The 57,671-nt window shown below is 32.4% G+C and carries 55 protein-coding genes, 1 tRNA gene and 1 pseudogene (2 of these 57 running past the window's edge); 17 read left to right on the top strand and 40 right to left on the bottom strand.

Annotated elements, in window-relative coordinates:
• The 3 genes from AAGD19_RS07130 to AAGD19_RS07120 all read right to left on the bottom strand — a co-directional run.
• A protein-coding gene (locus tag AAGD19_RS07130; protein WP_341747738.1) for an NADP-dependent isocitrate dehydrogenase crosses the window boundary here: on the bottom strand, window positions 1-1,073 show its 5' portion. 385 nt of this gene lie to the left of the window's left edge; only the first 1,073 of its 1,458 coding nucleotides appear in the window; it begins with the start codon at window positions 1,071-1,073; its stop codon lies beyond the left edge, outside the window.
• A gap of 20 nt (window positions 1,074-1,093) precedes the next feature.
• Window positions 1,094-1,699, bottom strand: coding sequence for an OmpH family outer membrane protein (locus tag AAGD19_RS07125; RefSeq protein WP_341747737.1), 606 nt, complete (start codon window positions 1,697-1,699; stop codon window positions 1,094-1,096).
• Window positions 1,700-1,857: 158 nt separating this feature from the next.
• A complete protein-coding gene (locus tag AAGD19_RS07120) occupies window positions 1,858-2,292 on the bottom strand; it encodes a hypothetical protein (protein ID WP_410520842.1) in 435 nt (144 codons plus the stop codon).
• A gap of 97 nt (window positions 2,293-2,389) precedes the next feature.
• Here AAGD19_RS07120 and AAGD19_RS07115 point away from each other — a divergent pair, with 97 nt between their 5' ends.
• From AAGD19_RS07115 to AAGD19_RS07105, 3 genes are all read left to right on the top strand, one after another.
• Complete coding sequence (locus AAGD19_RS07115) at window positions 2,390-3,268, top strand: IS982 family transposase (protein WP_341747213.1); 879 nt, start codon at window positions 2,390-2,392, stop codon at window positions 3,266-3,268.
• Between the two features lie 95 nt (window positions 3,269-3,363).
• Complete coding sequence (locus AAGD19_RS07110; protein WP_341747735.1) at window positions 3,364-3,627, top strand: DUF4143 domain-containing protein; 264 nt, start codon at window positions 3,364-3,366, stop codon at window positions 3,625-3,627.
• 6 nt (window positions 3,628-3,633) lie between these two features.
• On the top strand, window positions 3,634-3,810 hold the full coding sequence (locus AAGD19_RS07105) for a hypothetical protein (protein ID WP_341747734.1): 177 nt from the start codon (window positions 3,634-3,636) through the stop codon (window positions 3,808-3,810).
• On the opposite strand, the gene AAGD19_RS07100 is transcribed toward AAGD19_RS07105, so the two are convergent.
• From AAGD19_RS07100 to rimP, 5 genes are all read right to left on the bottom strand, one after another.
• Window positions 3,800-4,270 carry a GNAT family N-acetyltransferase gene (locus AAGD19_RS07100; protein WP_341747733.1) on the bottom strand — a complete coding sequence of 157 codons (471 nt, stop codon included), beginning with the start codon at window positions 4,268-4,270 and terminating at the stop codon, window positions 3,800-3,802. The two genes, AAGD19_RS07105 and AAGD19_RS07100, sit on opposite strands and share 11 nt — an antisense overlap.
• Window positions 4,271-4,282: 12 nt before the next feature.
• Window positions 4,283-4,663, bottom strand: coding sequence for a 30S ribosome-binding factor RbfA (gene rbfA, locus AAGD19_RS07095; RefSeq protein WP_341747732.1), 381 nt, complete (start codon window positions 4,661-4,663; stop codon window positions 4,283-4,285).
• Window positions 4,664-7,159 (bottom strand): translation initiation factor IF-2, encoded by a 2,496-nt coding sequence (gene infB / locus AAGD19_RS07090; RefSeq protein ID WP_341747731.1) that lies wholly within the window; start codon window positions 7,157-7,159, stop codon window positions 4,664-4,666.
• A gap of 684 nt (window positions 7,160-7,843) precedes the next feature.
• Window positions 7,844-9,340 carry a transcription termination factor NusA gene (gene nusA, locus AAGD19_RS07080; RefSeq protein WP_341747730.1) on the bottom strand — a complete coding sequence of 499 codons (1,497 nt, stop codon included), beginning with the start codon at window positions 9,338-9,340 and terminating at the stop codon, window positions 7,844-7,846.
• Window positions 9,341-9,828: 488 nt separating this feature from the next.
• Window positions 9,829-10,317: a ribosome maturation factor RimP gene (gene rimP, locus AAGD19_RS07075; protein ID WP_341748495.1), complete on the bottom strand. Its 489-nt coding sequence runs from the start codon at window positions 10,315-10,317 to the stop codon at window positions 9,829-9,831.
• A gap of 314 nt (window positions 10,318-10,631) precedes the next feature.
• On the opposite strand from rimP, the gene AAGD19_RS07070 reads away from it, so the two are divergent.
• Complete coding sequence (locus AAGD19_RS07070; protein ID WP_341747729.1) at window positions 10,632-11,948, top strand: porin; 1,317 nt, start codon at window positions 10,632-10,634, stop codon at window positions 11,946-11,948.
• Between the two features lie 274 nt (window positions 11,949-12,222).
• Here AAGD19_RS07070 and AAGD19_RS07060 read toward each other — a convergent pair whose 3' ends face one another.
• From AAGD19_RS07060 to AAGD19_RS07030, 7 genes are all read right to left on the bottom strand, one after another.
• Window positions 12,223-12,954 (bottom strand): N-acetylmuramoyl-L-alanine amidase, encoded by a 732-nt coding sequence (locus AAGD19_RS07060; protein ID WP_341747728.1) that lies wholly within the window; start codon window positions 12,952-12,954, stop codon window positions 12,223-12,225.
• A gap of 10 nt (window positions 12,955-12,964) precedes the next feature.
• Window positions 12,965-13,858, bottom strand: a complete 894-nt coding sequence (gene thyX, locus AAGD19_RS07055; RefSeq protein WP_341747727.1) for an FAD-dependent thymidylate synthase — start codon at window positions 13,856-13,858, stop codon at window positions 12,965-12,967.
• 11 nt (window positions 13,859-13,869) lie between these two features.
• Window positions 13,870-14,868: an FKBP-type peptidyl-prolyl cis-trans isomerase gene (locus AAGD19_RS07050; RefSeq protein ID WP_341747726.1), complete on the bottom strand. Its 999-nt coding sequence runs from the start codon at window positions 14,866-14,868 to the stop codon at window positions 13,870-13,872.
• Between the two features lie 422 nt (window positions 14,869-15,290).
• Window positions 15,291-16,271, bottom strand: coding sequence for a Holliday junction branch migration DNA helicase RuvB (gene ruvB / locus AAGD19_RS07045; RefSeq protein WP_341747725.1), 981 nt, complete (start codon window positions 16,269-16,271; stop codon window positions 15,291-15,293).
• Window positions 16,264-16,866 (bottom strand): Holliday junction branch migration protein RuvA, encoded by a 603-nt coding sequence (ruvA, locus tag AAGD19_RS07040; RefSeq protein ID WP_341747724.1) that lies wholly within the window; start codon window positions 16,864-16,866, stop codon window positions 16,264-16,266. The genes ruvB and ruvA overlap by 8 nt, the downstream gene beginning before the upstream one ends.
• Window positions 16,867-16,869: 3 nt before the next feature.
• Entirely contained in the window at window positions 16,870-17,112 is a 243-nt protein-coding gene (locus tag AAGD19_RS07035; protein ID WP_341747723.1) for a Holliday junction ATP-dependent DNA helicase RuvA, read from the bottom strand.
• Between the two features lie 80 nt (window positions 17,113-17,192).
• Complete coding sequence (locus AAGD19_RS07030) at window positions 17,193-18,044, bottom strand: Rpn family recombination-promoting nuclease/putative transposase (RefSeq protein WP_341747722.1); 852 nt, start codon at window positions 18,042-18,044, stop codon at window positions 17,193-17,195.
• Between the two features lie 925 nt (window positions 18,045-18,969).
• Here AAGD19_RS07030 and AAGD19_RS07025 point away from each other — a divergent pair.
• Both AAGD19_RS07025 and AAGD19_RS07020 read left to right on the top strand, forming a co-directional pair.
• Entirely contained in the window at window positions 18,970-19,194 is a 225-nt protein-coding gene (locus AAGD19_RS07025) for a DUF2674 domain-containing protein (protein ID WP_341747721.1), read from the top strand.
• A 204-nt stretch (window positions 19,195-19,398) separates the two neighbouring features.
• A complete protein-coding gene (locus AAGD19_RS07020) occupies window positions 19,399-21,285 on the top strand; it encodes a DUF3857 domain-containing protein (RefSeq protein WP_341747720.1) in 1,887 nt (628 codons plus the stop codon).
• Window positions 21,286-21,555: 270 nt separating this feature from the next.
• Here AAGD19_RS07020 and AAGD19_RS07015 read toward each other — a convergent pair whose 3' ends face one another.
• Complete coding sequence (locus AAGD19_RS07015) at window positions 21,556-21,711, bottom strand: Sec-independent protein translocase subunit TatA (protein WP_341747719.1); 156 nt, start codon at window positions 21,709-21,711, stop codon at window positions 21,556-21,558.
• Window positions 21,712-22,031: 320 nt separating this feature from the next.
• On the opposite strand from AAGD19_RS07015, the gene AAGD19_RS07010 reads away from it, so the two are divergent.
• A complete protein-coding gene (locus AAGD19_RS07010; RefSeq protein ID WP_341747718.1) occupies window positions 22,032-22,460 on the top strand; it encodes an aminoglycoside phosphotransferase family protein in 429 nt (142 codons plus the stop codon).
• A 190-nt stretch (window positions 22,461-22,650) separates the two neighbouring features.
• Here AAGD19_RS07010 and AAGD19_RS07005 read toward each other — a convergent pair whose 3' ends face one another.
• Window positions 22,651-24,411, bottom strand: a complete 1,761-nt coding sequence (locus AAGD19_RS07005) for a hypothetical protein (protein WP_341747717.1) — start codon at window positions 24,409-24,411, stop codon at window positions 22,651-22,653.
• Between the two features lie 432 nt (window positions 24,412-24,843).
• Between AAGD19_RS07005 and AAGD19_RS07000 the strand changes: the two genes are divergently transcribed.
• Entirely contained in the window at window positions 24,844-25,686 is an 843-nt protein-coding gene (locus AAGD19_RS07000; RefSeq protein ID WP_341747716.1) for a DsbA family protein, read from the top strand.
• 377 nt (window positions 25,687-26,063) lie between these two features.
• On the opposite strand, the gene AAGD19_RS06995 is transcribed toward AAGD19_RS07000, so the two are convergent.
• The 5 genes from AAGD19_RS06995 to AAGD19_RS06975 form a co-directional block, all read right to left on the bottom strand.
• Window positions 26,064-27,593, bottom strand: a complete 1,530-nt coding sequence (locus AAGD19_RS06995) for an HlyD family type I secretion periplasmic adaptor subunit (RefSeq protein ID WP_341747715.1) — start codon at window positions 27,591-27,593, stop codon at window positions 26,064-26,066.
• Between the two features lie 9 nt (window positions 27,594-27,602).
• Window positions 27,603-29,360 carry a type I secretion system permease/ATPase gene (locus AAGD19_RS06990; RefSeq protein ID WP_341747714.1) on the bottom strand — a complete coding sequence of 586 codons (1,758 nt, stop codon included), beginning with the start codon at window positions 29,358-29,360 and terminating at the stop codon, window positions 27,603-27,605.
• A gap of 488 nt (window positions 29,361-29,848) precedes the next feature.
• Window positions 29,849-30,874 (bottom strand): aspartate-semialdehyde dehydrogenase, encoded by a 1,026-nt coding sequence (gene asd / locus AAGD19_RS06985; protein WP_341747713.1) that lies wholly within the window; start codon window positions 30,872-30,874, stop codon window positions 29,849-29,851.
• A 175-nt stretch (window positions 30,875-31,049) separates the two neighbouring features.
• Complete coding sequence (locus AAGD19_RS06980) at window positions 31,050-31,400, bottom strand: HIT domain-containing protein (RefSeq protein WP_341747712.1); 351 nt, start codon at window positions 31,398-31,400, stop codon at window positions 31,050-31,052.
• Window positions 31,401-31,451: 51 nt separating this feature from the next.
• Window positions 31,452-31,817, bottom strand: coding sequence for a DUF2628 domain-containing protein (locus tag AAGD19_RS06975; RefSeq protein WP_341747711.1), 366 nt, complete (start codon window positions 31,815-31,817; stop codon window positions 31,452-31,454).
• A gap of 90 nt (window positions 31,818-31,907) precedes the next feature.
• Here AAGD19_RS06975 and hslV point away from each other — a divergent pair, with 90 nt between their 5' ends.
• The 3 genes and pseudogenes from hslV to AAGD19_RS06960 all read left to right on the top strand — a co-directional run bounded on the left by hslV (window position 31,908) and on the right by AAGD19_RS06960 (window position 35,333).
• Window positions 31,908-32,474 (top strand): ATP-dependent protease subunit HslV, encoded by a 567-nt coding sequence (gene hslV / locus AAGD19_RS06970; RefSeq protein ID WP_341747710.1) that lies wholly within the window; start codon window positions 31,908-31,910, stop codon window positions 32,472-32,474.
• Window positions 32,471-33,811, top strand: a complete 1,341-nt coding sequence (gene hslU / locus AAGD19_RS06965) for an ATP-dependent protease ATPase subunit HslU (protein ID WP_341747709.1) — start codon at window positions 32,471-32,473, stop codon at window positions 33,809-33,811. The genes hslV and hslU overlap by 4 nt, the downstream gene beginning before the upstream one ends.
• Window positions 33,812-33,813: 2 nt before the next feature.
• Window positions 33,814-35,333 (top strand): annotated as a pseudogene (locus tag AAGD19_RS06960) (YifB family Mg chelatase-like AAA ATPase).
• Between the two features lie 473 nt (window positions 35,334-35,806).
• Here the strand turns inward: AAGD19_RS06960 and AAGD19_RS06955 are convergent.
• The 11 genes from AAGD19_RS06955 to AAGD19_RS06905 form a co-directional block, all read right to left on the bottom strand.
• Entirely contained in the window at window positions 35,807-36,061 is a 255-nt protein-coding gene (locus AAGD19_RS06955; RefSeq protein ID WP_341747708.1) for a hypothetical protein, read from the bottom strand.
• A 102-nt stretch (window positions 36,062-36,163) separates the two neighbouring features.
• The gene (locus tag AAGD19_RS06950) at window positions 36,164-36,607 is read right to left on the bottom strand and encodes a phasin family protein (protein WP_341747707.1); all 444 of its coding nucleotides are present in this window, start codon (window positions 36,605-36,607) and stop codon (window positions 36,164-36,166) included.
• Window positions 36,608-36,715: 108 nt separating this feature from the next.
• On the bottom strand, window positions 36,716-38,770 hold the full coding sequence (locus tag AAGD19_RS06945) for a S9 family peptidase (RefSeq protein ID WP_341747706.1): 2,055 nt from the start codon (window positions 38,768-38,770) through the stop codon (window positions 36,716-36,718).
• 1 nt (window position 38,771) lies between these two features.
• A complete protein-coding gene (locus tag AAGD19_RS06940) occupies window positions 38,772-40,403 on the bottom strand; it encodes a proton-conducting transporter membrane subunit (RefSeq protein WP_341747705.1) in 1,632 nt (543 codons plus the stop codon).
• Between the two features lie 40 nt (window positions 40,404-40,443).
• A complete protein-coding gene (locus AAGD19_RS06935; protein WP_341747704.1) occupies window positions 40,444-41,316 on the bottom strand; it encodes a type II CAAX endopeptidase family protein in 873 nt (290 codons plus the stop codon).
• Window positions 41,317-41,455: 139 nt separating this feature from the next.
• Window positions 41,456-42,925 carry a proton-conducting transporter membrane subunit gene (locus tag AAGD19_RS06930; protein WP_341747703.1) on the bottom strand — a complete coding sequence of 490 codons (1,470 nt, stop codon included), beginning with the start codon at window positions 42,923-42,925 and terminating at the stop codon, window positions 41,456-41,458.
• Complete coding sequence (locus AAGD19_RS06925; protein ID WP_341747702.1) at window positions 42,925-44,337, bottom strand: proton-conducting transporter membrane subunit; 1,413 nt, start codon at window positions 44,335-44,337, stop codon at window positions 42,925-42,927. Before AAGD19_RS06925 ends, AAGD19_RS06930 begins: the two co-directional genes overlap by 1 nt.
• On the bottom strand, window positions 44,334-44,690 hold the full coding sequence (locus tag AAGD19_RS06920) for a Na+/H+ antiporter subunit C (protein ID WP_341748493.1): 357 nt from the start codon (window positions 44,688-44,690) through the stop codon (window positions 44,334-44,336). The genes AAGD19_RS06925 and AAGD19_RS06920 overlap by 4 nt, the downstream gene beginning before the upstream one ends.
• A 23-nt stretch (window positions 44,691-44,713) precedes the next feature.
• Window positions 44,714-44,914 carry a palindromic element RPE1 domain-containing protein gene (locus tag AAGD19_RS06915; RefSeq protein ID WP_341747701.1) on the bottom strand — a complete coding sequence of 67 codons (201 nt, stop codon included), beginning with the start codon at window positions 44,912-44,914 and terminating at the stop codon, window positions 44,714-44,716.
• Window positions 44,915-45,069: 155 nt separating this feature from the next.
• Window positions 45,070-45,816, bottom strand: a complete 747-nt coding sequence (gene virB9, locus AAGD19_RS06910; protein ID WP_341747700.1) for a P-type conjugative transfer protein VirB9 — start codon at window positions 45,814-45,816, stop codon at window positions 45,070-45,072.
• A complete protein-coding gene (locus AAGD19_RS06905) occupies window positions 45,813-46,514 on the bottom strand; it encodes a VirB8/TrbF family protein (RefSeq protein WP_341747699.1) in 702 nt (233 codons plus the stop codon). Before AAGD19_RS06905 ends, virB9 begins: the two co-directional genes overlap by 4 nt.
• A gap of 235 nt (window positions 46,515-46,749) precedes the next feature.
• Here AAGD19_RS06905 and AAGD19_RS06900 point away from each other — a divergent pair.
• A tRNA-Gln gene (locus AAGD19_RS06900) sits at window positions 46,750-46,824 on the top strand.
• A gap of 800 nt (window positions 46,825-47,624) precedes the next feature.
• On the opposite strand, the gene AAGD19_RS06895 is transcribed toward AAGD19_RS06900, so the two are convergent.
• Entirely contained in the window at window positions 47,625-48,077 is a 453-nt protein-coding gene (locus AAGD19_RS06895) for an ATP-binding protein (protein WP_341747698.1), read from the bottom strand.
• Window positions 48,078-48,630: 553 nt separating this feature from the next.
• On the opposite strand from AAGD19_RS06895, the gene AAGD19_RS06885 reads away from it, so the two are divergent.
• Window positions 48,631-48,981, top strand: coding sequence for a D-Ala-D-Ala carboxypeptidase family metallohydrolase (locus AAGD19_RS06885; protein WP_341747697.1), 351 nt, complete (start codon window positions 48,631-48,633; stop codon window positions 48,979-48,981).
• 101 nt (window positions 48,982-49,082) lie between these two features.
• Here AAGD19_RS06885 and AAGD19_RS06880 read toward each other — a convergent pair whose 3' ends face one another.
• Window positions 49,083-49,466 (bottom strand): helix-turn-helix transcriptional regulator, encoded by a 384-nt coding sequence (locus AAGD19_RS06880; protein ID WP_341747696.1) that lies wholly within the window; start codon window positions 49,464-49,466, stop codon window positions 49,083-49,085.
• Window positions 49,467-50,005: 539 nt separating this feature from the next.
• Here AAGD19_RS06880 and AAGD19_RS06875 point away from each other — a divergent pair.
• Window positions 50,006-50,347 carry an HD domain-containing protein gene (locus AAGD19_RS06875; RefSeq protein ID WP_341747695.1) on the top strand — a complete coding sequence of 114 codons (342 nt, stop codon included), beginning with the start codon at window positions 50,006-50,008 and terminating at the stop codon, window positions 50,345-50,347.
• A gap of 294 nt (window positions 50,348-50,641) precedes the next feature.
• Here AAGD19_RS06875 and AAGD19_RS06870 read toward each other — a convergent pair whose 3' ends face one another.
• Both AAGD19_RS06870 and AAGD19_RS06865 read right to left on the bottom strand, forming a co-directional pair.
• Window positions 50,642-51,892, bottom strand: coding sequence for an MFS transporter (locus tag AAGD19_RS06870; RefSeq protein ID WP_341747694.1), 1,251 nt, complete (start codon window positions 51,890-51,892; stop codon window positions 50,642-50,644).
• A gap of 169 nt (window positions 51,893-52,061) precedes the next feature.
• On the bottom strand, window positions 52,062-52,340 hold the full coding sequence (locus tag AAGD19_RS06865; RefSeq protein WP_341747693.1) for a hypothetical protein: 279 nt from the start codon (window positions 52,338-52,340) through the stop codon (window positions 52,062-52,064).
• A 404-nt stretch (window positions 52,341-52,744) separates the two neighbouring features.
• Here AAGD19_RS06865 and AAGD19_RS06860 point away from each other — a divergent pair, with 404 nt between their 5' ends.
• Complete coding sequence (locus AAGD19_RS06860; protein WP_341747233.1) at window positions 52,745-53,728, top strand: transposase; 984 nt, start codon at window positions 52,745-52,747, stop codon at window positions 53,726-53,728.
• 77 nt (window positions 53,729-53,805) lie between these two features.
• Entirely contained in the window at window positions 53,806-54,789 is a 984-nt protein-coding gene (locus AAGD19_RS06855; protein WP_341747628.1) for a transposase, read from the top strand.
• Between the two features lie 168 nt (window positions 54,790-54,957).
• On the opposite strand, the gene AAGD19_RS06850 is transcribed toward AAGD19_RS06855, so the two are convergent.
• The 3 genes from AAGD19_RS06850 to AAGD19_RS06840 form a co-directional block, all read right to left on the bottom strand.
• Complete coding sequence (locus AAGD19_RS06850) at window positions 54,958-55,869, bottom strand: transposase (protein WP_341747692.1); 912 nt, start codon at window positions 55,867-55,869, stop codon at window positions 54,958-54,960.
• Window positions 55,870-55,899: 30 nt separating this feature from the next.
• Complete coding sequence (locus AAGD19_RS06845; protein WP_341747691.1) at window positions 55,900-56,772, bottom strand: tetratricopeptide repeat protein; 873 nt, start codon at window positions 56,770-56,772, stop codon at window positions 55,900-55,902.
• A gap of 322 nt (window positions 56,773-57,094) precedes the next feature.
• Window positions 57,095-57,577, bottom strand: coding sequence for a hypothetical protein (locus tag AAGD19_RS06840; protein WP_341747690.1), 483 nt, complete (start codon window positions 57,575-57,577; stop codon window positions 57,095-57,097).
• Window positions 57,578-57,616: 39 nt separating this feature from the next.
• Here AAGD19_RS06840 and AAGD19_RS06835 point away from each other — a divergent pair, with 39 nt between their 5' ends.
• Window positions 57,617-57,671, top strand: the start of a protein-coding gene (locus tag AAGD19_RS06835) for an IS982 family transposase (protein ID WP_341747213.1). Its footprint extends 824 nt past the window's final position; only the first 55 of its 879 coding nucleotides appear in the window; its start codon is at window positions 57,617-57,619; its stop codon lies off the right edge, out of view.

Below are 57,671 nucleotides of genomic sequence, written 5' to 3'. Positions count from 1 at the left end.
GTAACTGGTGATGAATATGCCGCTACTCTGAGGGTAGAAGGTTTGATCCCTAGTCTTTTTACTACTTCATCAGCAAATTCCTTAGTACCAACTTTTTTGCTAGATATTTCTTCATTATAAATGTCTCCAGTATGGATTCCGTCCTCAATGGTTTTTTTCCAGGCATTTTCTATTAGTGTAGCAATATCCTGTTGCCCGATATGAATTAGCATGATAATTGCTGCGTTAAGTAAACCAGAAGGATTAGCTAGGTTGCGACCGGCAATATCTGGGGCAGAGCCATGTACAGCTTCAAATAAAGCATAATTTTGACCTATATTAGCAGAGCTAGCTAGTCCTACCGAACCAGAAATTTCTGCAGATACGTCCGATATAATATCACCATACAGATTTGAAGTTACAACAACGTCAAATAATTCCGGCTGAGTTGCTAGTCTTGCAGTGCCGATATCTATAAGGTAATAATCACTTTGAATTTGCTTATATTCATTAGCAATTTCCTCAAAAACTTTATGAAAAATCCCATCAGACAGTTTCATAATATTATCTTTACTGAAACATGTAACCTTTTTACGATTGTTCTTTATTGCATACTCAAAAGCATATCTAATAATTCTTTCACTACCAACCCGGCTAATTAGTTTAAGAGATTCATAGACATTGTGAGTCTGACGATATTCGATGCCTGCATATAAATCTTCAACATTTTCCCGTACTATAACCACGTTTAGATTTGGATGCAGTGTTTTAACAAAAGGAGCATAAGAAATAGCAGGGCGAATATTGGCATAAAGAGATAGGGCTTTTCTAAGAGTTACATTTAAGCTTTTATACCCACCACCTAGAGGAGTGGTAATAGGAGCTTTTAGAAGTATCTTAGTTCTTGCTAATGATTGCCAAGTATCTTCTGCTATCCCTGAGGTATAGTGCTTTTGGTATAATTTTTCTCCTACTTCCACTACCTCTATACGTATTCTTGCTTCAGCTTCTTTTAAAATATACAGTACTGCTTGCATTATTTCTGGACCTATACCATCACCATAAGCTACTGTAATAGGAGTAAATTCTGTCATTGATAAACCTCTATAACAAATTATTCGTATTTAATTGTAACATGTTTTAATTTATTATTTAGTTCTGCTATCACTTCTTGCGTAATATTCAGACTATTTTTAGCAAATAAAATTTGAGTACTAGGTATAACTAGATCAAGATTATACTTTTCTGCTAAAGTACTTATAATCTTTGTTATTGCTTCTTGTACTTTCCCTATACCCTCAGCATGGGCTTGCTCAAGACGTACTTTTCTATCTCGTATTTCTTTTTGTGCTATATTTATTTTCTTTTCAAAAAGACTAAATTCTTGTTCAAAAGCTGATTCACTTAAAGAATTACGTTTTCCCATTAATAGATTCTCTATTTCTTTTAGTTCTCCATCCTTCTTTGATAGATCTTGTCGAATTTTTTCGCTTATTTGGTCTACAGATTTTCTTATAGACTGGATTGCTACAGAATGTTCTAGAATAGAGTGTATATCTACAATAGCAATCTTTGTTGCAAATCTATTTTCAATATTTGTATTGGAAGCATGAATAGTTGAATAGCTGTTAATTATTAAACAAAATATTATTGTTAACCAACTATGACATCGTTTTGACCACATAACTATCATACTAATGTTAGTGTTTTTGATCCACATAGAATTTTCTCTTCTAAATTCTTCAATTTTTTGCAGTATATACCAAAAATTTCTTCCACTAATATGTTTTTACAAAAATAATATCTTTTTTAACTTTCAACAGTTATGAACAACGGTCGTTCTATTTTTCCAATACAGCAATTCAATATCCTTCCTATTTAATTTTCGCCAAGTACAGTAGTTGTGTCTTCAGCCAAATTCTCACGTAGCACTTCTATTTCTTCTATGGATAGTTCTATTATTCTACTTATAGTTTCTATAGAAAAATTTTCTTTTAGCATTTTTTTTGCCATTGCTATTTTTTCTTCAGCTCTACCTTCAGTTCTAGCTGCAACTATATAATCACGTTCTTTTAGCGATTCATTGACATAATTCTGATAGTGCTGACGTTCTTCTGGAGTCATTTTTAGAACACTCAGACGTTCTGCTACTTTCTTCATATAAGGCGACTTAAAATCATCTTTAACCTCAGAATGTTTGGCAAAATATAACCACTCATCCAACTCATCTTTTATAATACCATCAAAAAGCGGTACGGAAATAACAAAATATTCAGGAAATACATTGTGAACATCAAAAAACCTACAACCCATATCAACCCCAGTTGCCAATTAAATAGGAGAGATGAAAGGTAGATTTTAAAAGGGACATAGGTTATTTTATCTTTTTCAACCAATAACAAAATAACCTATGAAAAAAGATTTTACCGCAATTTACTGTTTTGTCGACGATTTTATAAAGAATTTGGAAAATAATTTGCCTACAATTAATAGTAGTAAATTTAAACCTGGTGTAAGTAATTATTTATCAATAAGCGAAGTATTAACCATATTAATTGGTTACTATGATTCATATTGTGATTGTTTTAAGCATTATTACAAACAAGTAATCTTACATAATTATACAGAAGATTTTAAACTTGTTAGTTATGAACATTTTACTAAATTGATAGGTAGAAGTATGCCTTATTTAGCAATATTACTGAATCATTTGCTTGCTGAATGCACAGGTCTGTCTTTTGTAGATGCTACAGGTATAGCCGTATGTAAGAATTATCGTATAAGTTCACATAAGGTTTTTAAAGGAATAGCGGCAAGAGGAAAAACCACTAAGGGGTGGTTTTATGGACTAAAGTTACATTTAATCATAGATTCCGAAGGTAATCTGATAAAGGTATCTTTCAGCAGTGGTAATAAGGATGATAGGAAAGGACTTAAAGGAATGATATTTGGTATATATGGCAAAGTTTTTGGCGATCGCGGTTATATATCTAAAGAATTATTTGATGATTTGTATGACAAAGGCATCCAACTTATTACTCGGGTTAAAAAGAATATGAAAAATATATTAATCCCTATTATAGATAAGGTTATGTTGCTCAAAAGAACTCTGATAGAAACCGTAATAGGCAAACTTAAATTTCTTGATAAGTTAGAGCATTCTAGACATAGATCAGTTACAAATGCATTTAGTCATATGCTATCCTGCCTAATCAATTATCAGTTGCTAGAAAACAAACCTTCTATCAAAACTTTGCTTCCTATAGAACTTTTTGATATACAAAATTAATTGGCAACTGGGGTTAGAAAATTAAGAGCATATGGTACAAATTTATTAGGCGGTAGAGCAATAAAATATAATTTTTTCCATTAGTATACCCTGAGGTGAAGGAGGATTTTGATCTTTTAAAAATATTTAATAATGGTTTAATTCCATCGCATTTTATCAGTAATAATCCTCGTAAATTACTAAAAGCATATGTTGAGGATTATTTAACTAATGAGATTCGGGCTGAGGGACTGGTAAGAAATATTACAGCGTTTAGTAGATTTATAGATAGCACGGCTTTCTCCTCTAGCGAACTAGTGAATTATTCTAACATAGCTCGCGATTGTTCTATTGATGCTAAAACAGTTAAAGAATATTAGCAAATATTGGTTGATAGTTTGGTAGGATATTTAGTTTATCCCTATCAAAAAAAAATTAGTAGAGAAATTATATCATCTAATCCTAAATTTTATTTTTTTGATGTAGGCGTTGCAAGTAGTATTAGCCAAAATCATTTTAATAATACCAAAGGATCAGAAGAGTATAACACTATTATTCATTAGAGTTATATAATTTCATTCCTTCATGTGTTGCTTCAAAACCAAGTCTTTCATAGAACTGTTTGGCTCTTGGACGTTTTTTATTAGTTGTGAGCTGAACAATGGAGACACCTTTTGATTTGCCATATTTCATTGCAATACTCATCATCCATTCACCGAAATGTTTTCCTCTATACTTTTCTGAGATACGAACAGCTTCAATTTGCATCCTAGTTGAACCTATGAAAGTTAGCGATGGCATGATAGTCAAATGGCAAGTGCCAACTATTTCTTTATTCATTTCAACTATCATCAAATATTGATGTGGATCACTATCTATCTTGTAGAACGCATCAATATAAGCTTGATCCAATTCTGCTGAAAACTGTTCTCTTGTTTGTCCAAGTTCATCCTCTAAAAGAAGGTTAACAATTGTTCTTAAGTCAGCAATTGTGGCTTTGCGATGGGTAAGGTTTTGATTCATTGTAATCCTAGTTCACTCGATTAGTTTCAATAACTCCTCAACTTTGTAAGCATTATCAAATCCGTGATCATAATGAAAACGAATTTCTGGTGAATATTTTAAATTAATTTTAGCAGTTATAAAGTTTCTTATAGCATATTTCGAATTATTTAAAGACTCAGTAAGTTGTATCTCATTAAAAGTAGTATTAAATGGTAAAAAGTAACAATCTGCTATTTTTAAATCAGAGGTAACTAAGACTTTAGTAATAGTTACTGGACAATTAATCAGACGTTCATCTAACATCTTACCACGCCTTAGTACTTCCACTAATGCTTCATTTATTAATATTGCCACTTTTTTTTGCCTTTGTGACCTATTTTGTGACTTGTCTTTATCAGAAAGTTTTTGCATTTACAATAACTGTTTTTTTTCTTCAATAATTTCAAAGACTTCTACTATATCACCTTCTTTTATATCATCATAATTTTCAAAAGCGATACCACATTCAAAATTCTCGTGAACTTCTTTGACATCATCTTTAAAACGTTTTAGAGTCTTAAGTTTTCCTTCGTGAATAACAATATTATCTCGTAACAAGCGAACTCCAACACCTCTTTTAATAGTACCCTTGGTAACATAACTACCTGCAACTTTACCAACTTTTGAGACAGTGAATAGCTGTCTAATCTCTGCTGTACCAATATATTGTTCACGAATAATTGGTGAAAGCATACCACTCATTATTGATTTAATATCATCTAACAAATTATAGATAATGGAATAATATCTAATATCCACTTTTTCTCTTTCTGCCATAGCCAAAGCATTATTATTAGTTCTAACGTTAAAACCAACAATAATAGCGTTGGATGCTTTAGCTAAAGTAACATCTGACTCCAATATTCCACCTACTGCGTGATGTAAAATTCTTAAACGAACTTCATCATTTGGCAACTTTAATAGACTAGTGATAATTGCTTCAACTGAACCTTGCACATCGCCTTTAACAATTATCGGTAACTCTTTTACCATACCAGTATTACCAGAGGCTTTTAGGAATAATTCTTCCAGACTTGATCTTTGGGTAACAGAAATTTTCTTTTCTTTTGCAAGGCGTTCACGATACTCTACAATATCTCTAGCCTGCTTTTCATTCTGCACTACATTAAACTGATCTCCTGCTCTCGGAACTTCATTTAAACCATAAATCTCTACTGGTAAAGTTGGTTCTGCCTCGGTAATATCTAATCCTTTATCATTATTCATCCTCTTAATTCTACCATATTTCGTTCCGGCAACTACTATATCTCCATTTCTTAGAATACCGCGTTGTACCAATATAGTAGCAACCGCTCCTTTACCTTTATCAACTCTTGCCTCTATGACTACCCCAGCAGTGAGTCCGCTAAAGTTAGCCTTAAGATCCTGCATTTCTGCAACCAATAATATAGCCTCTTCTAACTTATCTAAATTAGTTTTCTTTAAAGCTGAAATTGGGACAACTATAGTATCACCTCCCAACTCTTCACTAACTAAATCATAAATTAATAGGTCATTTTTAATTCGGTCAAGATTAATATCCGGTTTATCTATCTTATTTATTGCAACGATTATAGGAACATTTGCCGTTTTAGCGTGATTAATTGCTTCAATCGTTTGCGGCTTTATTCCATCATCTGCAGCAACTATTATAACCACTATATCTGTTACCTTTGCCCCTCTAGTTCTCATATCTGAAAACGCTTCATGTCCTGGAGTATCAATGAAAGTAATAGCCCTACCATCAGCCAAGGTTACTCGATAAGCACCAATATGCTGGGTGATCCCACCTGTTTCCTGACTTGCCAAATCAGTTGACTTTAAAGCATCAAGTAACGAAGTTTTACCGTGGTCGACATGTCCCATAATCGTTACAATAGGAGCCCTATGCTTTAAATCTTCTTCTTTATCAGCTTCACTAATCAATATATTTTCAATATCGGACTCTTGAACCCTTTTTACTGTATGCCCTAAGGTCGTAGTAACAAGCTCTGCTGTATCTGCATCAATTGTTTGGACGGTCGTAGCCATGATACCGAGCTTCATCAATTCTTTTATAACATCTGTGGCTCGCTCAGACATTTTATTGGCTAGATCTCCTACAGAAATAGCTTCCGGAATAATAACTTCCCTATATACTTTATCTGGTGTTTGTTGCTCGGCTTTACGTTTTTCTTTTTCTCTAGCTCTTTTTATTGATGCAAGGCTTCTAGTTCTACCAGTATTATCGCTTCCATCTGCATCAAGCATATTGAAGATATCTGCCTTTTTTAATTTTTTAGACTCCTCAACTTTAACCTTTGGTACTACTGCTTTATTATCACCAGCCTTGTCTATTGAAGAAATATCTTCAAGTGCAACACCAAAATGGCTCTGAGAACCAATCAGTGTTGATCTAACAAAAGACTTGGATGGGTTGTTATCCTGTGAAGATGTAGGTGCTAATGTAGTAGGTGGTATTTCAGAATCATTTTCGATATCTTGTAACTCATCCTGAACATTTTCTTCAATATCGTCTATATAGTCTTTTTTCACAGGTTGATTGATAGTTGCAAGTTTATTCAGAGTACTAATCCTATCAGTACTCTGAGATTTTGCATCTTCTGCTGCTTTTTTTAAAATAGTTAAGCGTCTGTTAAATTCTTCTCCAGCAGTAGATTCGCCGCCTTGAGAAGTAGAACCACTAGACCAAAGTTTGTTAAAAGACAAAGTATTAGCTGGAGTGCTACTCTTCCTAACTTCTACAATTGTTTTTGCAGAACTAACAAAACCTCTAGTAACATTGGTGGGTTGGGCTGGCTTACTAAGCGATAGTTTAGGACCACCAAGTGTTAGTTTCTTTGGTTTAGGTTCTTGGTTATTCGTCATAAATATTAAACCTTTAAATAGCAATTATATTTGTGATAAAGTTTTTTAAATAATTTTGCTATGTGATTAATGATTAACAGATATACTCTTCTGCTTTAAAGAATTGGCTTCTGCAAATATTTGTGGGGGAATAGTAAGGTACACTCACCCCTTGTTTATTGTCTCCATTCTTCAAATCATTTGAGTATATCGAATAATTTACAAATTTCTAATTTACCGTTAGACCTTTTGTAGAATTCACCCCTGCTAGGGAATTTGTAGGAGACACGAAACCTCGACCCGCAACGTACTCTAGAGTACGTGAGGAGCAGAGTACCGGTATCACACACAAATTACCAGTAGAAGTAGAATTATGCAAGAGGTCTATTAGATTTTCTCTTGCACTTGACTTGCATCTCATGCTTACACTATAATACCATTTTTTTTAAGGGAATTGTTAATTTTTTCTTTACCCAAAATTAAATTACCAAGTTTCTGTTATTAGAAATGGCTAATTTTGCTAGTAGTTCTTCAGTATATCAGTAAAATTCTTAGCACTAATACTTAATGCTAAATTTTTTAAAATTTTCTTGCTTTGACTGACAACTAATTAAACATTTTAGAACTCCGTCTACGCACATGGGTGTCAACTTAAGTAGTTTAGGTAGCATCCCCTGTCAAGATTGATACTGAGGTTGCTTAAATTTATTCATCTTCACGAGTACGAGCTGTACGAATCAGTAATTCTATATCATCATCTACCATGTTAGAATTAGGCGCTAATGATTTAAATTCATTAACTGTCAACTCTCCCAAATCTTCTATAGTCTTTACACCATACTCAGCTAATTTTAATATGAATTCTGGTTGTAAATCCAATACATCAATTAATTCTTGTTCAACACCTAAAGCTTCGAGTTTAATAATAATTTTTTCATTTTTAGCATTTACATAATTTATTGCTCGTTCTCTTATCTCAGTTGCTAATTCTTCTTCAAAGCCTTCAATATTCATTAAAGTTTCAATTTTACTGGAAGCTAACTGTTCTAGAGAGGTAAAACTTTGTGCAGATAACAGTTGTGCTATCACTTCTTCAACATCTAAGGTCTCCATAAATAACTCAGTAGCAGAGCAAAACTCATCATTTCTCCGTTTGGATTCTTGATCTTCCGTCATTACATTAATATTCCAGCCAGTAAGTTTAGAGGCTAAACGAACATTTTGACCTCTTCTACCAATTGCAAGACTCAAATTATCTTGAGACACAACTACATCAACTATATTCTTATCTTCATCAATAACAATTTTTGCAATTTCTGCAGGAGCAAGTGCATTCATAATAAATTGGGCAATATTCTTGCTCCATAATATTACATCTATTTTTTCGCCATTAAGCTCATTAGTAATAGCCTTAATCCTATTACCTCTAATTCCTACACATGAACCTATAGGATCAACACTAGAGTCAGAAGCAAAGACTGCAACTTTTGCCTTTGATCCAGGATCACGAGCTATAGCTCGCAATTCAATTATATTATCATAAATTTCTGGAATCTCTAATTCAAATAATTTTATTAGCATTTGGTCATCAGTTCTAGATAGAAAAATTTGTGGCCCTTTAGACGATAATCTTACGTCTTGGACATAAGCTTTAATACGATCATTAACCTTAAAACTTTCTCCTCTAATGAGCTGCTCCTTTTTAATCATTGCTTCAGCACGACCACCAAGGTCAACTATGATATTATTAAACTCTACTCTCTTAACAGTGCCGTTTAAAATCTCACCTTTCTTATCTTTAAAATCTTCATATTGTTTTTCTCTTTCCACTTCACCAACGCGTTGTATTATTATTTGCTTAGCTGCCTGAGCTGCAACACGTCCAAGATCAATAGGCGGTAAGAATTCATAAATCTCATCACCAATTTTAGCATCGACTTTCTTTTCAACAGCATCCTTTAAAGAAATTTGAGTAAAATAATTCTCCACATCATCCACTACATCAAGGATTCTAAAAAGATTAATATTACCATTTTTCCTATCAATCTCAGCTTTTATATTATGTTCATTTCCATATTTTCTGCGTCCTGCAATCTGTACAGCCTGTTCCATTGCCGAAAGTAGTGCCTCCTTAGGAAGATTCTTTTCTCTAGCTACAGAATCTATGATCTGCAGAATTTCTATGTTACCAATATTAATCATAAATTCACTGCCTTTTAATATTAAACTTCTTGCATCTACTTGCTACTGGTAATTTGTGCGTCCGGTATACTCCTTCTGCTCCTACGAATTATTTTTTGAAAATATCATGGATTCGCATGCTCATGTACTATATGTACACTACGCCTTCTCACCATTCATTTCCAAATCCAATTCTTCTGTGGGTTGAGGTTTTGTTCCACAGCTGTCGAAAGTTAGAAGAGGAAGCGGTTTTAGAAGTCATAATGGCAGTTTAAAAGTTGCAGAAAAATAACCAAGGTCATTGCGAGGAGGTATAAGCCGACGAAGCAATCCATTTTTGGTTACTTTTATGGATTGCTTCGTCGACCTACGGTCTTCTCGCAATGACGTTGACCATATACAACTTTTAAACTGCCCTGCCTAAAACCCGCTCTACCTTCGAACTTTCGACAGTTGTGGGTTTTGATCCTCCTACAAATTCCTTAGCAGAAGCAAATTATCCAAGAAGTCTATTTTTTATTCATTAAATTCCTAAACATTTCATCTGTTAATACCAAAGAGGCTTTTTTTATCATATCAAATGAAAACACTATGTCTTCACCATGGTTATTCAGATGAATTTTATTATCTTCAGCTTTAACTATCTTTCCCTGATATCGAGTTTGACCATTTAATAATTCTTTTAATTTTATGGTAGCCTCTCTACCGAGGAATCTAGTATAATCTTCAAATTTTATTAATGGGCGTTCAATACCTGCTGAAGAAACTTCTAAAAAATATTTATCACTAATTATATCTTCAACATCTAAAAGGGCTGAGATAATTCTACTGCTATTCCGACAATCTATTATAGTAACTTTTTTACCATCCAACCTATCTATTAGTATTTCAAGTACTTTATGGGTTGAACCCTTTAAAGTTACTTTTACTAAGTCGAAACCAATATCTTTCAGGTTATCTTGCACCGCATCAATAATTTGTTGCTCTATAGTTTGCATTACAACATAAATATTTAAAGATTTTAATAAAAAAGGTGGGGTTAACCCCACCTTTGTTTTTTCAACTTTATTTACAAAAATTTCAACCTGCAAAGCTAGAATACAATATTTTTATGATATTAGCAACAATTAAAAAAAATGTTATATTAGTTGTAATTTTACCATTAAAATAATAAAATTTGTCTGACTAATCATAGTTATTTACGAAAATTTGTTACATTATGGTTTATCTTCTGCTATAAATACTTAAATAGAAATGTATTATGTTCAATGAACTCGACTACATAATAAGAATAAAGAGTTTTGGTATTACTATGAAAAAATTAATAATGTTGCTTTGTGTCTCTTGTTTGTCTAGCACAGCCTTTAGCAGTTCTACTCCTTCAGCTGAAGCTGTTTCAGGTACTGAAATAAAATTAGAAGGATTTTTTGGTTTCCAAGCTGGTTATAGTACTCAAGGCAAATTGTCGTCAGAACAAAGTAAATATATTACTGATAATAAGAAAAAGCTTGGATTTTATAGTGAAGCAGCTTTCTCTGCCACTGCTAAGCAAGAATTTAATGATGTAATAGCTGGAGTTAAAATGGTTTTACTACCAACAACTAAACCAAAGGGTTCTGCAAGTGTCAATGGCTCTTTCATATTCTTAGAGACAGATTATGGTAAAGTAGAGCTAGGCTCTCCTTATGATGCTGCAAATAAGATGGGTATTAGTGGTGCTAAAGTTGCAGCAGCTAGTTGTGGTTTTGGTTGGAGTAAGTATGTCTCACTAGACGATAGCGGTATGCAATATAAAGGTATGAAGCCACAATTTGAGGTAGTCCCACCCTCTGTCATAGACTCATTTACCAATGGCTTCGATGACATAAATAAAGGAACAGAGCCAGCTAGAAAAGTATCTTATTATACACCAGAGATGCAAGGCTTTCAGTTTGGTATTTCTTATATTCCTGATTCAGCAAATACTGGTGGTCATCGTAATATAAAAAATTTAGATAGCAAAACGGGTCGCAGTACATTAAAGACAGGTATAACTGAAGTAGAACTACCTGGTATAGATGGTGGTAAAGGTGATACAGTAATTTATAATTACAATGTCAAAGATGCGATTTCTGCAGGGATATCCTATAAGTATGAGATTTTAGATGATATGGCAGTAGAAGTTGGTGTTACAGGAGAACATGCTAAGCCAGCTCGCAAACTTATAGTATTAGATCCTGATGGAAAGATGCTATCTAGCAACAAGCTATCAGATCTAAACGCTTACAATTTAGGTGCAGTCTTAACTTATGGTAATATTTCTTGTGCTGGTTCTTATGGTAGTTTAGGTAAAAGTTTAACTTCAAAAACTTACCATAAAGTTGGTCGTGATACGAAATATTATAATGGCACAATTGCTTATGGGCAAGGTCCTATAAAAACAAGTCTTTCCTATTTTAAATCACTAAAGTATAAAAATACGGTGGATACAGTAAGCTTAGGTACTGAATATAAGATAACACCAGGCTTGTTGCCTTATGCTGAAATCTCTTATTTCCAAGCTAAGGGTAAGCCAGTTTACCTTATTGAAGCACCTAAGAAAAAAACCAAAGGTACAGTTGCTCTTATTGGTGCAAAGCTTAAATTTTAACCTTTAATAAGCCCTCGTTGTCATTCCAGCTTTTAGCTGAATGACAACGTTTTTGGTTCTGTAAATACTACCAATTCCCGAAATTAATTTATTCTGAAGGATTTGCAGGAGGCACGAAGTACAAAACCGCAGTGTACAAAGACGTACGTGAGGATTTGAGCACCGGTATCACGTACAAATTACTATAGAATAAGTTAATTTCGGGAATTGGTATATTATTACTTATGCTGACTTTTTGATCGACGCGGGCAAAGGTTTCGCAGGAACAGCTTTTTTACATAAGATATTTTTGTAATAATGCTTCTAAAATTGCCACGGTCTCGACATCTAATTTTCCAGAAAAATTCTTTGGGCGGAAATGCATTTGGAACGATACTATAACATCTGTTGTTTGTTGATCAATTATTCCTGTTGGCTGCAACACATAACCATATCTGCTAAATTGTTCTTGGATTAACTTTATATTAGACAGGTCTACCTTGGGTATTAGAGCATTAACAGTATCTTGATCATACCAAGCTCCGATATTATTATCATATAATTGTTTCCATGGAAATAGAGGACCTGGGTCTTGTTTCCTTCCCGGAGCAGCATCAGAATGACCGATCACACAAGTGGGGTCAATATCATAGCGAGCTATAATATTCTGACAAAGTTCCATTACTGCGATAATTTGGTCTTCGGGATAAGGATACCAATGAATCTTTCCTTGAGCATCTGTAGTACCACCAAGATTTACTATTTCAATACCTATAGAAGTATCATTGAGATTCTGACGCCCCTGCCAACCACTAACACCAACATCCCAAGCTCGTCTAGACTCTTCCACTAATTGGAATATATGATTCGGATTAGAGTCAGAAACTAGATAGTGTACACTAACTTTTGGACCTAGTAGGTCTCTTAGGGATTCTTCTAAGTTTTCGTTAGTGTAATGCAGCACCAAAAATCTAACTCTCTCATTAAAAGATGGGGCTCGGTAGGTTGTTCTATCAATTGTAATCATTTTATAATACCTATTTTATAAGTTGCATTAATTCATCCCATTCTCTTTTATTTATGCCACTAGATTCTTGAGTAATTTCTTCATTATTGAGTAGTTTTTTTATAACAGCAAGTCCTTTTTTAGAAATATTATTTCCTCCTAGCCTATATTCCTCGAAAGCATCATAAGTGAAAGGTACCCAAGCTTTTACTATTTCTAGCATCTTCTCTGCATATACTCTGATTTCATACTGGGCATGAGAATCCCCACGTAACAGTAGAAAATGTAATAGATTATGCAAATTAATCTTCCAATACCATTCTGTATAATAGTTTAAGGTTAAATTCATTCTCGCAAGTTCCCTAGTAATACCTATAGTATTTTCATCGATAATATTGCCATATTCATCCTGGTTCATCATTTCAGTATAATGCTGATAACATAGTTTAGCATCTTTTTCTAGTAGCACTAAGACTTTATCTGCAATTTCTTTTGGAATTTCTTCATCACTTCTTCCTTGTTTATTTATTGTGGATTGAGCAGCAAGATTCTGTTTTTCTGGTAAATAAAATTCATTTCCTAATATAGAATATCTAGCTGAATATTCATTAACACTAGCAGTTCTGTGACGTATCCATTGTCTTGCAACGAAAATAGGCAGTTTAATATGAAATTTGATATCACACATTTCAAATGGTGTTGTATGGTGGTGACGCATTAGGTAATTGATTAAACCTTTATCTTGGCTTAGTTGTTTTGTACCTTTACCATATGATACTCGTGCTGCTTGGACGATGCTACTATCATCACCCATATAATCAATAATTCTGATAAAACCATGATCTAGTATTTTTATAGGTTCAAATAATAATTCTTCTAGAGCTGGTACTGTAGCTCTTTTTGTCTTGTAATTATTGTCGTGCATTCTTTTCTCTATTATTCTGTTTGAAAATTTGTTAATTCCAGCATCAAATATTCATCCATAGGAATCTTATCTTGATTAAGCATTTTGTTGATATTAGAACCAAGTGCCTTAAATGACTTACCTTTGGCAATTACTGTTCTAGTGCCAACTGGCACTTTACCATGTAGAGCATATGAAACGATTAATGGATAATTAATATCACCAATTTTTATATCTAATTTCTTACCTTTCTGTACTGAATCATAAATTACCTGACCATTCGATAATTTAGTAATCTTTACGTCAACCCCTACTTTATCTCCGCATAATAATGGTATTCTATAAGCTATTTCATCATCAAATATCTTTACTTCATTACTATCAACAAAATTATTAGTTAATATTGAATTTAAGACAATATTAACTCTATAAGGTGCATCATGTTCTCTATCTTCTTCTTTATATTGCTGGTTATAATATGCATATTTTGCAGGAAGCACCGCTTGTCTTGTTTGTCCAACCATCATACCTACTACTACAGCATCAAGACCTAGCATGATCGCTCTAGAACCAAGTGTAAAGGTTTTGGTATTTTCGCTAAGTAAATTATTGTTAATATCCAATAATTGATAACGTAATGTGACTACGTGACCACAAGTAGCTGGTCCAACAGTTCCATTACCAAAGCTATTAATCTTAAACATTGGTTGTATTAAGTCTCTATTAACCTCTATAGTATATTTACCATCAGTAATAGGTTTGTTTGTTGGTTGTAGTAAATGCTCAAAAAATAGTCGACCTTCTTCTGTCTTAAGAGCATTTATCAAAACCTTTGAAACAGTTTTTTCAAGAAAATTACCAGTTAATGGTATATTTGCTTGTTCAGGAGCAGCGGTAGTATTTTTATTATTTTCAGCATCATTAGTTGTCTGAACTTTAGGGTCTTTGTCCTCGGGAGGAGAGAGCATCTTCATTTGGACAATAGAGTAAATAATTGCTGCAGCAATTATAAGACTTAAAGCTTTTTGCATATAATATTTCTTTCTTAAGTATTTCTTAGTTTGTTTTTAAAATATATAGCTAACTCCGATTAGCATTACTCCGGCTATTAGCGAGGAGTACATAAATCCTAGTGTCATTGCGAGGAGCTACTTTAGTAGTGACTAAGCAATCCTGTTTTGTGTTACCCTTGCGAAAGCACACTAGTGTCCGGGTAAAATCAACACATCAAACAACGTCATTGCGAGGAGCCACTTTAGTGGCGACAAAGCAATCTGTTTCTAATCACTTTTTTGGATTGCTTCGTCGCCACTAAAGTGGCTCCTCGCAATGACGGAGTAATGTTACTCGGGTTAGCTATATATTCTCTAATTTTTAATGTTTTTTTCTAGGAAGCTGTTGGAGATAACTAATTAATTATTTTCATAAACTACCTCTTTGTAACTGTAAATTACTATATTCCAAGATGGTCAAAGGCATTTTTAGTAATAACTCTACCTCTTGGGGTACGTTGTAATAACCCTATTTGTATTAAATATGGTTCTATAGTCTCTTCAACAACATCACGTTGTTCTGATAGAGCTGCTGCAATTGTCTCTATACCAACCGGACCACCAGCATAATTATCAGCTATAAATTTTAAGTATCTATAATCATTACTATCTAAACCTATTTTGTCAACTTCTAATCGATTTAGGGAGATATTGGCAATATTTTTATCAATTTCTAGCTTATCATCGACAGAAGCAAAATCTCTCACTCGTCTAACTAGCCTAAGGGCAATTCTTGGAGTTCCTCTACTACGCCCCGCTATCTCTTCTAATGCCTCATTGGTTAAATTAATTGCTAACAATTTACTAGCTCTACTCAAAACAAGTTTTAATTCATCCACGTTATAAAAATGCAAACGCAATGGTATACCAAATCTATCTCTCAAAGGGTTGCTGAGTAAACCGAGCCTAGTAGTTGCTCCAACTAAAGTGAAATTGGGTAGATTGATTTTTACTGACCTTGCTGAAGGTCCTTCACCAATAACTATGTCTAAAGCAAAATCTTCCATTGCTTGGTACAATACTTCTTCAATATTTGTACTAAGACGGTGAATTTCATCAATAAATAACACATCATTATCTTGCAAATTAGTAAGTATAGCAGCTAGGTCAGCTGCTTTTGATATAGCAGGTCCTGAGGTGGATTTAAAATTTACTCCCATTTCCTTAGAAATAATTTGTGCAAGAGTGGTTTTACCAAGTCCAGGAGGACCGTAAAATAATGTATGATCTAAATGTTCAGACCTATTTTTAGCTGCTTGGATAAAAATGGATAAATTCTCCTTAATTTGTTGTTGTCCGACAAATTCTCTTAAATAGCTAGGTCGTAGAGAAAATTCTTGATCACTCGGAAGTATATCAGCTGACAAAATATTTTTAGACATTGGATCCACGTGCTTTTAATGCAAGTTTAATTAGTTCATTAATAGAGAGATTAGAATTTTCTGCAATAATTCCCTGTACTAAATTTTGTGCTTCAGTTTTACCAATACCAAGCGAGGTTAACACTAATGTGGCATCAGATGATATCTTAGCTAACTCAGTATCATTGTTATCCATGGTAAGGTTGTTAGTAAAATTAGTTAAGGCTTTATCCTTTAACTCTATGATAATTCGTTCAGCTAGTTTTAGCCCAACACCAGAAATGGCTTTAAAAGCTTCTTTATCCCTTCTTGCTATCGCTGATTGGATTTGCTCGGGTGATAAATTTGATAAAATAGCTAAAGCCATTCTTGTACCAATACCGTTTACCGATTGTAATAAATTAAAAAAAGCCTTCTCTTCGAGAGATAAAAATCCGTAAAGATTAATATGATCTTCTCTTACATGTGTTTCAATAAATAATTGACAAAACTCATTAACCACTAACTTATTTAAAGTTTTACTAGAACAATACACTAAATATCCAACACCACTAACATCAATAATGACATAATCATTAAAACATGCATCTATTTTACCTTTTAATTTACCAATCATAATTTATTTAGTATCAGATTTTACTTTTGGTTTACGATTTTTTGTACATATATGTGCTATTACTGGCAATATAGTTACTATCGAAGCTAAAATATAATGCAGTAACGTTGGAGTTTCAGTGCAATGGCATTGACCATCATCAGGAAATGTTGATATAAGTATAATTTTCGCAGTAACCCAAGTAATCACTATATATATAAGCAAATATACTACATATTTAACCTTTGCCCAAATACTCTTAATCATAATTTCCTCTTCTGCTATAGCTAACCATTATATAACAATAATGGAATATGTTAGTAAATCATAAATTTGAGGATCGTAAGTCATTTTAGATTTCCTATTTGAGATTTACTTAACTTAGTGTATTTAATAATTTTTTCTATCGGCTCATTGTTTAATAGCATTTCTTTTGCTATAGCTATTATACCTTCCTCTCTACCTTTTTCCAGTTGTTTCTTTAGAGTATTAGCTTCGATACGCAACCATTTAAGATGGTCTTCATAGGCCTCTCTTTCTTCGTCAGTAAAGTTCATAACATCTAGCACTGTTAGAGCTTTTTTTAAGCTGGCATTGTCTAATTCTTTAGGTAAATTATCTTTATTCAGTAGATCATGTCTTGTTAGAAAAGCTGTCCACATATCTAAAGAGTTTTTTACTTTTTTCAGTATATCAGGTAATTCCTCATAAGAATTATCAGTAAACTTATTAAGCTCAATAGTATGTAATTCGAGATCCTTGAAATACAACAATCCACTATCTTTTTCTACTATATGGAAAACATTGTGATATTTAGTCACATTCGGAATAGAAGTAAAGTTTAGTATATGAATACCAATGGCTTTGCTTAGGGTAGAATAGTCCTGAGCTACCTTTAATTGCTCGGTATATAATTTAGCCCAATAATATAAAGCTCGCTTATCATAATCAGCTTCGTCGCTAATTTGAATTTCAATATTGAACCTTTTGCCATCAACAGATTTGGCTTTAATGTCTAATATTGAGAGTTTATCATTCTTAAAGTTTTTAGGATTATATGGATTAAGCAGCGTTACCTCTGCCACTTGATCCTCTTGTCCAACGATAGAATTAATCAAGGATATCAGCAAGTCCTTATTCTCTTCAACACCAAATATCTTTTTGAAAGCTAAATCCACGCGAGGAGTTATTTTTTCCATATATATGCTGCTATTAGTAGTTATCACTTATAAAGTTAATATAGCACAGAAATTATAAAGCACTAAGTAATATAATGTGGAAAATATAATAGATATCTTTGGCAAACTCTACTTCTGCTGGTAATTTATTCGTGCTACCGGTACTCTGCTCTTCACGCACATCATCGTTCGCTGTGGGTCGAGGTTCGTGACTTCTTTAAATCCTTACACATAAGCGAATTTCGAAAGATATCTAATGCAGAAATTGTGCTAGTATTAAGAATGAGTTGTTTTGCCGCCACTTGAAGTACTGAAAAGCAATGTATACACCATAATGTATACACATTATACGCGAATTAGGGATAAGAATTTATCAATTATTATGTATTTAAAATAAAAGAAAATGTTGCAATAATTAGTTATCTAGGATAGATTGGTGTTAAAAGATACTGACACCGTGATGCCGAACTGTGAATTCTAGGAACAGATAAAAATGCAATATAGTTAAATACATTGAATTAGGTGGAAAGATAATTGATAAAATCAGTTGATTGTAACAGTTGATGGTAAAAACTACTGCTATGTTTTTACCACCTAATTCAATGTATTTGAAATTTATCATTAGAGGTTCTAATTATTATGTAAGAAAAAGAAAGGTCAATCAAATCAGTTAACTTTTGGGATAATGTTAGTGTATTTCAAAAAATACATATACTCTTCTGCTCCTACGAATTGTTTTTTGAAAATATCATGGATTCGCATGCGTAACTATACTAGATGTACGCTACGCCTTCTCACCATTCATTTTCAAATCCAATTTTTCAAATCATTTGAGTATACACTTTCCCTCTAATAAAGCTAACACAGTTTCGATGCAATTATTGTTACAGCCGTACTAATCAAAAGATTTAGTAATAAGAAATTAAAATTAATAAAAAATAAGATTATGACAAGGGTAAAACCCCATCAAAAAATTATATCTTTCGCTGAAAACAAATCTGATTTAGATAAAATTACTCAATTTATTATCGACGGTTGGGCAATAGTAAAACTAATGCCACATGGTAATTATTTTATTGGTGTCATGGAAAAGATGCATCATGACGTTACTATAGATGATCAAGATAAAATTATTTATATACCTCCAAGAAAAAAGATCATTTTTACTTAGTGGTCTCTATTTTTTAGTTTATAATACCTTATAATGCTGGTATATTCTTCTGCTTTAAAGAATTGTTTTTTGAAAATATCATGGATTCGCATGCTCATGTACTATATGTACACCTAGCATGCTCACCATTCATTTTCAAATCCAATTCTTCAAATCATTTGAGTATAACTAAGGGGTATTTTTTTATTTTTAGGATTATTTATAATGACTTATTTAAAATTTTGTCTTCGTTTAATATTATTGGTATTTTTAATAAACTACTCCGCTCAAGGGAGATGGAGTAAGTATGAAGATGCTCCTGTTGAAATTAAATTTTATAACAACGATATTAGTATTAATCAAGATGGCACTTCTGAAGAAATAATAGAAATGCACGCAAAAATACTAAAAGAATCAGGACGTAGTGATTTCTCTCCATATAGATTAACTTATAATAACTATAGTTCCCAAATCTCTATATTAGAAGCCAAGACTATTTATAATGGGCAAGAATATGTAGTTTCTAAAGATATGATTGAGGATAAACCGCTAGCTAGTTTTGGACAAGGTTTTGATCAACTAAATCAGATAACTATCTCATTTCCTAAAGTGGAACTTGGTGCAGAAATATACTTAAAATATAAGTATGTTGAAACAAAAGTTGCTATAGATAATTTTTATGGTGCTACCATATTCTATGGTAAGGAAGGTTACTTGCAAGCAAGTAGTACTAAGATTAATTCTAAATTGCCCCTAAATATCAAGGTAAATGACCCAAAAGGTGTATTAAAAGTTATTACTGATGCTGAAAGTGACTTTCATTCGGCAGAGATTATCCTAGAGAAACCTGTTTATAATCAATTGACCAATGAATCAAGCGAGGGTATATTAAATGTTAAGCACCAAACTTGGGTATCTTTATCAAGCTTAACTAAATGGCAAGATTTTGCCAAACAACTAGCTCCTGACTATTCTAAGGTAATCAATCAACCACTTCCTACAACTCTCATGAGTATAGCAGAATCTGCTCTAAATAAAAATACCGATGAAGAAAAAATTAATTTTGTTACTTCTTCATTAGCTGAAAAAATCCAATATATGGGTGATTGGCGAACAGTATCAGGTCGGTATTTTCCTAGAGATTTAGAAAAGATTGCTACTTCTCAAATTGGTGATTGCAAAGATTTTTCTGCAAGTACTGCTGCTATCTTGCAAAAGCTTGGGTTTAAGGTTCAACCCATTTTAGTAATGCGAGGTATTACTAATTTTTCTAATCCAAAAGCACTACCTACTATAGGAAATTTTAATCATGTGATGCTTAAAGTAGCTAATAAAAATGGAAAAATATATTGGATTGACCCAACAAACTTTGTCAGTATGGCACAAGGAATTTTTCCGGATGTTGCAGGTAAGTTAGCCTTGGTATTAGATCTTCAACAAGCAGGTTATACCAAAATTCCTGAAATAGATCATCAAAATTCACAAGCTATAATACACAATGAGTTGGTAATAAGAGATAATATTGTAGATGTGCATGGTCAGCTTGATTTGAAAGGAGAAGTAGCAGTAAATATAACAGGTGCTGGGTTATATCAATCAAATGAACAGCTAAGGGATTTTACTTTCCACATGTTAACAGGAGTATATCTTGATAAAGAAGACAAGAAATTGTTAAAATTACCTGATCTTACTTCTCGTATTGTTAAGGATCTTACAATTAAGTACGCATATCAGCAAAAAAACCGAATTTTTAAAACCAATAAAGGGTTTGGTTTAAGGTTAAGATTATATGGGATGGAAAATATTACAAATACGGCTTTTGACCAAATATCAGACCTTTTTATAGGTATACCTAACACTAACACAAGACATATAATTATAAAAAATATTACAATTAAAGATTGTAATAAATTAAACTTTGAAGTTGATACTCCGTGGATATATGTCAATAGATCATGTAAATATCAAAATAAAGATACTGAATTTACAGATATAATATCGATAAAAAAAAGTTTGATTACCAATGAAGAGTTAAAAACTCCTCAATATAAAAACCTTAAAAGCAACTTAGAAAATAAATTTGAGCGAGCTGCGATAATAGTAAGTGAATGAATATAATTATCCCTTGCTGTCAAGGTAATGTCATTCCCGCTTCGGTACACTAGTGCTTGGTTTAAGTCAGCGGCGTCATCTTAGGCAAGTGAGATCCTTCGGTGCGAACGCTCGAACCGAGGTTCTCTAGATTTCAAATTGTCATATTAAAGCCAATTCGGGATAAAAATTAACTAATTCTTATCCCGAATTGGGGTGTTACGGATTCGAGAACGAAAATAACGATCAAGACTATTAGATAGAAATCTTCACATCACCTAGCAAAACAGGTTATTCATCTTTTTTCTTATCAATGTCTTTCATTCCTTCCTTGAAAGCTTTAAGACCTTTTGCAAGATCTGACATTACTTGAGGCAACTTACCAGCTCCAAACAACACTAAGATGATTAATAAGATCACTAATAAGTGGCTGAAGCTCATTCCCATAATATCAATTTTATAAGTTTTAAGTTAGAATTACCTATAATATTATAGCAAATAGTTAATTTGATCTAGCATAAAAAAATACAAATTTATCATCAACATCAATTTCGGATTAATTTCATTAATCCGAAATTGGAATGAGAATGTAAACAATCAGGCTTAAAGCGGTTTGACGCATAATTGTTAAATATTTCATTTGCTAATAATAGATTAAAATGCATTTGTGCCAGCCGCTTCAAGAATGCATTTTTCTGAGGTCATCATGAAAACATTTGAAACTAACATTACTAATATCTATGGTGTTCAAGGTAAGGTTTGGTTAGATGATTTGCCAAAAATTGTCTAAGGAGTACGGTTTATCTAGCTTAAATCCAGTTAAGAACTTGAGTTACCATTATGTCCTAGCAGGCTTCCAAGGTTATCAGCCAATTATCTTAAAGTTAGGGCTAGACATTGATGATCTTAAGAGAGAATCAACAGCTTTAAAAGTTTTTTCTAAATTTGGAGGTGTGAAGGTTTTAGCTGAAAGCACCGGCTTACTGCTAGTTGAGCAGGCTATTTCTAATATATCATTAAAATCCTATTTTCCTGTAAAAGATTACGAGGCTATTAAAATAGCATGTAATGTAATGAAAAGATTACACTATGCACCTTTGCCATCAGAAGGTTTTCCTTATGTCACAGATTGGTTGGCAGTATTAGATAAAGAATGGGATGTGCCAAATTACTACTTAACCCCAGTTGCCAATTAATTTTGTATATCAAAAAGTTCTATAGAAAACAAACCTTCTATCAAAACTTTGCTTCCTATAGAACTTTTTGATATACAAAATTAATTGGCAACTGGGGTTATCTATAGGCTTCGCTCCATCCTAGCATCAAATTCTTCTGAATTGGCTTTAATATAAGGAGAAATGCCCTCCTAAAAAAGGATTCTTATATCTAATTGAGGTTAGTATATTTATTTAGAATTCTCTTGATATTATTGAGCATGATAAGTTCATTTTTCTTTCTAGTAAATACATAATATATTACCTTACTTATAGTGGTGCGTTTTTTAACTTGCACAACCAACTCTTGTTGAACGATTGTTCGAATTGTAGTTAGATTACCATTCATTAAAAATTGTGATAAAAGTTGAAGCTGTTCAACACTAAAATTTGTTAGTAATATTCTAATAATTACCATAACATAACCTGCAGGAGTTGTTATATTAGTTTTCCTGACATGTTTTTTAAAACTTAAACTAGATGTTTTATTTAAATATTTGTCACTAAAAATTTCTACAAAATTTATTTCACATAATTGTTTTTTTACTTCTAACCTTTCTTGTTCAATTAGTCTTAACGTTTTAACTGAAGTAACATTGCTATTTATCTTATAATCAGCTGCAATTTTACATGTTATTACCTGTTGTACAAACTCTGCATAATTTAGCTCTTTTTTTAATAATGAAGTAATATTTTTAAATAACAACTGATACCTAGTTTTTAAAGCATTTTTAGTAAAACTATCTAAAGAAGCATATCGTTTAATAATTTTAACTTCAAGTTTTGCAGAAAATTTAGACTCAATAGAAGAAATCATTAAAGAAATAGTATGACCACTTTGGATATTTTGAGTTAACCTTTTTCTAATCTGAGCTAGTATATAATTCAGATCAGAATCTTCTGTTATATTGAGCATCCTGATAGCATCTATATGCTTTGTAATATTAATTAAAATTTCATGCATAAAGACATTTTGCCGGAGTAAGAATCTTTCTATTATAGCGAACTCTGCATTTTCTATCTGATGTATTATTGCATTATAATTTTCAAATAATACTGAAAGCTCATACCCTGAATTATTAAGTTTACTGAAACTCTTCCTAAATTTTGATTCATCATGTATTCTTAGCAAAATATGGTTTATGGTCTGAGATTTAATAGATAAATCTTTTAGCCTATTATATAAGCAAATTAACTTAGCATTGGTTAACTCCATCAATACATTGTGATCATTTATTAAAAAATTAGTAATTTTTTTTAAAATGTATCCATAATCTACTGTATTCTCTACTGTGTTCTCTTCTTTCAGTGTTAATAATATATTGGCATGAAATAACAATGGAACAGATTCTTTCTTTATGTCAATAGTAGAATCAATCTGCCATAATTCTTTAATGAGCAACAATTGATCTAAAAGTAGATTTTGTTGCTCAAGCGATAAATTATCTAAATTCAAAACAATTGCAGTTGCCTGTAGATTATTTATAACATCTTGATTTTTAACATCTTCAGTTATTAATATACAACAATGTTGTACAAAGTTTCTAGCTAAATCCATTACAGGTTTTAGTGCCTTATTATTTTCTTCATGATGTAAAGTGGAAGAACTTTTTAAGCAATCAACCAATTGATTAAGAGAGGTAACAAATTTTGTTACCTCTTCCATTTGATATTTTTGTTGCTTTAACGTTTCAATAGAGAGAGGTCCGTAATGCTCAAGAACAGAGAGCAAGTTCTTTTGACTATCTAGACTAAGATAATCAAGCAAGTCACTATTCTGTTGTAGAATCTTTATAATATTAAAAGTACGTAAAGACCTTTTTAAAGTACTAGGATATTTACAAGATACGATGCATTCAGAGCTTAAAGAGACAAAACAGCCTTTTAATCTTTCTTCATACTTACTAATAACCTTAGTATTAAAATCTTTCATAATTAATTTTCTTATCGTGTTATTCAGTATCTAGGGAGGAGAATCAATTAACTAATCAGAACATAAATTATACGGATGTATACCCATTTCATGCTTCCATCAAGCATTATATCAGTATCATCATGGTATCCCAATATATTTTTCACTTCTTCTTGGGTTGTGTTACCTTATTTGCAAATAAGACTTAATTATCACGAAAGTTACGAGGGGGTTCAAATCATTATAACAATATTTTTATTTTAACTAATAGTATTTTTGCATTTATTAGAAAAAATATTTATAGTATATAAATTAATTATTTTGTTACGAATAAGTAAAAATTTTTATTGCTTAAATATCAGTAAAACCTTATTTTTATAAGGACTTCTCATAAGGAATATAAAATCCTGAAGAGTAAAGTATTTAATTTAACTTAAAACTATATCAAAACTTATGCATAATATCCTTATCATTATAATTTCATTATTGTTAATATCATGTTCGGAAGAAAGTGATAAATCTAATAATAAAAACGAGCAACCTGATAATAAGGCTGAAGTGACTCAGGAAAAAGCTCCACAAGAAGAAAATAATGACAACCTTGCCAATGATAAATGGAATACAATAGTAAATCCTCAAGACAGTACGGCTTCAACTAATACGGAAGAACCTCTAGATACGGTAGAGGATTCTGCTACTAACTCTACTGATAACGTTAGCTTGAAACAGATGCCTTATAAACCAACTTTCAATGTTAGCCAAAATGATATAGTTCTTGGTAATATTAAGGCAACTGTAGTGGTAGTTGAGTATTTTTCTCCAACTTGCCCACATTGTGCTTATTATCATGAAAAAATTCTACCTGAGCTTAAAAAGAAATATATTGATACCAATAAAATTGCTTATATAATTCGTGAATTTATCGGTAATAAGCAAGATTTAGATGCAGCAATTTTGGCACGTTGTCCAAATGATCTAGATAGTTTTCTTAAATTCCAAAGTGTAATACTAGCACAACAAGATAAATGGGGTAGTAGTAATAGATATCGTGAGTTACTAACAAATATAGCTCAAATTGGTGGAGTATCCGCAGAAACTTATGCTAAATGTCTTAATGATAATAAAATTGTCGAAACATTACTTGCCAATACTAACCTTGCTGCTAGTTCACAAGGTTTTGTTGGTACACCCGCATTTTTTGTTAATGGCATACTAACAAATGGATATAGTTTAGAAATCCTTTCTAGGGTAATTGATAAAACGTTAGAAAACTCTACTATCAAATCCGAAAATTAATACACTTACTTAATCTCAACTATCGATGTAACAAGTTAACCATAGTACCCTACATTTTTCTATAATCGTCATAGCAATGCTCTTTAGATGCCGTGGCGATCTAGGTAAACAGCGAAGCTGTTTTTTTAGAGTAACGCTTCGCGTATCCTGATCTTGGATTGTTGGTCGCCGCTTTTTCGCGACTCCTCGCTAATAGACGATCAGCAGCCATTTTAATGGTGGTTATATAAAAAAGTAGGGTATTATGATAACATACCTTCTATGTTATTTTTTTAGATTCCCGCCTACGCGGGAATGACAGCGTTTTGACGTTAGTACTATAGTTGTAGTACTAGGATTACATCGTTTTTGGCTAAAACCTTTTCGGGGTAACTGTATTATTTCTCTTTAAATGCTCTAAACATCGTATCAGTAATAGGATCAAGTAAATATTTCAGGAGAGTCCTTGTGCCAGTAACAATTTGAACTTCCGCTTGCATACCAGGATGTAACTCTAACTTTTTAGCTTTTGCAATCTTATTAAACTCATCCATATCAATCTCAATTCTAGCGATATAATAAGTGGTAGGATCTTGGCTTGGAGTATTTCTGTCTTGTACAATATCAGGAGATATTTTAACAACTTTGCCAGTAAATAACGGCGTTGTTCTAGATTTAAAAGCACTGAAGCGAATTTTTGCTACCAAGCCTTCATGCACTGAATCTATATTCTTGCTTGGAACTTTTGCTTCTATTATCAAATTATCATCAGTTGGAGAAATCTCTAGAATCGGATAACTTGGTGAAATCACCTGTCCTATTGTATGATAGTTCAATACATTTATAATACCATCAACTGGTGATTTAATAACCACTCGATTTAAAGAGTCCTGATGTGCATTAAATGCCTCTTTAAAACGAGCTACTAGCTCTTGTGTCTCTTTTAGTTCAGTCAGAGTTTTCTCTGTATATTTATTCTGTAAGTTAATAATGCTAATCTCACACTCTGTAATCGAATGCTTAATAGATGCAATCTCAGATTCTGCCATAGCTATCTCACTTTTGTACTGTGCTTCCTTAGCTTCTAAGTCTAATAAAGCGGCTTTATTGGCAAAACCTTTTCCATGCAATGTATCCATTGCCTTTAAACGATCCTTAACAACCTCTAGAGTTTTTACATTTGCAACTTTTTTAGCCTGCGTACCTTCGATTCTTTTATTTAATTGCTCGATCCTTTGATGTAAGGCATTTTTTTCACTTTTATATACTTCTTTTTTAGACTGAAATAAATTTTCTTGGGTATGTATAATCCTTGCTACTTCAGGTAAATTGATATCTTTGGTTAATAATTCTGGAAATTCAATCTGAGCTTGATTATCTCTCTCAGCAATTAAACGACTTTCCGTTGCTAAAGCATGTCTATATTGGCTTAAATTACTTTCATATGCTGACTTAATTCTTGTATCTTCTAGCTCTATTAATTTATCACCTTCTTTAACTTGATCACCTTGTTTAACAAAAATATTAGCTATAATTCCACCTTCTTGGTGATTAATTGTCTTCTTATTACCACTCGTTATAACAACACCCAATGCTGTAGCAGCACTATCAAGAGGAGCAAAACTGCCCCATACCCCTCCAACTAATACAAAAAAGATTATTACATATACCCCAAAAAGAATTGGGGATCTAGCAATTTGCACTACATCATTGCGATCAACATCATTATTTTTAGTAACAAAATTGACGAAACGATCAAGATAATATAATGTATTTTTAATGGCATTAGAAATCTTTACTATTACCTTTTGTGATACAATAGCTCCCTTTGTTTTTTTTGTGTGTGTTAAATCATTTTGTAGCGACAAAAGTTGTTTAAGTTGCTCCGCTGTAAATGCCGGCTTATTGTTATTTGACTTTTCTTCCATATTTAAAACTTATTCATTAATGTGGATTACACCATTTTGTAACAGTTTAACTCGATTTTGCATTTCTTCTTGAGTGCCATAAAGAGCTACCGCCCCCTCTTGTAATACCAAAATCTTATCTACCACCGATAATACAGAAGGTCTATGAGAGATAACAACTACAGCAATACCCTTAGATTTTGCTTGCTTTAAGCAATTTGATAGGGCTATTTCACCCGCTTCGTCAAGATTTGCATTAGGTTCATCTAAAATAAGTAGTTTAGGATTACCATAAAATGCTCTAGCAAGACCAACCCGTTGTTTTTGTCCACCAGAAAGATTAGAGCCTGCTGTTCCAATATCTGAATCATAGCCATCCGGTAATCTTAAGATCATTTCATGAGCTCCAGCAATTTTAGCTGCCTCAATTACTTTTTCCGGATCAGCATTTTCAGTCATCCTAGCTATATTCTGCTTTATACTACCACTAAATAACTCTATTCCTTGCGGCAAATACCCTACATGTTTACCAAAGTCTTCCCTGTTCCAACGATAAATTTCTCCACTATCAAGCCTAACAGTCCCTGACGATGCTTTCCATACCCCAACTAAAACTTTTGCTAAAGTTGACTTACCTGCTGCAGAAGACCCTATAATTGCTAATATTTCACCAGGCTGCACCGCAAAGGACACTCCTTTTAAAATATATCTTGGTACTGGCGGTTGTGGTATATGTGGAGGAATTGGTATCGAATAATAAATATTTTCCACAGTTAAATGTCCTTCAACATTTGGAATTGGCATTGCTTCTTCTCTTGATTTATACGAAGCAAATAATTGATTGATATTTTTATAAGATTTTATAGCTCCGCTCATACTTTTCCATAACTCAATAGCGTTATCAAAAGGGGCTAAAGCTCTACCAACTATAATGGAACTCATAATCATACCACCAGTAGTCATCTCTCTTCCTGAAGTACTAACAACAACATAAGCCCCAATACCAGTTACCAGCATCTGCATAACATTACGGATAAATCTTGAAAAATTAGAAATAGCACCATTACGGTAGCTAGCAATTGATTGCTTCTCCAAAGAAGCAATATTAAATTGATGCCAATTTGCCGTAACATTTTTCATCATGCCCATAGCTTCTACAACTTCTGAATTTCTATTGGCGATGTCAGCTTGCGTCATACCCTTTATAGAAAATTCAGTAGCTTCACCGAGAGTTTTATTAGTTGCAGCTGCATTAAAGAAAGCCGTAGATACAATAATAATAGCCCCAACTAATGTAAGGATTCCAATATATGGATGAATTAAGAAAATTACTATTATATAGACAACACTCCAAGGAGCATCAAATAAAGTATTAATACCAGTGCTAGTTAGAAAGGTTTTTACTGTTTGGAAATCACGAAGTAACTGACTAGCCCCCATATTAGTACGAGTTGCAGAGGCTGAAATAGAGTGACCAAAAATTACAGGAGCAATTGTTTTATCCAACCATTCACCAACTTTAATTAGGGTGAATGATCTAGCAATTTGCAATAACCCATAAATAAAATAGATCGTACCAATAATAATAGACAACCACATTAATGTAAATAAGTTACCACTTCCTATAACCCGATCAAGAACTTGCAAGGAATAAAGAGGTGTTATCAACATTAACAAGTTAATAACAAACGCAAAACTAAAAACTATCCAAAACGCAATTTTGCATTTCTCAAGAGCAGTAGTTAGGGGATTTATTACTTGAGATACTAATGCACTATTACTTCTCATATTACCATTGTTATATTATATTTTTCTGAATTAATAATCTATATCATCTAACACAAATTAAATTAGCCTGTCCTGATAACAGTAGTTATCCGAACCTGATGGCTTCCTGGCTCTATTATATTTTTTACTGCTAATTAGTAAAAATTATACTATTTGTAATATTTTTTATTTGACTCTACACTATACGCAAAATAAATAATATGGCAACCTCTTTATTATACTTAGAGCTTAGAAGTATAACAGGGTAATTTAAAAATCACAACTAATGATAGAAAATACTAAATTATAGAAGCGAATAGTTGTCATCGCGAGCCACAAAGTGGCGTGGCGATCCAAATAAACAACTTGCTGTTTTATTTTTTGCCATTGCAACTTTTGGATTGCCATGTCGCCGTTTTGCGGCTCCTCGCAATGACATTTATGCATTTAAAAAACAAACTTTTCTATCATTAGTTGTAACTTTTAAATTACCCTGAAATATAACCTAATTACTTTTTCGACAAATATCCTTTTATCAACTCCTCAGCAATTTGTACAGCGTTTAAAGCTGCTCCTTTCCGTAAATTATCTGCTGTAATCCATAAATTAATGGTATTTTTTTGACTATGATCATTTCTAATTCGCGAAACATAAACAAGATCTTTACCAACAACATCTATGGGAGAAACATATTGTGTTTTATCCAAATGAGAATTAACTACAATAGAGTCTGATTCTTTTAGTATTTCTTCTATTTCTTTAGCATCTATCTCTCCACTAAACTCAACATTCACTGAAATAGAATGACCAACAAACACTGGCACTCTTACGCAAGTTACACTAAATTTAGCATGTGATCCTATAATTTTTTCTAATTCCAAGGAAATCTTCGATTCTTCACTAGTAGAACCATCTTCATTAAAACTACCTATATAAGGAAATAAATTAAAAGCTATTTGCCTAGGGAAAATTTTAGGAGTGATGTCGCTAAAAACATATTTTGCCTTAGTTTGCTCGTAAAGCTCATCCATTCCTCTCTTTCCTGCTCCTGAAGTCGATTGATAAGTCGATATCACCATTCTCTTAATCTTTACTGCATTATCCAAAGGCTTTAATACAGTAGCTATAGGAGCAGTACAACAATTCGGATTAGCTATAATATTTTTAATAGTATAATCTTTAAGGCTCGCTAGATTGGCTTCTGGAACTATCAAAGGAACATCAGAATCAAGTCTGAAAAATGACGATTTATCGATAACTATGCAACCTTGCTCGACAACCTTGGGTATATATTCCATGGATATTTTTGATCCAGCTGCGAAGAAAGCAATATCTATTTTGCTAAAATCTACACTATCTATGTCAGATATTTTTATAGTGCCATCTCCAAAGCTAACCTCTTTACCATTAGACTCACTCGAAGCTATAGCGTGGATATTATTAATTGGAAAATTTCTCTCAAACAAAATTTCTAAAGTTTCTCGCCCAACATTACCCGACGCACCAATTACCGCAATATTATATTGTTTTGTCATTTACATTTATTTTTTTATTATTCTTACAAGCTTCATGGATTGCCACGCTCACGTACGTTCGCTCGCAATGACATATACGTCTATAAAACGTCATTGCGAGGAGACCGTAGGTCGACGAAGCAATTTATAATTTCACCGAATTTGGAATGAGAATATAGCAAACCAAATTAATTGACTATATCAGCTTAGAAATAGTTTTTCCCCCTATAATATGGAAATGAAAATGGAACACACTCTGTCCAGACTTTACCCCTTTATTAGTAATCAAACGATAGCCATCTTGATCTAAACCAACTAGCGATGCAATATAGGCTAGTTTGGTGAAATAATCTTTAATTTCATCGCTAGAAGCTTTAAGGATAAAATCACTATAGTCAATATACTCCTTTTTTGGTATAATTATTATATGTACTGGAGCTACAGGATTTATATCATTAAATGCTATTAGATTATCATCTTCATATATTATCTCTGCTGGAATATCTTTACCAATAATTTTTACAAAAACATTATTCTTGTCATACATATTATACTCTCATTTTTATTATCTACTCCCAAATGTCAATATTTGAGATTACTATAACACATTTTTTTCATCCACTAAGCGTTCTAAAAATTTTAATTCAGCTTCTATCTCAGATTTTGCTAATATTATGTCTGTAAGTTGATATTTCTTTTTTTGCAAATCATATTCTCTCATATCATCGCTGAAAAAACCAAATATCAACATAATGGCGAGTTGACTTACAGAAATAAAATTAGTACAACCTAAACTTGATATAAAAATACTTAATATCAAAGTAGTTATTAGTGGTAACCACATTCTATGATAGAATGCCCAAAACACGCTTAAAAATGCAGCAAATAATGAAAAACCTTGCTTGATAAGAATAAAATCATTATCTTTTTTTTGAGGATTAACATATATTGAATAAATATTCATAGGAAAGTCTTGTAATTACGATATTAAATGATTACTTAAATACCATAATAATAAACAAATAGCCAAACATCAATATTTAAAAGATTCTTTATGTCAGATAACTCGTCCGGTCCTGTCACATTACACGGGACTACTATACTTTGCTTAAGAAAAGGCGGAGAGGTTGTAATTGCCGCTGATGGTCAGGTTTCCCTTGGTAATACAATTTTAAAATCCACAGCAAAAAAACTAAGAACCATGTACAATAATAGTATTGTTGCTGGCTTTGCTGGATCTACGGCAGATGCTCTAACTTTATTCGAAAAACTAGAATTAAAGTTAGAAAAATATTCATACCAATTACTGAGAAGTGCAGTAGAACTGGCAAAAGAATGGCGTAGTGATAAATATTTGCGTAAGCTTGAAGCAATGATGATTGTTGCAGATCAAAAAAATATATTAATTTTAACTGGTAATGGTGATGTAGTTGAACCTGATGGTGATGCTGCTGCCATTGGTTCTGGTGGAGTATATGCACTGGCAAGTGCCAAAGGTTTAATGTCTTTTGATAATAACTTAACTGCCGAAGAGATTGCTTTAAAATCAATGCATATTGCAGCTGACATCTGTGTTTTCTCCAATCATAATATTATTCTAGAAAAAGTTAAAGTTATATGAGTATTAATCTTAAAAAAAAATCTATGGGATTAACTCCCGCTAAAATCGTAGCTGAACTTGATAGATTCATTGTTGGGCAATATAAAGCTAAAAAAGCTGTTGCGATAGCGTTGCGGAATCGCTGTAGACGTAGAAATGTAGACGAACCACTTCGTCAAGAAATCGTGCCAAAAAATATTTTAATGATAGGACCAACTGGCGTAGGTAAGACTGAAATCGCTAGGCGACTTGCTAAGCTTAGCGGCTCACCATTTCTTAAAGTAGAAGCAACAAAATTCACTGAAGTAGGATATGTTGGACGAGATGTTGAGTCAATAATACGAGACTTAGTGGAAATAGCTGTTAACACACAAAAAGCTAATGCTAAAAAAGCAGTGATTGCTAATGCACATTTAAAAACTGTAGAGAGGATTTTGGATGCTTTAGTCGGCAAATCAGCATCAACTGAAACTAGAGAAAAATTTTGTCGCAAGCTTGAAAAAGGTGAACTTGACAATACTGAAATTGAAATAAGTATAACAGATTCAGGTGGCTTATTTGGTAGTAGTAATTTTGAGATTCCTGGTATGCCAGGAGCTGCCATGGGCGTCTTAAATATTTCTGATATGATCGGCAAAGCTATCGGTACTAATAAAACAAAAACTAAGAAAATGCTGGTTAAAGATGCTCGTTTAATTATTTCTGCTGAAGAGTCAGAAAAATTGATCGATCAAGAAAAAATTACTCAAGATGCCTTAGTGCTAGTACAAAATGATGGTATAGTATTTTTGGATGAAATAGATAAAATCACCTCAAGATCTGAGGGAAAAAGTTCAGAAATTAGTAGAGAAGGAGTGCAAAGAGATTTATTACCTATTATTGAGGGTACAACAGTTAATACAAAACATGGTCCTATAGAAACTGCTCATATATTATTTATAGCATCAGGTGCTTTTCATTTATCAAAACCATCTGATTTATTACCTGAATTGCAAGGAAGGCTACCTATTAGAGTAGAGTTAAGCTCACTCACTAAGGACGATATGATAAAAATTTTAATTGAACCAGAATCAAGTTTAATAAAACAATATTCAGCCTTAATTGCAACCGAAGGGGTAAAATTAAAATTTACTGATAATGCAATAGATAAAATTGCTACTTATGCAGCAAATGTTAATTTAGAAGTTGAAGATATTGGAGCAAGAAGGTTACATACTATTCTAGAAAATTTATTGGAGGAGATAAGCTTCAATGCAAGTGATACGAAAGAAAAAGAGATAGTTATTGACGAACATTTTGTCGACCAGCAATTATCAAAAATTATCAAGAATCTTGATCTAGTAAAATTTATTTTATAAAAATGATAGTTCATCTTGGTAGTTTAACTTTTAGCGGTATAGATATTATCGATGTTGATGTGCAAGTACAGATATCACCAGGGATACCTAATTTTACTATAGTAGGACTTGCTGATAAAACTATTGGCGAGTCTAAAGAACGAGTTAGAGCAGCACTTTCTTCAATAGGTCTTGCCTTGCCTGCTCAAAAAATACTGATAAATTTAGCTCCAGCTGATTTGGTTAAAGAAGGTAGTCATTTTGACCTTGCTATTGCTTGTGCTATACTTAGCAGCATGAAAATTTTACCAGCTGAGGAAATACAAGAATATCTAGTAATAGGCGAATTATCTCTAGATGGTTCTATTCTACCTGTCAGCGGGGCTTTGCCTGCTGCTATTGGAGCTTTGGCTAGAAATAAAGGGCTAATTTGTTCAAAATCTAATGGTCAGGAAGCTGCATGGTCTGGCAATAATAATATTTTGGTAGCAGGAAATTTAATAGAGTTAGTTAACCATTTTAAAGGCTCACAAATATTATCATCACCTGAATTAGAAATTGACACTACTATAATAAATTACCCTAATTTTAAAGATATCAAAGGACAAAAGGCCGCTAAGCGAGCTTTAGAAATAGCAGCCTCTGGTGGTCACAATCTATTAATGCTTGGTCCACCTGGTACTGGCAAATCTATGTTGGCACAATGTATACCTGGTATATTACCCAAAATGCGACCCGAAGAAATATTGGAGTGCAGTACTATAGCAAGCGTTGTAGGCAAGCTAGCAAACGGGAAACTATCAAGAGCTAGACCTTTTCGTACCCCCACCACTCATGCTCGATAGCAGCGATGGTCGGCGGTGGGGTTGGTAAAAGAGTAAAACCTGGAGAGATCTCGTTAGCACATAACGGAGTGTTGTTTTTAGATGAATTACCAGAATTTCCACCTAACGTTATCGAATCTTTAAGGCAGCCAATTGAAACCGGAGAAATACTAATTGCTAGAGCAAATTCGCATATAAAATATCCTGCTAACTTTCAGTTAATAGCAGCAATGAATCCTTGTAAATGTGGTTATTTAAGCGATCCTCACAAAGCATGTTCTAAAGCCCCAAAATGTGGGAGCGATTATCAGATGCGAATTTCTGGTCCTATCATGGATCGATTTGATCTACATATAGAGGTAGGATCTATCGACTCATATAACTATGATTTAATAGAAGATGATACAGAAGAAGAGTCGGGGCAGATAGCATACAGGGTCGAAATGGCTCGTAATATTCAACAAACTAGATATGAAGGATATAATATCAAAACAAATAACCGTTTGGACGGACAGTTGCTTATCGAACATGCATTGCCAGTAGATGACGGTAAGGATTTACTTAATGAAGCCGCGACAAAATTTCGTATATCCATGCGTGCTTATAACCGTATCTTACGGGTTACAAGAACTATAGCGGATCTAGACGCTTCTTCCAACGTTTACAGGATACACATTGCTGAAGCACTAAACTATAGAAGAATAGGGGGTAGCTTTTGAATTAACCATTAGTTGTGCTTCTGTATCATAGTACCCTAAATTTTTCTATAATCGTCATAGCAAGGCTCTTTAGATGCCGTGACGATCCAAGTAAACAGCGAAGCTGTTTTTTTAGAGTAACGCTTCGCGTATCCTAGATTGCCGCGTCGCCGCTTTTTCGCGACTCCTCGCTAATAGACGATCAGCAGCCATTTTAATAGTGGTTATATAAATGTAGGGTACTATGCTTCTATATACTACTATGATTTCAAGAGTTGATAGACGATAGTATAACTTCAAAAAGAGGTAGCAGTAGCAAAGTCGAGTGGCGTGGCGTACATGAGTAACGGAGCAGCTGAAATATTTAGGTCGCGAGACCTTAATTCTTGCAGTTCTAGCTGAGTATAAGATGAAAGTGCAACCTGTATCACTTCTTAAAACAGCCTTATGTTGTCCCTTTCAACCAATAAACTAATTTCTTTAGCCAAATCTACCTATTTTGCTGAGCTATTTGGTGTTGATATATTTTGACTTGTTTGTTCTTTTAGTAGTTTACTTTTTTCTTCTATTGAATTAAGAAAGAAATAAGTGAAGGTTAGGAAACCAACTAAAAGCGGTATAAATACAAAGAGAATTGCCTTTAGTTTCCTAGCTGATTCTTCACGATCCAGTCGTTTTTCTCTTTCTTCTTCTGTTTCAACAAATTTATTATCGGTATTTCTGTCAGTATCTAAATTATCTTTTGACATTTCTATAATCTAAGGTTCTCGTTAGTTGTATTGTAATGCTATCTTTAGTTAGCTCTTTAATTTATGCGTATTTAAGTTATAAAATATACCCATTAATAATTCTTAAGCTTTGTTTTTTATGTTATCACAAGTCTTAGTCATCTCTCCTGTCATACTATTTATGGCATCAAACATTTTCATTGAAGTATCAGATGCCATACTGACAAACTCTTTAATGTTATTGATTGAAGTTTCGCAAGTCGACTTAAGGTATTTTTGCTGACATTCGGCTATTTGGTTTAAATCTCCAGAAGTTATTGCATCTTTTGTAGAATTCAGCATATTCATAGCATTGTTTTGAAAATCCTCTGAATTTTTTTGGATCATAGACTGCAGTGATTCAGTAACAATCTGATTTGTTGTAGTAAGTATTTTAGTACTTTTCTTGATAGTATCTGACATAGCAGAAAAATCCATAACAGGTAAGTTTTTTACGGAATTTATGTAAACTTCTGGATTCATAAAAGATTTCATAAAATCTACAAATTGGGCTGTACTATTAGTCATTGTAAATCCTCTAAATTAAGTGATCTATTTATTGTGTAAATCATAAATCTCATGTTACCATTTATAAAAATACGAGTCAATAGCTGGTTAATAATAATCTTAATATAGTCAATTGATTATACCAAAAACCCTGAATACAAATACTATATCATCGGCTGCTTCTTTTAGATAATCGAAACGACCAGAAGAACCTTTATGCCCTGAATCCATATTAGTTTTTAGCAATAATATATTATCGTCGAGTTTTGTCGCTCGAATCTTTGCTACCCATTTAGCCGCTTCCCAATAGCCAACTCTAGGGTCAGAGATTCCAGCAGTGATAAATAGACTTGGGTAATTTTGTGGCTTTATATTATCGTACGGAGAATAAGACTTAATATAGTTAAAATAGTCTAATTCTTTAGGATTACCCCACTCTTTAAACTCACCGGGGGTTAATGGCAATTGTTCATCAAGCATGGTATTTAATACATCAACAAAAGGTACATGGGCAAGTGCTGCTTTAAATAATTGTGGTTGCTCATTAATTACCGCTCCAATTAATAACCCTCCTGCACTTCCACCACAGATTACTATATTACCTTGACTAGTATATTTTTCTTTAATTAGCTCTTTACTAACCGCAATAAAGTCATCGAAAGTTCTTTTCTTATTGAGGAATTTGGCAGCTTTATACCAATCATGTCCGAGATCATCTCCCCCTCTAATATGGGCAAGAGCATAGACAAATCCACGATTTACAAGAGAAATAGCTGTATTCCGGAAAGATACTGGTATGCTAACACCATATGAACCATAACCATATAAATATAAAGGATTCTTCCCATCCTTGTTAAACAACGATTTTTTATATAATAAGGTAACTGGTACTTTAACCCCATCATTATCAGCAAATATCCTTTCTACCATATATTCTTCAGGATTAAAGCCACTTGGGATTTCTTGTACTTTCAATATTGTCAGTTGGTCGCTATTAAAATCATAACTATAAGTGGTGTTCGGTCTAGCAAGTGAAGAATAATTTACTCGGATATCATCTTCATCAAAATTAGTAGACATGGCTGAGGCAGTAAAAGCAGCATCCGGGAAGTGGATAATTTTTTCATCCTGTTCTTTAAGATGTTTTATTTTAATAACTGGTAATCCTTGATCACGATAATTAACTATCAAATAATTGTTAGTAATATCAAAACTTGATAAATATTTAGTCGGTTCTTCTGGAATATAATTATTTTTCCATAAATCATTTTGGAAATTATGTACATTTACTAATACTATACGAAAATTCTTTGCCTCCTCGTTGGTATTAATATAAAAATTATCACCATTATGCTCAACATCATAAAAAACCCCATCCTTTGCAGCTCTAATAAGTTTAGGCTGGAAGCTATGATCACGCATTTCTATAGCATATATTTCATTTTCATTATGACCAGAAATATCAATAAAAATATATTGTCGACTAGATGATTTGCCTGCATTTAACTGATATAATGGATTTGTTATATGATGTACTAACTTATCATTGGAAATTACATCCCCTAAAGAGTGGAACATTAATTTATCACAACGAGAATTCTCATTAATCGGCATATAAAAGAACCCTTTCAAATCTTCATGCCAAATTATATTGCGACTAACGTTATGTATTTCATCTGGTAGATATTGTTTGGTCTTTAAATTATAGACTTTAATTGTATATTTCTCATCACCGGAAAAATCAACACTATAAGCCATTAACGTATGATCAGGAGAGACTGCTACTAGACCTACATCAGTAAATTTATTATCTTTGGCAAGAACATTGATATCTAATATAATTTCTTCCGAAGCATCCACTGACCCTATCTTTCGGCAATATATCGGATATTCGGTATTTTCTTCAGTTCTAGTATAATAATAATAACTATCTTTTTTTACATAAGTTGACTGATCAGCCAGTTTAATTCTACCTTTTAGCTCTTCAAATATTTTATCTTTTTCTTGTTGTAATTGTGCAAAAAATTGCTCGGTATATTTATTTTCTGCCTGTAAATATTCTATAATTTTTTTATTACTAACATTAGGCCACTCATTATCCCTAAGCCAAGCATACTCATCTGTAATTTTTTGACCGTGCAATGTAAAACTATAATCGATCTTATTAGCTATGGGTGGCTTCATTTTATTCTCCTCTACTACTTGTAATCAATAATATGGTAAAAATAATTAATAGTATAATTACTACCAACAAACCAGTTGACTGATTATGCCAAGATTTCATTTTACGTAAAGTACTTTTTTCTATTCTGTTAAAAATAGGGCTGTCCGCTCCTATTTTATCATAAAAGTCTTGCACCACTAAGTTATATTTAAAATAAATATGACGAATATTATTTTCAATAAACTGAAATAAGTCTAAATTTATGTTGGCAGTTGAACGCCTAGAAATCGTTTTACTAAGAACTAAGGCAAATATTATACCTATTACTATTATTACCATTTGTTTTACTAAATCCAACCAATTTGTATCAATTATTTCAATAGGATAAGATGACCATACTAGTTTCAAACCTTCTTCTAAACAAAAGCTAGTTGCTAATAAAAACGATAGCATGACAAATAAACTAACTTTAGTTAGAATATTTAACTTAAGGTAAAAACCACTAATCAAAGATTTGTATTTAACCACAGAAAATAAAGCAATGCATGTGACAATCTTGAGTAGGAAAATAGCATAATAATTAATATCTTGCTCCAAAGCATTGGTTACAACAATTTTGGTAACAAAACTAGCAAAAGGAGGCAAGGCTATAATGAACAATACACTAACTATTAAACTAACAAACAACAAATGACTTTTGGGCGAGTAAATTCCTTTTATTTCAGAACAATTTTCTATATTTTCTTTGTCTATTAATATGGCAACGTATAAGACAAATAAAGCTTTATACAGTATATGGACAAAAAGAAAAACTATGATTCCTAAATTTGCTTGTTGAGATTTTGTACCAATAGCAATTAGCATGAATCCAAGCTGAGAAACAGTAAGATAACCTACTAATCTTTTGATGTTATCTTCTAGGCAAGCATAAATCCCGCCATATATAATCATTAATAATCCAAAGAATTTAAGTATTTCTAAGCCACTAAATAGTTTAAGGAGTATAATTATCGATATTTTACTAGTAAAGCTAGTTAAATATATCATCCCTGAGCTTGAAGCAAATGGATAGCAATTAACAATCCATCCAGAAAAAGGTATGCTAGCTACATTAATCAAACAACCACAAAGTATTAGAGCATAAAATATAAAACCAGCCTCTTGATTTTCTATCAATGAGGTAAGAGAAATAATTTGTGAACTAGAGGTGTGAGTAATTATATAACTAATCCCTATTAAAATAAGACTACCACTTATAAGATGGGTAAGCAAATATTGTCTTGCTGCTCTAACACTATTTTTGTAATTGCCATAAAAAATCAACAAAGCAGCAAATATCATCATCATTTCTAGAGAAGCAAACATCGAAACAAAATCCCCAGCAAATAAACAGACCAAAGAACTAGCTGAATATAGGCTACCTATAAGTACCTCAAATTTTCTGTTTTTACTTATGGCATATAAGTTAGTAGCCAGCGTTACAACAATAAAAGCAAGTGCTATTAACTTATTTTCACTACTAAAATTAATAACAAAACTATTATTGTATAGATTAACTACCATCTCATCTTTGTTGTTAATTAATAATATACCAACAACTATTGGACATATTATTGCAATAATATAAAATGTTTTATAAAATGCATTTCTCATTATTTAGCCTCAATTTGATGAAGAGATAGGTTAACCTGACTTATATATTTGCAGCAGGATAGCTAAATAACATTAAGTGGAATAAATTTAATCCAAAATGCACCATCATTGCACATATGATCCTATTTGTTTTATCGTAAGTATATCCGTAACATAAAGCACAAATCGTGGCTAATATTATATAAATGCTACCCCCTTGAAAATGAGCTAAACCAAATATTAAAGATGCAATAATAATATGAGCATTTTTACCTCCTATCCCTAAAATATTAAATCCTGCAAGTGGTTCTAATAAAGTTTTTAAGGTATTCTGTAAGAATCCACGAAAAATTACTTCCTCTGCCATACATACAAAGAATAAGTTATTAATTGCCCAAATCAATAACACATTTGGTATCTTCGGATCGAATTTTACATATCCACTAATAAAAGCAGGGATTAAAACTCCAGCTATACAAAGTAAAAGAAAACAAGCTGTTTGTTTTAAAGATTTTACATCTATAGTTTTCTCTAAAATATAAAAATTACTTATAGAATAGAGTATTAGTGCAGACATAGTCTTGTCAAAATTTAAAAACATAGAAAATGGACGTGACAACTCAGAAAGCTGGACTTTATTTAAAACTAATATATTAAAGAAGCCTGGTATTAAATGAAAAGCAAATCCAGCTATGAAAGAGGATACTCCTATAAAGAATAGAATTTTTAAAACTTTATTGACATTATTAAGGTGGAAATATAAGTATGTCATTATACTAAAGCAACACAACAAAGTTAGTCCAACGATATTTATTACGCCCTGAGATAATCCTACAATATTTGTTATAATGATGCTTATGTATAAAAACTTTTTATCTCTATGAAACAATGCAATAATTACTGTAATAATTAATAAAATATAAGTTATGTTCATCTGATTCCTTTATATTTGTGTTAAGTTATTTTAGCACCCCTGTTTTGGTGCTAGATATAGAATGTCTAAAACACCCTTCCTGTCTATTTCTTTAGATTCCCGCATATGCGAGAATGACATCAATTCTATCACCACGAATTCAAGTTATAAATACAAAAAACTTCTTAATAAAAATCTGTATAAAATAAAATAATACCACCATGCACGAGCATATAACTAAACTCAATAGCATAGAATTAGGTAATTTATTTTCTATAGAAAATATTTTAGAATTATTATCAATAGGCTTATAAATAAATATTATCAGCTTTGCTAAATACAGTGCAGAGAACAGCGTACTTAAAGCTAGTACTACCATAACTAATATTTGATTTTGTTCTGCAGCAGCTAACATAATATAAAATTTACTAATAAAACCACCAAAAGGAGGAATGCCTATTAAGGATAAACTGGCAATAAGTACCATAAGGCTAGTTTTTGGCATTTCTCTACCAGCATTGATCAGGTCAGAGACTTGGTTAGTTTTCTTTAAGCTATAAATACTTCCCATCCCATAAAACAAACAGATTTTAGTGAATGAATGTGAGGATAAATGTAGGATAGCTGCTCCTATAGATTTTGAGGTAAACATGAAGCTACTCAATAAAGCTATCCCTAACTGGTTAATCGTAGAATAGGCTAGAATCTTCTTAATATTATCACTAGTTAAGGCTTTAAAGGAACTATAAAATATGGTGATAATAGGAAAGAAAAGAATCCAATTAAATTCAGCAAAAATAGATTGTAAATATTTAAGACCAAAAATATATATCAGAATCTTATAGATACAAAAAAGCCCAGTTTTAACAACTACCACCGCATGTAGTAAGGCACTTACTGGGTAATGTGCTACCATTGCTGCTGGTAACCATTGATGCAAAGGGTATAAGGCTGCCTTCGATATGCCAAAAATAAACATTAATAATAAAATTATTATTTGACTCCTGGAAAAATAATGTTCGGTAAAACCTTGTGATGTAAAATCACCATGCCCTGCTTTAGCATAAATAATTATTAAGGCTGGCAAGAATAGTAATATCCCCGAGATCATCAATATTTTTAAATATTTATAGATCCCGACCATAACTTTATCTCCACCACTATGACCAATTATTGGAGCAGTTGATAATGTTAATATTTCATAAAAAATAAACATAGTAAAAAGATTTGAAGATAATGCTACCATCCCACCAGATAACACACTTAGATTAATGAAGAATAGAAAACGACTGGAATTATCAATATTATTAATTGCCAAATATTTGGTGGTGTAAATTAACGCACAAATCCATAAGAAACTCAGTAAAGTTAAGAAAATGAGGCTTAGGGCTTCTAAATGCAACCCAATAGCAAAATTACTGAATATATTTATTGATATATTCGCTCTTACTCCTTTCAGGAATAACCAATCAATAATTAAAATATTGACAAAAAAGAAGCTGCTAATAGTAATTAATAAGGAGTTACGCGTATTATTATCACTATTACTAATAAAGGGAGTAACTAAATTTAGCATAGCTAGAAGTAAAGTTGATAAAATCAAAAAACTAGGAGTAACAGAAGAGTACATTACTGTCCCCCTAATATTTGTAATTGGTTTAAGAATATTGGCAGGAGAAATTGCATTATACTAACAAAAATTAGCCCACCATATTTATACTTAGTGTTAGACTGTAATAGTGTATAATTAGAGTGATGCCAACATAGTTTTTTGGCAATTTTATAATGATAAAGTAACGACATAGCCGAACTTATAACAACAATCACCAACTCTAGCCACATATCTTCCACAACCAACAACTCAAAAATACTAAGCTTAATGAAAAACATACTACTTATTGGCAAACCACAACTGTAAATTAGACTAAAAACTACCAAAACACGCCATAACATACTAAACGGTTTTGAAATATCAGAATAAGCAATGATCAGAAATAAAGCGATCTTGTTAAGACTATCAGCAAACAAAAAGGGAAATAACAGTGATTCACCTCTAGGAATAACTAAAAGCAAAAACATATAACCAATTTGTACTGCCGAAGAATATATAACAATATTTCTGACTTTTTGACTTCTGTAAGCAAAATATGTACATAAAGTAATAGTTATCAAAGCTATTGGTCTGATAAAATTTGATAGATACTTAATGATCACATTGTAATCAATAGTAAAATGAATGAACCTCAAGATTATATAAATACCAATTATACTGGATATACTAGCAAGATATGTCAGAATAACCGGAGCAGCTGAACTATAGGCTCTGATCATCCAAAAATGCATAGGGAAAAAAGCTGTTTTTAATATAGCACCAATTAGAAAAAAACTAATCGCTAGCTTGACTATTTTGTAATCATAATTTGTCTGAAGCAGCATTGAAATATCTGACATATTAAGATTGCCAGTAATGCTTAATAAAAAACCAATGGCTATTAATATCAAAGTAGCCCCAACCGTACCGAGCATCAGATAATCAAAAGCACCGATGACAGCCTTGGGGTTATTACCCTGCGCCATTAGTGCATAGGTACTTAATGAAGATATTTCAATAAATACATAAAGATTAAAAAGGTCATTAGTGCTTAATATACCGAGATAACCGCTATGGGCGAATAATAAAACTGCGTAAAATAACGATTGCCTTTTGTTATCAATAAATTTAAGTACGGTAGTTGTAAGCAATTTGTTACAAAAAATTAGAAAAAATAATAATACGCAATTAATATAGATGATTATAGGTTGGTTCAGATAATCTAGCTTATATTCAATACCTATAGGGGCATGCCAATCACCAAAATCATATGACACAGCACCTTTATTAATTGCTGATAAACCACAAATACTTAAAAATAAACTTAGTGCAATCGAAATAACTGCTATAATTCGAGTGGCAAGCACATAACGAAAAGTTAGTATTGAAAATAATGCTCCAAAAAATGGCAGCAATACTTGCAAAGTAGGAAAATGTTTAATTAATGTCATTCACTTCGATCATTAGTCGTTTCACTAAAATTAATCTCACCTTCTGATATAGTATTAAATTGCTTAGAAATACGGTAAATTAAGCTAAGACCTAATGATAATGTAGCAAAACCAACAACAATAGCCGTGAGCATCAATACCTGAGGGAGTGGACTTGAATAGCTATGTAGTATTGTACGTTCAATTGGTACAATACCTCCACTTACCTTACCAAGCATAAGGTAAAAAATTAGCACCGAACTTTGCATTACACTAAGCCCAATAATTTTACGAACATAATTATCACTGGTTAGCATTATAAATAAACCACTAACTAACACTAACAGTGTAAAAAAATATAAAATTTTTGAGATATATATAGTTTCTAAAAACATTGTTACTTAATTTTATTAATAGACCTCCTTTGAAACTCTACTTCTGCTGGTGATTTGTACGTCGATGCGGTACTCGAATCCTCACGTACATTAGAGTACGCTGCGGTTCTGCGTTCCGCGTCTCCTTCATCAAATCCCTCAGCATAAGCGAGTTTCGAAAGAGGTCTAATATACTTCCTGCATATGGTTAACCCCAACGTCATTGCGAGTAGGCGTAAGCCCTACGAAGCAATCCATTTCTAATTACTTTATGGATTACTTCGTCGCCACTAAAGTAGCTCCTCGCAATGACACATGAAACTTTGTACGCTCCTCGCTAATAGAAGTTTAGACTCTTAATAACTTGTGTGCACACCTTTTAATACGGCTTAAATGCTTCATTAAACACACATACTATTTTTTTACCATGACGTATTGACAGCTTGTGAAATACTTGTTCAATAATCACCATATTAGCGTTATCTTGTGAGAGTCTATAATTTACCATCGACTCTCTAAGAGCTTCATCAACTGCAAAAATAGCTGGTAACTCAGCATTTTTATCTCTGAATTGTAGGTAAGTATACACTCCATCATCAAAAATTTTAATTGGTGCAATCGATTCATTACCACTTATGGAATAATTAAAATTATATTTTTCAGGGTGTGATAAATCAAGGTTAGCTGAAGATGTAACGTAATTTTGTACGTGATCTCCAGAATCCTCATCATCAGGATAAATAAACCTTAAATTAAAAACCATATCTGGATCTCTCATATCTAAGGCTTCTGTAGCATATAGTTCAAAAAAGTAAGTTCGCTTATTAGTAATAAGCGTCATATTAGTTGTAGCATCTTGTTCCATCGGTTTAATGAAGATCCTATGCCCCGCTGGTACTATTTGCCAAGAAGTGGTATCTCCCATGGAAATACTAACTATTTCTTCATCTTTTGCTAGCTCTATACTAGCCTGATAACCATAATATCCAGTAAACTTAAATACATCATCAGGACTATAAACCATTACCCTGATTCTACTATCAATCGGCATTGGTCTAGATTCCCTAACGGCTAACGCAGTATTTACAAAAAATACTACTACAAAAAATATTATTAGTTGCTTCATCTTATTTTTTTACTTTTATCTTCTATTAACTTAAGTTTGTAACCAGTGACAGCAAAATTAAATCTTGAGTTAGGCGGTAGATGTATATTAATTGCATCTATTTCAAAATTTATTGTAGCTTGCCACACCATATTTTCTAAAATATCATTAGAAGCGTTTTTTGCCAAAGATGTAAATGTAACTTCAGCCTTATTATTTTTATGATAAACCACTGATGATATATTAACAGAACGCTTTAAGGACTTTTGGTAACGCATAACTGGAGACAATGGATTGTCAATATTCATAAAATTGGCAAATTGTCTAAATATTATACGCGTAGAATTATTTTGCATAAATATATACTGAGGACGAAGTAAATCATAGTCATATGATTCTCTATGTATAACGTAATTTCTAATCATAATATCTGCAATAGAATTAATTGCATTATGCTTAATATGATTAGCGTTAGTTATTGTTGCACTTTTAAGGGATTTAGCACTAATTGCGTATCTTACCTGACGCTTTACTGGTAATAAAGTCTCAAAATTAATCACCACACTTAGAAATAATACAAAAAGAACTACACTAAATATCAACAAAAATGTTCTGTGTACAAGTGGATATATATATTCAAAATTATACCATCTTTTCGCATCAACAAAATATTCACCAGACTTAATATATTCTTGAACAGAATTTAACAGCTTATCCATTAGTTTTAAATAATTGCTTACCTATATCGGATTCTAACACATATTAGAAAAGATGTTATAATTTTTTATAAAAATTATTCTTTTAGCCTGTTCAAAAAGCTAATTTTGTGTCTACAATACCAATAAAAATCGTATTAAGAATAGTCAAATTAAAAAGAATATTTGACTCAAGAAATGTTTGTTGTTATAAGCTCTGTGTATATTAAGTGTACACTTATACACTAGTATTTAATGATGGGGCGTAGCCAAGTGGTAAGGCAACGGTTTTTGGTATCGTCATTCGGTGGTTCGAATCCATCCGCCCCAGCCATTCTCCGATTTTAGTGCATTTTACGAATGCGTCAAACGGTGGACGTAGCATAAAGTCTAGCTTTCCGTCTTTTAATTTTAGGTTCGAAAATACAAGATTTAACAATTTGCGTTTTTTCTCAATATTCGAACCTTTAAAGGTTTCTAACGCTCTAGAAGCCAGTTCTACTAGGTTAATCAATAGTTCTGAAAATTCATCATCAGCATAATTATGGCTTTCTAGTTCTCTCATGATATCTTCACGTTTTTGTATTAATTGCTGACGTTTTTCTTCATGATCTTCCTTGCTAATATCACCGTCTAAAAATAAATCAGTTAACCTATCCATACGAGTTTTAATCTTAGTATGTTCAGTATGTAGCTCTCCTATACGCATTTTATAAAAACCTTGCTCTATTTTTGTTGAGTTTTTAATATAACCAATTACTTCAGCTAACAATTCAGGCTCTAAATGGAGTGTTGCTAGTACTTGCTCAACTTCTTGTAGTATTATTTCTTCTTTCACGTATATCCTTTTATTAGGGTTATCAGGATGCCATCCTAGTAAATATATCCACTCTGCTGTACCATCATTAGTATAAGTCTTTTTCTTAGTATCAGCAGTGATCACACGACCAGTAGTAGCACATTGTAAATTGTAATCAGGTTTTGCCCCCCTATTGTAATGAACTATTGCCCCCCTAACCACATTAAAAATTAGTTAATTTAGGCACTTTTTAATTTAAATTCTAATCGAATCTAAATTAAAATTTAGATAATATTTAGTTACACTCAATTAGTGATTTTCAATTATACTTTTTGCTAATTTACATCTTTTCCTCCTCTAAAACTTTTATTACCAGTTTCTATGATGTGACAATGATGTGTCAATCTATCGATCATTACTTTTGTTGCTTTAGCATTACCAAATATATCACCCCATTCTTCAAATCTCAAATGGGTAGTGATAATAAGCGAAGACTGCTCATATAATTTAGCAAATACCTCAAATAACAGGAATCTAGCATCCACTTTTATTGGTACATAACCTAATTCATCTACTACAATCAGATGGAATCTCTTAACTGAATCGATGAATTTGCTTTCATAATTATGCGTTTTAGCATTAAGCAATTGGCTAGCTAATTCATTTAAAGTATAAAATCTTACCCTGTAATTTCTTTCAATTGCAGTGAACGCTAAGCCAATTGCTAGATGAGTTTTTGCAGAACCAGAACCACCTATGAGCATGATATTCTGATGATTATCAATCACTTTTTGTATATCAATATTATCTAAATTTTAATTTAGATTCGATTAGAATTTAAATTAAAAAGTGCCTAAATTAACTAATTCTTAATGTGGTTAGGGGGGCAATAGTTCATTAGACCTCTTTCGAAACTCGCTTATGCTGAGGGATTTGAAGGAGACGCGGAACGCAGAACCGCAGCGTACTCTAATGTACGTGAGGATTCGAGTACCGCATCGACGTACAAATCGCCAGCAGAAGTAGAGTTTCGAAAGAGGTCTATTACAATAGGGGGGCAAAACCTGATTACAATTTACAAGAAATATTATTAAGTATAGAGGTACATCTTGAAAAAGCCATAGAGAAAGGCGTGATAAGTGCATTAAAGTCCTTTGGTGCAGATATGGACAACCAACAAGAAGTACAATGTGATTTTCATTTTTTAAGGAAACTTCGCAAACGCTCGGAAGAATCAAGTCACATGCTGATACGAGCTGTAATTTCAGTAACCATAGGGACAGCAGCTGTAACCTTGTGGGAAGGCGTAAAGATAATATTACTTAAATAAATAATAATAGTATGAACAACAAATACTACATACCATACTTTACTCACCAAGAACTAGCTTGCAGGCAAACTGGTCAAATCATTTTAGCTGCAGGTTTTGCTGAAAAATTAGTTGTTTTGCGTAGCAAATTTAACTGTCCCATGAAGCTTACCTCAACCTGTCGTTCTAAAGAATACAACCGTAAAATCGGCGGTGTGCCAAACTCTTTCCACATCTACGACTATCCACGTTATGGCTTTACCGGCTGCTGTGCTATTGATGTAGCTACTTCAGACAATACCATTAAAGGGAAACCTTATCTCACTTGCTTGGCAGCTAGGCTGGTCTATCGGCATCAACAAAAACTTCACCCATTTGGATAGACGGATTGATTATACAAACCTGAAACAAACAATTTTTCTTTATTAAATTACACACAGTTCAAGTAATCGTTATATTCTTTTGCTCTTAAAAATTGATAAAATTACTCAGACGTTTCTTGTATTATAAGTGAATGTACTAATGTATTAACTGCTTGTTGATGTTTTGGATTACGAATTTTCATAAAATTTCTTGATACTTCAATACATATAAGTTGGTGTTGGGTAAGTACTGGTTCAGCACTACCTGTATTTCCCAACCCTTCAAGAAAATAATCAATATTTTTATCTAATGCTTTGGCAATAAGCATTAATCTACCTGTGGATATTCTATTAATGCCTTTTTCATATTTTTGTAATTGTTGATGGGTTACTTCAATTAAATCAGCAAGTTGTTGCCGTGCGTAACCTTTTGCCAATCTCAGAGAAGAAATTTTTCCTCCAATCAGTTGATCAACTTGCTTTATGTATTGGTTTTTTCTTGCCATTCTATTTTCCTTGATAAAACATCGTAAATTTGTATAGTATACTCCTGAAATACCATTAAAGAAGTACTATTACCTAGCTTAGCCCCTACAATAGTGCAATTGCTAGATTTTCTATAACCTTAAATCAGCACCTATCTAAACATTTTGTTCAGTTTTTTAAAATTATAGCTATAGATAATTTAGTAGTGACATTTTAGTTTAATAGTTTATTATGGACTACATGAATGTAATAGGGAGTAGCTGTCTATTTATACAACAAAAAAATGCAAAAATATTCATCTTTTTCAAAAAAAATATAATAAATTCCTAGTAATATTCTAACTTTTCGTTTAACTTGTATACTAAATTACGCGGTAAAATGGAGACTGTGAAGACAGCTAGTTTGTTTTATCCTGATATTTTGATTATTAGTAGTTAATATTTAGTAAATATAAAGTTTATGTTTACAACTAAATAATTATATTATAAATTTAAGTATTATTACTATTATTTCTAATAATAGTGTTATACTATATAATATAATTTAAAATGATATTTTTATGGAAAATATAAATTGTTGGCAGTCAAAATATCAATCTTGTGAATATTCTGATAGGTTGATGAATAAACTTTATCAAATGAATCAGGAAGTGAATCGGTCTATAGATTTGGAAGAAGTAAGGAAAGGCATATATTATGCTAAGAAATATCATGGCAGCCAAATGCGGCAGTCAGGAGAGCCTTATTACTCCCATCCACTAGAGGTAGCGTATATGATCTCTGATTATCTTTACCGCACTGACATTATTGTTACCAGCATACTGCATGATACCATCGAGGATACAACACTTAACGAAAAGATGATTCCTATATCTTTGGGGATCAAGTTGCTAGTCAAGTAGAAGATTTAAGCAGGAACAAGCCTCACGGAAAGATTAGCTCGGCGGAAATATTAGATATATTAGTTCAACAAGAAAAATATGATGTGGCATTGATTAAATTATTTGATCGGGTTCATAATACGCAAACCATAGGGGCTAAATCTCCTGAAAAAGCTAAGAAGATAGTGCAGGAGACTATGGAATATTTTGTAATTCTTGCTGTATATCTTGGAATATTAAATGCCGAAAAACATTTTTATCAACTGTGTCTACGTACCCTTAATAAAGAGCAGCTTCTTCAAAAAGTTATTTTATCTAACGATTTGAAGCTTCCACTTCTAATTTCTCAAAGTGATTTCTGCCATAATAATATATAGTAAGTGCTGGAATTATAATTACTAATAAGCCCCAATGAGTAAAATATTCAACTAAATATACAAGTCCAAAAGAGGTTATAACGTATATTAAAGCACGTGACAAAGCATAGATGACAGTAGAGTATGTGAAGCGTTTAAATACAGGAAAATGCTTATAAAGGATAGGAACTGCTGGAAATCCGGTAGGACCTAAAAGAATTACAATTAACTGAAATAAGAACAATTCAGAAACATTGGTAAGATTATTCAATAAATAAGGACAAGGTAAAATAACTACAGCGAAAACTATCAATCTTATTTTAAGAATTTTTAAAGGATTTATTTTATAAGATAAGTAAGTTAATAGCATAGCATTTAACATAGATATCATAGACACGCCCAAATTATGACTAATAATTTGCTCAGTAGTATATTTAAATATATTCTTAAGAATACTACTACTATATACATAAGTTATATAAAACCATACTGGCCAAGTAGATATTAAAGCAAAATTGGACAATGCCGTTTTTATATTTACCTTTTTGTTCCAAATAAGAGTTTTTTCAAATGCATCAGTATTGATGACTAGTTTTATATTTTGTTTTACACGACGTTTCGCATTAGCAAATTCTGGTGTTTCTCGAAGGGTCGTTCTAGCAAGTACACCAATAATTGCAACTCCTGCACCAAACCAAAATGCCATACGCCAGTTCAATCCAATTGACATAGCAAGAGTTCCAACACCTAGAGCAACAGTAGTACCTACACTAATAGCAATAGATAAAAATGCGACCACTGGATATTGCATAGGAGGCTTTATTAGTTCTGTTAAGTACAGTTCAGCTCCTACTACTTCTCCCATAGAAGACATCCCTTGTACTGTGCGGCATACAGTAACCACATAAGAAGCACTAATACCAATTTGAGCATAAGTTGGAAGATTTGCCATTACAAAACAGGACAAAGACATCATAAGAGTTGTGATGATAACAGTTGCTTTACGACCGATATTATCACCTATCCACCCAAAAATTAAAGCTCCTACTGGTCTTAAAACATAAGTAGAACAAAAGGCAAAAGCCGTCATTAAAGAAGCTGTATGAGGATCAGCAGGTTCAAAAAACAGCTCATTCAACAATACAGCCATATGTACATAAAGCATCAGATCAAAATACTCTAGGAACGTTCCTATTGAAAGTAATCCCACAGCTTTTTGTTGTTCTCTAGTGAGACTGGTTTAAGGATAGATAACTCTGCCATCTGCTCGTACAAATTTGCTCATAGTTGTTTAAATCTCGTTGTTATGTTATTTATAATTGGATATAACTGTTTAAAAATCCCCTATGTCAATTTGACAGGGGATTGACTGCACTTAATTATTCATCTCTAACATTAGTTGGAAATTGTAATACCACTAACTGATTATTGTTATTTTGTTTTTGTTCTTTTGAAGATTCTAGCTTAGAGTCATATTTAGATTTAATGATATTATGTATGTTTTTTGACCCTTCTTCATCTCCTAGATAGAAGCACGCTTTAGCTTTTATTTCCCAAGCCTCTATAGAATTCTGATCTTTATTAATTACATTATCACAGCATTTAATTGCTTCTACATATTTACCAATAATGTTTAAAATATATGCTTTAAATATCATAACTACATTATTATCATAAATTCAAGAACATTGTCAATTGCAATTAACGCTTCATCTATTTTGCCTTCGTTCGTTAAATAACCCGAGTTGCCAATTAATTATACTGGCAAAAGCTATATTTAACGCTGGTTTCATGTGAGGCTCGATACTAAAACATTTTTAATACAAACATATTTCTAAAAAATATAGTTTTTATTAAGTGTTTTAATGTTACAAATTAACTTCAAATGTTCATAAAACCTAGCTCTGCTCTTATAAATTAATTGGCAACTCGGGTTAAATAACAAAACTTACGCTATGAGAAAAAAAATGGTACATTATGTTGAGTATAATTTACAAATGCCAAGAGGATAAAATTGCAAGCAATACCAGTTAATAGGACAGATTACTGTCAATTTCTAATAGTGAGTCAAAAGAATTATAGTTTGACCTACTATGCTGAACATGCCAAAAAATGTAGCCATGATGTTATTAATAGATTTTTAAAAAATGAAAAATATACACCTTCTTTGTTATGGGAACATATTAAGGATGATGTTATTTTATCGCCTAACGGATATACAATATTTGATGATACGGTGTTAAATAAAAGAAATACCAAGAAAATAGAAATTGCTAGATCACAGTACAGTGGGGCTACAGGTGGTATTACTACTGGTATAGGAGTAGTAAGTTTGGTATATTATAATCCGGATATTAATAAGTTTTGGGTAATAGATTACCGAATTTTTTCGCCCGAACATGATGGAGCGACAAAAGTAGAACACCTATTAAATATGTTAAATAATGCTGTGTATAGCAAAAAGATTCCTTTTCAAACTGTGCTTTTTGACACATGGTATGCTACGCATAAAATTATGCAACATGTTGATTCCTTGGGTAAATATTATTATGCTCCTATTAAAGCAAATAGAAACGTTACTAAAACTTCCTCTTCTAAGCCTTATAAAGCTGTTAGCAAGTTAACGTTTTCAGATGAGGAAATTAAGAGCGGAGTGGAGATTCATATAAAGGGCTTTGCAAAAGATAAGCATGTTAATTTGTTTAAACTTACTGTTTCTACCAACAGAGTTGATTATATTGTTACCAATAACAAAACTCAAAAATCTTCTAAAGCCGTACAAGATGAGTGTGGCTTTCGTTGGGTAATTGAGAGCATGCATAGAGAAATCAAGCAACTTACCGGTATAGAACGATGCCAATGCAGAAAACAACGCATCCAGCGTAATCACATTAGTTGTGCATTTTTAGTGTGGGCTTTTCTAAAAAGAACTGCACACAAAATAGGTAAGACGGTTTATCAAATAAAGTTAGGGCTTTTAGATCATTATATGCAACAGCAGTTACGTTCACCCTCTTTACGCTATTTAGAACCTTACATAGCGTAAGTTTTGTTACAAATGCCAAGAGGATAAAATTGCAAGCAATACCAGTTAATAGGACAGATTACTGTCAATTTCTAATAGTGAGTCAAAAGAATTATAGTTTGACCTACTATGCTGAACATGCCAAAAAATGTAGCCATGATGTTATTAATAGATTTTTAAAAAATGAAAAATATACACCTTCTTTGTTATGGGAACATATTAAGGATGATGTTATTTTATCGCCTAACGGATATACAATATTTGATGATACGGTGTTAAATAAAAGAAATACCAAGAAAATAGAAATTGCTAGATCACAGTACAGTGGGGCTACAGGTGGTATTACTACTGGTATAGGAGTAGTAAGTTTGGTATATTATAATCCGGATATTAATAAGTTTTGGGTAATAGATTACCGAATTTTTTCGCCCGAACATGATGGAGCGACAAAAGTAGAACACCTATTAAATATGTTAAATAATGCTGTGTATAGCAAAAAGATTCCTTTTCAAACTGTGCTTTTTGACACATGGTATGCTACGTATAAAATTATGCAACATGTTGATTCCTTGGGTAAATATTATTATGCTCCTATTAAAGCAAATAGAAACGTTACTAAAACTTCCTCTTCTAAGCCTTATAAAGCTGTTAGCAAGTTAACGTTTTCAGATGAGGAAATTAAGAGCGGAGTGGAGATTCATATAAAGGGCTTTGCAAAAGATAAGCATGTTAATTTGTTTAAACTTACTGTTTCTACCAACAGAGTTGATTATATTGTTACCAATAACAAAACTCAAAAATCTTCTAAAGCCGTACAAGATGAGTGTGGCTTTCGTTGGGTAATTGAGAGCATGCATAGAGAAATCAAGCAACTTACCGGTATAGAACGATGCCAATGCAGAAAACAACGCATCCAGCGTAATCACATTAGTTGTGCATTTTTAGTGTGGGCTTTTCTAAAAAGAACTGCACACAAAATAGGTAAGACGGTTTATCAAATAAAGTTAGGGCTTTTAGATCATTATATGCAACAGCAGTTACGTTCACCCTCTTTACGCTATTTAGAACCTTACATAGCGTAAGTTTTGATAAATAACTTGTGAAAGAACTAAACTTAATTCAATTTGTTTATTTGTTGGATCAAACTTAAGGATACTTTTTAGAAATTTTATGGCTTCTTTGTGCTTACCAGATTTTTGTAAAGATAATGCTTCGATACTTAAACTACAAAACTTACGCTATGTAAGGTTCTAAATAGCGTAAAGAGGGTGAAATGCACAACTAATGTGATTACGCTGGATGCGTTGTTTTCTGCATTGGCATCGTTCTATACCGGTAAGTTGCTTGATTTCTCTATGCATGCTCTCAATTACCCAACGAAAGCCACACTCATCTTGTACGGCTTTAGAAGATTTTTGAGTTTTGTTATTGGTAACAATATAATCAACTCTGTTGGTAGAAACAGTAAGTTTAAACAAATTAACATGCTTATCTTTTGCAAAGCCCTTTATATGAATCTCCACTCCGCTCTTAATTTCCTCATCTGAAAACGTTAACTTGCTAACAGCTTTATAAGGCTTAGAAGAGGAAGTTTTAGTAACGTTTCTATTTGCTTTAATAGGAGCATAATAATATTTACCCAAGGAATCAACATGTTGCATAATTTTATGCGTAGCATACCATGTGTCAAAAAGCACAGTTTGAAAAGGAATCTTTTTGCTATACACAGCATTATTTAACATATTTAATAGGTGTTCTACTTTTGTCGCTCCATCATGTTCGGGCGAAAAAATTCGGTAATCTATTACCCAAAACTTATTAATATCCGGATTATAATATACCAAACTTACTACTCCTATACCAGTAGTAATACCACCTGTAGCCCCACTGTACTGTGATCTAGCAATTTCTATTTTCTTGGTATTTCTTTTATTTAACACCGTATCATCAAATATTGTATATCCGTTAGGCGATAAAATAACATCATCCTTAATATGTTCCCATAACAAAGAAGGTGTATATTTTTCATTTTTTAAAAATCTATTAATAACATCATGGCTACATTTTTTGGCATGTTCAGCATAGTAGGTCAAACTATAATTCTTTTGACTCACTATTAGAAATTGACAGTAATCTGTCCTATTAACTGGTATTGCTTGCAATTTTATCCTCTTGGCATTTGTAAATTATACTCAACATAATGTACCATTTTTTTTCTCATAGCGTAAGTTTTGACTACTATTCCTATCATTAATATTTATTATTCGTTTTGCATTATGACAATGAATAGCCTCATCATATCTTTTTAAGCTACAAAGCACAAATATTCTACAATCTAAAATTGTATCGCTTTTATAATTGGGATCTAATTCTGTTATTTCATCACAACACTTAAGTGCTTCTTCATACTTTCCTATAACACATAAACAAAATGCTTTATTTTTTAATGCAGTTACAGAAGACTTTAAAAACAAACGCTTATCATAATATTCTAATGCTTCTTCATATTTCTTTAGTTGTAATAAACAATCTGCTTTATAATCTAATGAAATTATACACTGAGGGGGCAGTGTTAACACTGTGTCTACTAAATTACATACCTCTTCAAATTTACCTAACTTTATCAGGCAATAAGTTTTATTTCTTAACGAATCTTCAGAAGATTTTATAGCTAAACTTTTATCGTAATATTCTATCGCTTCTTCATACTTTTTTAAGTACACCAAACAGTCCGCTTTGATTACAAAACAAACATATTCAGGATTATCTAACATTAACCCTTTCTCACAATACTCCAATGCTTTTTTATGCTGTCCCATTCCAAGAAAACAGGTCGCTCGACTACCCCATATATTTTTGTGCTTTGGATCAAGAACATATGCTTGATCTAAACACTCCAAGGCTTTTTGCCATTTGTTTAATAAACTAAAACATTCTGCCTTACGGAATAAAGCATTAAAGTGTATGGAATCTATATCAGAACATTCATATATAATCCTATCAAGGATATTAATAGCATCGGCATATTGATGCTGTCCAATATATTTTGGGCTTTTTTGATCCATGAATTCTCTTCTCGTTCTTTAACACTTCCAAGCTCACCTAGAAGAATATCTAGTCTTGTCAAATCACTGTAATTATTCTCTTTCGACATAGCTTGCCATATGTTGTGTAACTGTTGATGTTCCCTGTAACTTGAAACCCCCTATGTCAAATGGACATAGGGGCTAATGATTTTTTGGATTGATTCTACATACAACAACAGCTACTACTTCCTGCATCGTCCCCAAGAATTGTTAAGGTATGATCCGGATCTATTGATTTAAAATGCATGTCAACATCACATAGTTTCTCATCAGACAACATTTCATTTTCACTTGGTATATATTATGCTTTTATACCGTTATTGATAGCAGTTGCATACAGCAATGCTTTCTGTTGTAACTTACTAGAATAAACAGGCTTGCTTTGCAGGAAACCCTTTATATCAAGAGAATCATCATTTTGACCACACATAAAATTGACACATGTTGGATTGCCCAAATTTTCACCTATCAGGATAAATAATTTGACTTTCTCAATATCTTTTTTCATTCCATAACCATGATAACACAGATATGCTAGTACTGGTGGTGCTGACTCTTGACCACAAAGTAAAGCTTCCTGTATATCTGAAGCTATAGCATGATAACCACCTTGAACTGCTTTTGTCATACCACAAGCTTCTCGTACTTCCTCAATCGCGTCCAAATTTTTCAAAGAATAATTGTAGAGATTCAAGGCTGTACGAAGGGCTGTTTGATCACTAGCTAGATAACCCCAGTTGCCAATTAAATAGGAGAGATGAAAGGTAGATTTTAAAAGGGACATAGGTTATTTTATCTTTTTCAACCAATAACAAAATAACCTATGAAAAAAGATTTTACCGCAATTTACTGTTTTGTCGACGATTTTATAAAGAATT

The organism is Candidatus Tisiphia endosymbiont of Dascillus cervinus, assembly GCF_964026405.1.
Classification (GTDB): Bacteria; Pseudomonadota; Alphaproteobacteria; order Rickettsiales; family Rickettsiaceae; genus Tisiphia.
The sequence above is the reverse complement of the archived record's forward strand: the minus strand, read 5'-3'. Positions and strand labels throughout refer to the sequence as shown.

Coding starts and splice junctions, on each gene's coding strand:
- AAGD19_RS07125 (WP_341747737.1), bottom strand. CDS start 1,699: ATGTGGATCAAAAACACTAACATTAGTATGATAGTTATGTGGTCAAAA.
- AAGD19_RS07120 (WP_410520842.1), bottom strand. CDS start 2,292: ATGGGTTGTAGGTTTTTTGATGTTCACAATGTATTTCCTGAATATTTT.
- AAGD19_RS07115 (WP_341747213.1), top strand. CDS start 2,390: ATGAAAAAAGATTTTACCGCAATTTACTGTTTTGTCGACGATTTTATA.
- AAGD19_RS07100 (WP_341747733.1), bottom strand. CDS start 4,270: ATGAATCAAAACCTTACCCATCGCAAAGCCACAATTGCTGACTTAAGA.
- rbfA (WP_341747732.1), bottom strand. CDS start 4,663: ATGCAAAAACTTTCTGATAAAGACAAGTCACAAAATAGGTCACAAAGG.
- infB (WP_341747731.1), bottom strand. CDS start 7,159: ATGACGAATAACCAAGAACCTAAACCAAAGAAACTAACACTTGGTGGT.
- nusA (WP_341747730.1), bottom strand. CDS start 9,340: ATGATTAATATTGGTAACATAGAAATTCTGCAGATCATAGATTCTGTA.
- rimP (WP_341748495.1), bottom strand. CDS start 10,317: ATGCAAACTATAGAGCAACAAATTATTGATGCGGTGCAAGATAACCTG.
- AAGD19_RS07070 (WP_341747729.1), top strand. CDS start 10,632: ATGAAAAAATTAATAATGTTGCTTTGTGTCTCTTGTTTGTCTAGCACA.
- AAGD19_RS07060 (WP_341747728.1), bottom strand. CDS start 12,954: ATGATTACAATTGATAGAACAACCTACCGAGCCCCATCTTTTAATGAG.
- thyX (WP_341747727.1), bottom strand. CDS start 13,858: ATGCACGACAATAATTACAAGACAAAAAGAGCTACAGTACCAGCTCTA.
- AAGD19_RS07050 (WP_341747726.1), bottom strand. CDS start 14,868: ATGCAAAAAGCTTTAAGTCTTATAATTGCTGCAGCAATTATTTACTCT.
- ruvB (WP_341747725.1), bottom strand. CDS start 16,271: ATGTCTAAAAATATTTTGTCAGCTGATATACTTCCGAGTGATCAAGAA.
- ruvA (WP_341747724.1), bottom strand. CDS start 16,866: ATGATTGGTAAATTAAAAGGTAAAATAGATGCATGTTTTAATGATTAT.
- AAGD19_RS07035 (WP_341747723.1), bottom strand. CDS start 17,112: ATGATTAAGAGTATTTGGGCAAAGGTTAAATATGTAGTATATTTGCTT.
- AAGD19_RS07030 (WP_341747722.1), bottom strand. CDS start 18,044: ATGGAAAAAATAACTCCTCGCGTGGATTTAGCTTTCAAAAAGATATTT.
- AAGD19_RS07025 (WP_341747721.1), top strand. CDS start 18,970: ATGACAAGGGTAAAACCCCATCAAAAAATTATATCTTTCGCTGAAAAC.
- AAGD19_RS07020 (WP_341747720.1), top strand. CDS start 19,399: ATGACTTATTTAAAATTTTGTCTTCGTTTAATATTATTGGTATTTTTA.
- AAGD19_RS07015 (WP_341747719.1), bottom strand. CDS start 21,711: ATGGGAATGAGCTTCAGCCACTTATTAGTGATCTTATTAATCATCTTA.
- AAGD19_RS07010 (WP_341747718.1), top strand. CDS start 22,032: ATGATTTGCCAAAAATTGTCTAAGGAGTACGGTTTATCTAGCTTAAAT.
- AAGD19_RS07005 (WP_341747717.1), bottom strand. CDS start 24,411: ATGAAAGATTTTAATACTAAGGTTATTAGTAAGTATGAAGAAAGATTA.
- AAGD19_RS07000 (WP_341747716.1), top strand. CDS start 24,844: ATGCATAATATCCTTATCATTATAATTTCATTATTGTTAATATCATGT.
- AAGD19_RS06995 (WP_341747715.1), bottom strand. CDS start 27,593: ATGGAAGAAAAGTCAAATAACAATAAGCCGGCATTTACAGCGGAGCAA.
- AAGD19_RS06990 (WP_341747714.1), bottom strand. CDS start 29,360: ATGAGAAGTAATAGTGCATTAGTATCTCAAGTAATAAATCCCCTAACT.
- asd (WP_341747713.1), bottom strand. CDS start 30,874: ATGACAAAACAATATAATATTGCGGTAATTGGTGCGTCGGGTAATGTT.
- AAGD19_RS06980 (WP_341747712.1), bottom strand. CDS start 31,400: ATGTATGACAAGAATAATGTTTTTGTAAAAATTATTGGTAAAGATATT.
- AAGD19_RS06975 (WP_341747711.1), bottom strand. CDS start 31,817: ATGAATATTTATTCAATATATGTTAATCCTCAAAAAAAAGATAATGAT.
- hslV (WP_341747710.1), top strand. CDS start 31,908: ATGTCAGATAACTCGTCCGGTCCTGTCACATTACACGGGACTACTATA.
- hslU (WP_341747709.1), top strand. CDS start 32,471: ATGAGTATTAATCTTAAAAAAAAATCTATGGGATTAACTCCCGCTAAA.
- AAGD19_RS06955 (WP_341747708.1), bottom strand. CDS start 36,061: ATGTCAAAAGATAATTTAGATACTGACAGAAATACCGATAATAAATTT.
- AAGD19_RS06950 (WP_341747707.1), bottom strand. CDS start 36,607: ATGACTAATAGTACAGCCCAATTTGTAGATTTTATGAAATCTTTTATG.
- AAGD19_RS06945 (WP_341747706.1), bottom strand. CDS start 38,770: ATGAAGCCACCCATAGCTAATAAGATCGATTATAGTTTTACATTGCAC.
- AAGD19_RS06940 (WP_341747705.1), bottom strand. CDS start 40,403: ATGAGAAATGCATTTTATAAAACATTTTATATTATTGCAATAATATGT.
- AAGD19_RS06935 (WP_341747704.1), bottom strand. CDS start 41,316: ATGAACATAACTTATATTTTATTAATTATTACAGTAATTATTGCATTG.
- AAGD19_RS06930 (WP_341747703.1), bottom strand. CDS start 42,925: ATGTACTCTTCTGTTACTCCTAGTTTTTTGATTTTATCAACTTTACTT.
- AAGD19_RS06925 (WP_341747702.1), bottom strand. CDS start 44,337: ATGACATTAATTAAACATTTTCCTACTTTGCAAGTATTGCTGCCATTT.
- AAGD19_RS06915 (WP_341747701.1), bottom strand. CDS start 44,914: ATGACGTTGGGGTTAACCATATGCAGGAAGTATATTAGACCTCTTTCG.
- virB9 (WP_341747700.1), bottom strand. CDS start 45,816: ATGAAGCAACTAATAATATTTTTTGTAGTAGTATTTTTTGTAAATACT.
- AAGD19_RS06905 (WP_341747699.1), bottom strand. CDS start 46,514: ATGGATAAGCTGTTAAATTCTGTTCAAGAATATATTAAGTCTGGTGAA.
- AAGD19_RS06885 (WP_341747697.1), top strand. CDS start 48,631: ATGAACAACAAATACTACATACCATACTTTACTCACCAAGAACTAGCT.
- AAGD19_RS06880 (WP_341747696.1), bottom strand. CDS start 49,466: ATGGCAAGAAAAAACCAATACATAAAGCAAGTTGATCAACTGATTGGA.
- AAGD19_RS06875 (WP_341747695.1), top strand. CDS start 50,006: ATGGAAAATATAAATTGTTGGCAGTCAAAATATCAATCTTGTGAATAT.
- AAGD19_RS06865 (WP_341747693.1), bottom strand. CDS start 52,340: ATGATATTTAAAGCATATATTTTAAACATTATTGGTAAATATGTAGAA.
- AAGD19_RS06845 (WP_341747691.1), bottom strand. CDS start 56,772: ATGGATCAAAAAAGCCCAAAATATATTGGACAGCATCAATATGCCGAT.
- AAGD19_RS06840 (WP_341747690.1), bottom strand. CDS start 57,577: ATGTCCCTTTTAAAATCTACCTTTCATCTCTCCTATTTAATTGGCAAC.